The 57,671-nt window shown below is 45.2% G+C and carries 46 protein-coding genes (2 of these 46 running past the window's edge); 30 read left to right on the forward strand and 16 right to left on the reverse strand.

Annotation, left to right across the window (positions count from 1 at the left end):
• Positions 1-211: the 5' portion of an alkaline phosphatase family protein gene (locus tag AACV20_RS11980; protein ID WP_170907344.1), read on the reverse strand. Its footprint begins 593 nt before the window's first position; only the first 211 of its 804 coding nucleotides appear in the window; its start codon is at positions 209-211; the stop codon falls past the left edge of the window.
• Between the two features lie 9 nt (positions 212-220).
• On the reverse strand, positions 221-1,282 hold the full coding sequence (locus AACV20_RS11985; RefSeq protein ID WP_170907345.1) for an ABC transporter substrate-binding protein: 1,062 nt from the start codon (positions 1,280-1,282) through the stop codon (positions 221-223).
• Between the two features lie 212 nt (positions 1,283-1,494).
• On the opposite strand from AACV20_RS11985, the gene AACV20_RS11990 reads away from it, so the two are divergent.
• From AACV20_RS11990 to AACV20_RS12000, 3 genes are all read left to right on the forward strand, one after another.
• A complete protein-coding gene (locus tag AACV20_RS11990) occupies positions 1,495-2,247 on the forward strand; it encodes a UTRA domain-containing protein (protein WP_094123797.1) in 753 nt (250 codons plus the stop codon).
• 45 nt (positions 2,248-2,292) lie between these two features.
• Positions 2,293-3,519: a DEAD/DEAH box helicase gene (locus AACV20_RS11995; RefSeq protein WP_170907346.1), complete on the forward strand. Its 1,227-nt coding sequence runs from the start codon at positions 2,293-2,295 to the stop codon at positions 3,517-3,519.
• Positions 3,520-3,965: 446 nt separating this feature from the next.
• A complete protein-coding gene (locus AACV20_RS12000; RefSeq protein ID WP_170907347.1) occupies positions 3,966-5,201 on the forward strand; it encodes a RidA family protein in 1,236 nt (411 codons plus the stop codon).
• A 139-nt stretch (positions 5,202-5,340) separates the two neighbouring features.
• Here the strand turns inward: AACV20_RS12000 and AACV20_RS12005 are convergent, their stop codons facing one another.
• On the reverse strand, positions 5,341-5,997 hold the full coding sequence (locus AACV20_RS12005; protein WP_064626556.1) for an HAD family hydrolase: 657 nt from the start codon (positions 5,995-5,997) through the stop codon (positions 5,341-5,343).
• Between the two features lie 217 nt (positions 5,998-6,214).
• On the opposite strand from AACV20_RS12005, the gene AACV20_RS12010 reads away from it, so the two are divergent.
• Positions 6,215-7,951 carry a SulP family inorganic anion transporter gene (locus AACV20_RS12010; protein WP_050934249.1) on the forward strand — a complete coding sequence of 579 codons (1,737 nt, stop codon included), beginning with the start codon at positions 6,215-6,217 and terminating at the stop codon, positions 7,949-7,951.
• A 253-nt stretch (positions 7,952-8,204) separates the two neighbouring features.
• On the opposite strand, the gene AACV20_RS12015 is transcribed toward AACV20_RS12010, so the two are convergent.
• The 10 genes from AACV20_RS12015 to AACV20_RS12060 form a co-directional block, all read right to left on the reverse strand.
• Positions 8,205-9,086, reverse strand: a complete 882-nt coding sequence (locus AACV20_RS12015; RefSeq protein WP_170907348.1) for a YjjW family glycine radical enzyme activase — start codon at positions 9,084-9,086, stop codon at positions 8,205-8,207.
• Positions 9,086-10,639, reverse strand: coding sequence for a YjjI family glycine radical enzyme (locus AACV20_RS12020; RefSeq protein ID WP_170907349.1), 1,554 nt, complete (start codon positions 10,637-10,639; stop codon positions 9,086-9,088). The genes AACV20_RS12015 and AACV20_RS12020 overlap by 1 nt, the downstream gene beginning before the upstream one ends.
• Positions 10,640-10,784: 145 nt before the next feature.
• Positions 10,785-11,399, reverse strand: a complete 615-nt coding sequence (locus AACV20_RS12025) for a glutathione S-transferase family protein (protein ID WP_170907350.1) — start codon at positions 11,397-11,399, stop codon at positions 10,785-10,787.
• Between the two features lie 13 nt (positions 11,400-11,412).
• Complete coding sequence (locus tag AACV20_RS12030) at positions 11,413-12,444, reverse strand: NADP-dependent oxidoreductase (RefSeq protein ID WP_170907351.1); 1,032 nt, start codon at positions 12,442-12,444, stop codon at positions 11,413-11,415.
• An 83-nt stretch (positions 12,445-12,527) separates the two neighbouring features.
• Positions 12,528-13,124 (reverse strand): TetR/AcrR family transcriptional regulator, encoded by a 597-nt coding sequence (locus tag AACV20_RS12035; RefSeq protein WP_038169460.1) that lies wholly within the window; start codon positions 13,122-13,124, stop codon positions 12,528-12,530.
• Between the two features lie 154 nt (positions 13,125-13,278).
• The gene (locus AACV20_RS12040) at positions 13,279-15,576 is read right to left on the reverse strand and encodes a glycoside hydrolase (protein ID WP_170907352.1); all 2,298 of its coding nucleotides are present in this window, start codon (positions 15,574-15,576) and stop codon (positions 13,279-13,281) included.
• A 75-nt stretch (positions 15,577-15,651) separates the two neighbouring features.
• A complete protein-coding gene (locus AACV20_RS12045) occupies positions 15,652-16,479 on the reverse strand; it encodes a DUF2861 family protein (RefSeq protein WP_170907353.1) in 828 nt (275 codons plus the stop codon).
• Positions 16,472-17,125, reverse strand: coding sequence for a response regulator transcription factor (locus AACV20_RS12050; RefSeq protein WP_170907354.1), 654 nt, complete (start codon positions 17,123-17,125; stop codon positions 16,472-16,474). Before AACV20_RS12050 ends, AACV20_RS12045 begins: the two co-directional genes overlap by 8 nt.
• Positions 17,122-18,567: an ATP-binding protein gene (locus AACV20_RS12055; RefSeq protein ID WP_170907355.1), complete on the reverse strand. Its 1,446-nt coding sequence runs from the start codon at positions 18,565-18,567 to the stop codon at positions 17,122-17,124. The genes AACV20_RS12050 and AACV20_RS12055 overlap by 4 nt, the downstream gene beginning before the upstream one ends.
• Before the next feature lie 93 nt (positions 18,568-18,660).
• Positions 18,661-20,358, reverse strand: coding sequence for an RluA family pseudouridine synthase (locus AACV20_RS12060; protein ID WP_170907356.1), 1,698 nt, complete (start codon positions 20,356-20,358; stop codon positions 18,661-18,663).
• A gap of 574 nt (positions 20,359-20,932) precedes the next feature.
• Here AACV20_RS12060 and AACV20_RS12065 point away from each other — a divergent pair.
• The 21 genes from AACV20_RS12065 to AACV20_RS12165 all read left to right on the forward strand — a co-directional run bounded on the left by AACV20_RS12065 (position 20,933) and on the right by AACV20_RS12165 (position 49,274).
• Positions 20,933-22,021, forward strand: a complete 1,089-nt coding sequence (locus tag AACV20_RS12065; protein WP_170907357.1) for a sel1 repeat family protein — start codon at positions 20,933-20,935, stop codon at positions 22,019-22,021.
• 387 nt (positions 22,022-22,408) lie between these two features.
• Positions 22,409-22,918, forward strand: coding sequence for a type VI secretion system contractile sheath small subunit (tssB, locus tag AACV20_RS12070; protein ID WP_017043584.1), 510 nt, complete (start codon positions 22,409-22,411; stop codon positions 22,916-22,918).
• A gap of 49 nt (positions 22,919-22,967) precedes the next feature.
• A complete protein-coding gene (gene tssC, locus AACV20_RS12075; RefSeq protein WP_026027753.1) occupies positions 22,968-24,443 on the forward strand; it encodes a type VI secretion system contractile sheath large subunit in 1,476 nt (491 codons plus the stop codon).
• 2 nt (positions 24,444-24,445) lie between these two features.
• On the forward strand, positions 24,446-24,883 hold the full coding sequence (gene tssE, locus AACV20_RS12080) for a type VI secretion system baseplate subunit TssE (RefSeq protein ID WP_013868295.1): 438 nt from the start codon (positions 24,446-24,448) through the stop codon (positions 24,881-24,883).
• Positions 24,884-24,889: 6 nt separating this feature from the next.
• Positions 24,890-26,659, forward strand: a complete 1,770-nt coding sequence (gene tssF, locus AACV20_RS12085; RefSeq protein WP_013868296.1) for a type VI secretion system baseplate subunit TssF — start codon at positions 24,890-24,892, stop codon at positions 26,657-26,659.
• Positions 26,623-27,645, forward strand: a complete 1,023-nt coding sequence (gene tssG / locus AACV20_RS12090; RefSeq protein ID WP_026028436.1) for a type VI secretion system baseplate subunit TssG — start codon at positions 26,623-26,625, stop codon at positions 27,643-27,645. Before tssF ends, tssG begins: the two co-directional genes overlap by 37 nt.
• 4 nt (positions 27,646-27,649) lie before the next feature.
• Positions 27,650-29,122 carry a type VI secretion system-associated FHA domain protein TagH gene (gene tagH, locus AACV20_RS12095; protein WP_094125344.1) on the forward strand — a complete coding sequence of 491 codons (1,473 nt, stop codon included), beginning with the start codon at positions 27,650-27,652 and terminating at the stop codon, positions 29,120-29,122.
• A gap of 2 nt (positions 29,123-29,124) precedes the next feature.
• Positions 29,125-29,604 carry a type VI secretion system lipoprotein TssJ gene (gene tssJ, locus AACV20_RS12100; protein ID WP_013868298.1) on the forward strand — a complete coding sequence of 160 codons (480 nt, stop codon included), beginning with the start codon at positions 29,125-29,127 and terminating at the stop codon, positions 29,602-29,604.
• Between the two features lie 4 nt (positions 29,605-29,608).
• Positions 29,609-30,943 carry a type VI secretion system baseplate subunit TssK gene (gene tssK / locus AACV20_RS12105; RefSeq protein WP_017044997.1) on the forward strand — a complete coding sequence of 445 codons (1,335 nt, stop codon included), beginning with the start codon at positions 29,609-29,611 and terminating at the stop codon, positions 30,941-30,943.
• A gap of 2 nt (positions 30,944-30,945) precedes the next feature.
• Positions 30,946-31,719 carry a type IVB secretion system protein IcmH/DotU gene (gene icmH / locus AACV20_RS12110; protein ID WP_026027751.1) on the forward strand — a complete coding sequence of 258 codons (774 nt, stop codon included), beginning with the start codon at positions 30,946-30,948 and terminating at the stop codon, positions 31,717-31,719.
• Positions 31,720-31,742: 23 nt separating this feature from the next.
• Positions 31,743-34,361 carry a type VI secretion system ATPase TssH gene (gene tssH, locus AACV20_RS12115; protein ID WP_026028434.1) on the forward strand — a complete coding sequence of 873 codons (2,619 nt, stop codon included), beginning with the start codon at positions 31,743-31,745 and terminating at the stop codon, positions 34,359-34,361.
• A 2-nt stretch (positions 34,362-34,363) separates the two neighbouring features.
• A complete protein-coding gene (locus tag AACV20_RS12120; RefSeq protein ID WP_166538028.1) occupies positions 34,364-35,926 on the forward strand; it encodes a sigma-54 interaction domain-containing protein in 1,563 nt (520 codons plus the stop codon).
• Positions 35,923-36,582 carry a type VI secretion system-associated protein VasI gene (vasI, locus tag AACV20_RS12125; protein ID WP_170907358.1) on the forward strand — a complete coding sequence of 220 codons (660 nt, stop codon included), beginning with the start codon at positions 35,923-35,925 and terminating at the stop codon, positions 36,580-36,582. The genes AACV20_RS12120 and vasI overlap by 4 nt, the downstream gene beginning before the upstream one ends.
• Before the next feature lie 9 nt (positions 36,583-36,591).
• Positions 36,592-37,989, forward strand: a complete 1,398-nt coding sequence (gene tssA, locus AACV20_RS12130) for a type VI secretion system protein TssA (protein WP_094145615.1) — start codon at positions 36,592-36,594, stop codon at positions 37,987-37,989.
• A 17-nt stretch (positions 37,990-38,006) separates the two neighbouring features.
• A complete protein-coding gene (gene tssM, locus AACV20_RS12135; RefSeq protein WP_017045001.1) occupies positions 38,007-41,552 on the forward strand; it encodes a type VI secretion system membrane subunit TssM in 3,546 nt (1,181 codons plus the stop codon).
• Positions 41,553-41,609: 57 nt separating this feature from the next.
• Positions 41,610-42,905, forward strand: a complete 1,296-nt coding sequence (locus tag AACV20_RS12140) for a type VI secretion system ImpA family N-terminal domain-containing protein (RefSeq protein ID WP_170907359.1) — start codon at positions 41,610-41,612, stop codon at positions 42,903-42,905.
• A 167-nt stretch (positions 42,906-43,072) separates the two neighbouring features.
• Positions 43,073-45,121: a type VI secretion system Vgr family protein gene (locus AACV20_RS12145; protein ID WP_170907360.1), complete on the forward strand. Its 2,049-nt coding sequence runs from the start codon at positions 43,073-43,075 to the stop codon at positions 45,119-45,121.
• On the forward strand, positions 45,097-45,918 hold the full coding sequence (locus tag AACV20_RS12150) for a DUF4123 domain-containing protein (RefSeq protein ID WP_013868308.1): 822 nt from the start codon (positions 45,097-45,099) through the stop codon (positions 45,916-45,918). Before AACV20_RS12145 ends, AACV20_RS12150 begins: the two co-directional genes overlap by 25 nt.
• Positions 45,915-48,050, forward strand: a complete 2,136-nt coding sequence (locus AACV20_RS12155) for a T6SS phospholipase effector Tle1-like catalytic domain-containing protein (protein WP_170907361.1) — start codon at positions 45,915-45,917, stop codon at positions 48,048-48,050. Before AACV20_RS12150 ends, AACV20_RS12155 begins: the two co-directional genes overlap by 4 nt.
• A 1-nt stretch (position 48,051) precedes the next feature.
• Positions 48,052-48,792, forward strand: coding sequence for a DUF2931 family protein (locus AACV20_RS12160; RefSeq protein ID WP_170907362.1), 741 nt, complete (start codon positions 48,052-48,054; stop codon positions 48,790-48,792).
• Positions 48,793-48,878: 86 nt separating this feature from the next.
• A complete protein-coding gene (locus tag AACV20_RS12165; RefSeq protein ID WP_170907363.1) occupies positions 48,879-49,274 on the forward strand; it encodes an MAPEG family protein in 396 nt (131 codons plus the stop codon).
• A 5-nt stretch (positions 49,275-49,279) separates the two neighbouring features.
• On the opposite strand, the gene AACV20_RS12170 is transcribed toward AACV20_RS12165, so the two are convergent.
• The gene (locus tag AACV20_RS12170; protein WP_026028159.1) at positions 49,280-49,909 is read right to left on the reverse strand and encodes an START domain-containing protein; all 630 of its coding nucleotides are present in this window, start codon (positions 49,907-49,909) and stop codon (positions 49,280-49,282) included.
• A gap of 175 nt (positions 49,910-50,084) precedes the next feature.
• On the opposite strand from AACV20_RS12170, the gene AACV20_RS12175 reads away from it, so the two are divergent.
• Entirely contained in the window at positions 50,085-50,834 is a 750-nt protein-coding gene (locus AACV20_RS12175) for a substrate-binding periplasmic protein (RefSeq protein WP_094125433.1), read from the forward strand.
• A 57-nt stretch (positions 50,835-50,891) separates the two neighbouring features.
• Here the strand turns inward: AACV20_RS12175 and AACV20_RS12180 are convergent, their stop codons facing one another.
• Positions 50,892-51,848, reverse strand: a complete 957-nt coding sequence (locus AACV20_RS12180; protein WP_013868314.1) for an AEC family transporter — start codon at positions 51,846-51,848, stop codon at positions 50,892-50,894.
• A 126-nt stretch (positions 51,849-51,974) separates the two neighbouring features.
• On the opposite strand from AACV20_RS12180, the gene AACV20_RS12185 reads away from it, so the two are divergent.
• From AACV20_RS12185 to AACV20_RS12195, 3 genes are all read left to right on the forward strand, one after another.
• Positions 51,975-52,583: a TetR/AcrR family transcriptional regulator gene (locus AACV20_RS12185; RefSeq protein ID WP_013868315.1), complete on the forward strand. Its 609-nt coding sequence runs from the start codon at positions 51,975-51,977 to the stop codon at positions 52,581-52,583.
• Between the two features lie 147 nt (positions 52,584-52,730).
• Complete coding sequence (locus AACV20_RS12190; protein ID WP_019283476.1) at positions 52,731-53,588, forward strand: alpha/beta fold hydrolase; 858 nt, start codon at positions 52,731-52,733, stop codon at positions 53,586-53,588.
• Positions 53,589-53,783: 195 nt separating this feature from the next.
• Entirely contained in the window at positions 53,784-55,169 is a 1,386-nt protein-coding gene (locus tag AACV20_RS12195; RefSeq protein ID WP_017045011.1) for an SLC13 family permease, read from the forward strand.
• Between the two features lie 64 nt (positions 55,170-55,233).
• On the opposite strand, the gene AACV20_RS12200 is transcribed toward AACV20_RS12195, so the two are convergent.
• Complete coding sequence (locus AACV20_RS12200; protein WP_170907417.1) at positions 55,234-55,857, reverse strand: DUF2057 family protein; 624 nt, start codon at positions 55,855-55,857, stop codon at positions 55,234-55,236.
• Positions 55,858-56,332: 475 nt separating this feature from the next.
• Between AACV20_RS12200 and AACV20_RS12205 the strand changes: the two genes are divergently transcribed.
• Positions 56,333-57,671: the 5' portion of a glycosyl hydrolase family 18 protein gene (locus AACV20_RS12205; RefSeq protein WP_170907364.1), read on the forward strand. The gene runs 1,211 nt beyond the window's last position; 1,339 of the gene's 2,550 nt are visible here — the first part of the coding sequence; it begins with the start codon at positions 56,333-56,335; its stop codon lies off the right edge, out of view.

The raw sequence follows: 57,671 nt of genomic DNA on the forward strand, positions 1-57,671 counted from the left end.
CAATGTGGTTATGAACAATGCCGCTTTCGACAGGCTTTACGCCAGTGAGTAGACATTCATACAAAGGACGCGATAACGAAGGCAATTCACATTGTAGGGAGTATAAGGTTGCTCTTTGCTGCTCAATTAAGCCGTTTAAGTAGCCCATGCAATCACGGGCTACGGAATAATTGAGTCCATCAAGAACAACAAGGATCACCTTATTGTTCATGGTTACCTCTTACTGCTGGTGGATAATGACATTTTCTTGCCATTGACGTGGCAATTGGCGAGCTGATTTTTCCCAAGCATTAAAGTCGCTAATTGGGCTCACGTTCTGGTATTGATCGTTAGCAATCAATTTGCTTTGTACCGCAGCAGGCAGTGCAACGTTGCTGCGGATCGGGCGAGCATAGCCTTGTGCAAGGTTGATCTGGCCTTGATCGCTAAAGATGTATTCACGTGCTAGCTTGGCCGCGTTTGGGTTTTTGGCGTATTTATTGATGATGGTGGTGTAGCCGGAAATCACAGAACCATCTTGCGGAATGTTAACGCTAAAGCGGTTACGGTCAATTTGGTCACGGTAACTTAGGGCGTTGAAATCCCACAATACGGCCACTTCAACTTCACCTTTTTCGAGGTTAGCGATACTTGGGTCTGTAAATGATAAGCGACCTTGCTTGGCGAGTTTGGCAAAAAATTCGATTGCCGGATCGAGGTTCTTTTCACTGCCACCATGAGCAAAAGCAGCGGCTAGTACGGCATTATTTGCTTGCGCGGCAACACCGACATTACCAATACTGATTTTGTAATCGCCTTTGAGCAAATCGTTCCACGTTTTTGGCGCATTCTTGACTAGATTATTGTTCGAGATAAATGAAATGGTGCCCGTATAAGCCAGAGCCCAGTGGCCATCTTTATCTTTGGCCCAGTCAGGGATGTCATTCCAAGTGCTCGGTTTGTACGCTTGAGTTACGCCTTTTTTCACCGCCACGCGAGCAAATGCAAAACCAACATCACCGATATCGGCGGTCGCATTTTTCTTTTCGGCTTCAAACTTGGCAATTTCTTGCGCTGAGCTCATATCCGTATCTTGGTGTTTTAGGCCATAAATCTTACCTAAATCGCTCCACGTGTCTTGCCAGTTGGCCCAACTGCCGGGCATACCAATGCTGTACACTTGGCCTTCTTGTTTCGCTGCGTTGATCAAAGATTGTAAATCAGCCTCTTTAGCAAAAGCCGAAGTTGAAATAGTCAGCGCAAGTGCTGTGGCAGTCGTTGCGCGGGTAAATAAGGTTTTCATTGTCGCTATCCTTCTGGACTAGGTCAGTAAGTTCGATTTTTATCCTAGGGAAGAACTGTGACGTTTTCGGTGTAGTTATTTGACATTTTTGATGATTTTCTATTGCACTTTTATTTCAAATTCAATCAATTAGCCTGTCATAAATCTGTTATCTGCCTTAAGTAGTCTAAAAGACGTTTATTCACTCTGTATAATATTGGACTAGGTCACGCATGAGATTTCGCAGCCCTTTGCCAGTGGCAAATGCTCCTTTAGAAAAGACCCAACTTGGTAACATTAAAGGCACCCTTCGTGAGCAAATTTGCAGTGGGATGCTGAGCGACAGACAAAAACTGCCATCTGAACGTGAATTGAGTGAATTGTTTAATACAACGCGCATTACAATTAAAGACGCTTTGGTTTCACTGGAAACCGAAGGGTTGATTTACCGAGAAGAGCGGCGTGGCTGGTTTGTCTCTCCGGCGCGAATTCATTATAACCCGCTATCGCGTTGCCACTTCCACCAGATGATCCGCGAGCAGCACCGAATCGCAGAAACTAAGCTAGTTGCGGTACGCAGCGTGATGGCTTCTCGTGAGTATGCAAGAGCGATGGATATTGACCGAATTACGCCCATTCATATTATTGAACGGTTGCGCTCGATTGACGGGCGAGCGGTACTGTTTGTCGAAAACTGCCTGATTGCGCAGTGGTTTCCAAAGATATTAGAGGAAAATTTAACCGCTTCGTTAACGCATCTCTATCAGCAAAAATACGGTTACATCACTACGCGTTCTCGTTTTGAGGTGATCCCTACGGCTGCGCCTCTTCATGTGGCAAAAGCGCTTAACTTAGCCGCTGGTCAATCTGTACTGAAAATTTGTCGAGTCAATTACAAACAAGATGGCGAGATCATGGACTGCGAATTTGAGTACTGGCGGCCAGATTCAGTACTGATCCGTATCGACAGTTGTGATGGAGAATGAATAGCTTTAGACTCGGCGCAACCTTTTTCACCCTGCTAGTCGTTTATGAATTTTTCTAAGCTTAACTTAAGCGTCCCTTTGATGGCTGCGCTGCCTGCGTCGCGACACACGGCGACCAAAATCCAACAATTGGCTATTCCAGCCGTACTTTCTGGGCAAGATGTGCTTGCCTTCGCGCAGACGGGCAGTGGTAAAACGTTAGCTTATGGCTTGCCTTTACTGCAACAAATTGAAATTAATACTCTTGAAATTCAATCGGTTGTTATTGTTCCTACCCGTGAATTAGCACAACAAGTTAGCCAAGAGCTGAGTGCTGTGGCAAGCAAGATGGGCATTAGCTTATGCACTTTATGCGGGGGAGTGGCCCAAGAAGAGCAGCTTGCGCAGTTGGCCAAATTACCGCATTTAATCGTCGCGACACCGGGCCGCTTGCTTGATTTACTCATACAGCAACTGATCTCATTGGAGTCGATGCACTGTGTGGTGTTAGATGAAGCTGACCGACTGTTAGAGATGGGGTTTTGGCCGAATGTACAACGCCTGCTCAGTTTTATGCCCCAAACCAAACAAACGTTGTTGTTTTCCGCCACACTCGCCGCCGATCTCGAACAGGTGGCATTGGCCGTGTTAAATAACCCGGTAAAGATAGAGGCGAATCAAGCCAATCAAGTGGTGGAAGAAATTGAAGAGCAGCTCTACCTTGTGAATAAGGGCAGTAAAGCACAAGCATTAATTGCTCTGATTAAGCAGCGTGCTGGGCAGCAAGTATTAGTATTCATTAGCGCTCGTGATAGTGCTGACGCGGTCGCGAAAAAATTACTCAAAGCGGGTATTCGTGCGGCGGCTTTGCATGGTGAAAAAGATCAAGTTATTCGCGAGCAAACGTTAGCCGATTTCAAAGCGAATCAAGTGGATGTACTGGTGGCCACCGATTTACTGGCGCGTGGTATTCACATTGACGCGCTTCCAGTGGTGATCAATTTTGATTTACCGCCTAGTGCGCCAGTTTATATTCACCGCGTTGGCCGCACAGCGCGTGCTGGTCAAGGTGGTGTGGCGATTTCGCTGGTCTGCCATGGTGAAAGTCAAGCGCTGGAGGCAATCCGCAGCTTAACGCAGCGCGCTTTACCGCTGCAGGCATTGAGCGATTTTCCAGTGACAGACCAACCGACCAGCGGTGAACCGAAGCGCAAACCGCGTGATAAGCAAGCCAACCGCCGCAGTGCTCAAAAGCGCAGCGTGAAGCAGTTTCAACAGAAAACAAGCCATTAAGTAGCTCAATATACGCATGCTATTGTGCGTTTTGATGGAGTAAGGAAACTAAGTGACTCAGGAAATTTATGCATTTATCACGATTGAAATGGCATATTAATCGAGTTTATGTGTAAATTTTCAGCAGCTTATTGTGAACAACCTATCATTATTGGACTAAATCAAGAAAATGCAGTATTTAGTTTCATGAGATTATATTCACAATTTTAGAATCATTTCTAGGATAAATATTCTTTAATCCACGTTATTAACACGATTGTGGATAATTAGTCGTTAATCAATCATTATCACTATAAGCGATGACTTTCTAGTCAAATAATATTTTAATGTATGTCACATTTACTGAGATTTTTTTAACTTACCATTTCGCCACTTTGATTGTTTTATCAAAAAATACTTATTAAATATAAATATGCATTTCTACTAATAATAGGATAAATTTCGATATGGCTGCCGATATTGTAAAGGTTTCAAGAAACACAGAAAATGCACCTATATGTGCTGTCTCTACACAAACTGTCGCTTTTTCTCATTATAATAATATTTCAGCACAACTACCGATAGATCCTAAAACAGGTGAAATTGTTATTGGTTGTATAAATGACCAAACAAAGCAATGTCTGAATAATATACAGTCTATCGTAGAAAGTATTGGTCACGTTATGGATGATGTGGTCAAAATGAATATTTTTGTAAAGAATATTTCAGATATTGATGCCATCAAAAAAGTATACCCCACTTTTTTTCAGGGGCCGCTTCCTACAGTGACCATAGCGGCGGTTGCGGCTTTACCTGTCAGTGATGCTTTAGTGCAAATTGATGCTCTTATTTCAAACGGTGAAGGCACTGCTCCACAAGCGCCTTGTGAGCTCATCAAAGTGTCAAGGAATACTGAGCATGCACCTCAAGGTCTATACTCTCAAACCGCGGCCTTCTCTCATTATAATAACCTCTCGGCTCAATTGCCGATTGAACCTAAAACGGGAGAAATAGTACAAGGTGGTATTAAAGAACAGAGTCAACAGTGTTTGAATAATATTAATGCTATCTTAGAATGTATTGGTCATACGATGGCTGATATCGTTAAAACAACGATATTTATTAAAAATATATCTGATGCAGAAGCCATCAATGAAGTCTGTGGACAATTTTTCCCAAGTTATGTGCCTGCGCGAAGCCTAGTTAGTGTTGCTGACTTGCCTATGAATGCATTGGTGCAATTTGATGTTGTTGTGTCACATGGTGATGGTACACCGCCACAGCTTCCTGAAGATGCTCGCTTACTTGTGATTGAAGCAAATAATACCGTGAATGCACCTGAAGTCGACTATTCCCACTCTGTTGCTTTTTCTCATTATAATCATATTTCAGGTCAGTTACCTTTATCTCCAAAAAATAATGAAGTTGTTGCTGGTGGAATAAAAGAACAAGTTAAGCAGTGTTTAGAAAATATAAGGAATATTGTAGAAAGTGTTGAGCATGTTATGGATGATATTGTTAAAGTCAATATTCAAATAAAAAATATGGATGATATTAATATTGTCAATGAAGTTTACACAACCTTCTTTAACCATGAGCTACCTGCGAGAACCGTGATTGGTGTTTCAGAGCTGCCTATGGATGCGTTAATACAAATTGACGCTGTGGTTTCTAATTGTGAAGGTACACCACCTAAATATTAACGAATATTTCTTATTGACTAAAGAAGGGGGTATCAATGATACCCCCTTCTTACTTGTTAGCTATCTGTAATTGCAATACCAATATCACGCTGTTTAGTTATGGCAATCGAAATCAAACAGGCGGCGTATGAAAAACCGATCAATTACTGTTTTTTAGGGCCGTTAAAACGTGATGTAGTGAGGGGACCACTTGGTGTCCAAGGGCCAAAACCTCTTCACTGGGTTCGACGAGATCAGGAATTTGGTAGGTGATCATATTCGCACTCACGGCGGATCGCACGCCGTTATTAGAATCTTCAAAGGCTAAGCATTGGGTCGGTTCAGCGCCAAGACGTTGCGCAGCGAGTAGATAAATCTCAGGATCGGGTTTGCCATGTGTCACTTCACAACCGGTTGTGAACGAGTCAAAGTATTGCTCAAGGCCTGAAAGGCGCAGCTTAATTTGTGCCACGTCTTTTTGGGTTGATGTTGCGACGGCAGTAGGAACACGATTCGCTTTTAACCATTGTAATAACTCGATAACCCCTTCTTTCACTGGGATCGCCTGGTGTTTCACCACGGCATCGTAACGTTTACGCCACTCCGTATGTAATACCGGATAGTTTAATTCTGGCCCGTAGCCTGCGCGCAGTGCTTGTTCAATGCCTGCCGCATTGCGACCAATAGCCGAGAGATAAACCTCTTTTAAAAATGGGACGCCAACTGCGTGGCAAGCTTGTTCGAATATTGTAAGGCAGACACGTTCCGTGTCGAGTAACAGTCCATCCATATCAAAAATGGCAGCTTGAAATTTCATAAGTACAACTTTAGGCGAGTGAAATGGAGTGGGCTATTTTCACATAAGTCGACCTATGGAGGCGATCTTTTTCCTGCACTTTTTCTTTTTCTCATACTTCAATAAAATCAGCCAATTATAAGCGCTAGTTTGTTAGCAATGAGTTATGCTTAATGTGAAAACCTTGTTGCGAGAAGAGGGGGGAAGCAATTTGAATAGTGCATTTGTACAACAGTGGATGCCGGGTTTACACCAACTGAAAGACTATGAAACTCGCTGGTTGATGGATGACGTACGTGCGGCGCTTTCTGTGGTTGCGGTTGCACTGCCTGTCGCGATAGCGTACGCGCAGCTCACTGGAGTAAGCGCGATTGTCGGCTTATATTCCTGCGTATTGCCGATGTTGGTTTACGCGATTTTTGGCACGTCTAGGCAGTTGATCTTAGGCCCAGACGCGGCAACTTGCGCAGTGATTGCGGCGGTAGTGACACCGCTGGCGATGGGCGATCCTCTCAAACACTGGCAGTTGGTCATGACAATGACGGCAATGACTGGTGTATGGTGTTTGCTGGCCAGTCGTTTCAAACTCGGTATTTTAGCCGATTTTCTCTCTCGCCCTATTTTACTTGGGTTGTTAAACGGTGTTGCTCTGACCATTATCGTGGGTCAATTTGCTAAAGTGTTTGGGTTGAAATATGAGCAGCAATATCTACTAGAGCGTATCGTGGAAGCGCCATCCTTACTGATTGATTTGCATTGGCAAACCTTATTGATAAGTGCGCTGACAGTGGTGGTTTATTTTCTGTGTAAGCGTGTCAGGCCCAATTGGCCAGCTGCGATGTTGGCTATCATCGCTGCTGCATTTTGGGTGTGGTTTTTTGGCGCTGAACATCTTGGCGTTAAAGTCGTTGGTTTAATCCAAGGTGGATTACCGATATTCCAAACCCCTCTATTTGATCTAGGGGTGAGCCGTGAATTAGTCATGCCCGCTTTGAACTTAGCGATGGTGAGCTTTGTCAGTATGATGCTCACTGCGCGCAGTTTTGCGGCAAAAAATGGTTACGATATTGACGCCGACAAAGAGTTTCGCGCGCTTGGCTTAGCTAATATTGCTTCTGCATTTTCACAAGGTTTTGCCATCAGTGGGGCGGATTCACGTACGGCGGTGAATGACGCTAATGGTGGAAAATCGCAATTAGTTTCGATTATTGCAGCAATTGTGATTGGATTTGTCGCGATTGTGGCGTATCAGCCACTACAATACATTCCGATTGCTGCATTGGGAGTTGTGTTGATTATCGCGTCTATCTCGTTGCTGGATCTGAAAGGGATTTGGAGTTTACACAAGCGTGATAAAGACGCCTTCTATTTGGCAAGCTTAACCTTCATCGCTGTATTGGTCATTGGCGTTATCCCCGGCATCACTCTTGCGGTATTACTGGGTCTGTTCCAGTTTTTACGCACTGTGATGCGGCCAAGTGATCAAACATTGGGTTTGGATGATAAAGGCACGATTCGCACGATTGATACGTCAGCGAAGGCGAAACCAATACCGGGTTTGGTGATTTATCGTTTCAACTCTCCGCTGACTTATTTCAATGCGCCTTACTTTAAACGTCGTATTTTATTTCACACTGAATCGGCGGGCATGAGTGTGGGGTGCGTGATTATTGATGCGGTGTCGAGTTTTACCCATTTAGATTTAAGCGTCATGGCGATGTTATCGGACGTGCAAAGCATTCTGAAAAAACGAGGCATTCGTTTAGTGCTAGCGGGGCGTAAACGCAGTTTGAGAAAATGGTGTGAAATCGCTGGAATTTCAACGGGTGATGGCGGCGTGGTGATTCGTGCGGACATGTATTTAGCCATTAAGCTAAGTGGATGTTACCAACACGCTGTAGAAGAAGGGCAAGTTCCACCAGTACAAAAAGAGCCGCAAAAGGATATTGAAGGTGAAATTGCGGCTGCTATTTAAAATGAGGTTGGCTCTCGTTAATAATATTGGTTCTCGTTAATAAAAGATAAAGAGCTCTTGAGTATCGAAAAGATGTAAGAAATCCCATTCAATCATGATGCTTTCCTTTTTCTGTGATGAGAGCGAGTGCTCGGTCTTTTGTTAAATGGTTGGTGCCTGTTTGGATAAGCATAGGTGAGCGTTATGCATTAGGCAAAATGGTACGGGTTATTAATCTAATATAGGTAGCCTATGGATATGGTGGTTTTCGACGCTAGGCGTAGCGTGTCGGCAGGTAAACAGTTCGCTGTACTTGAGCGGCCAGTTTTCGATGAAACTGCAGCATTTCACCTTCACTGCATGACTGCCAAGTTAAGGCCTTGCCGACCACACCGTGATGTTGGAAGGCGCTTAGCCGAATGTTGACGTTCGCAGGCAACTGGTTAATCAGATGCGCCACTTCGGTAATTTCAGTCTCTAAATCACTTTTGTCCGGTATATGCAGCAGTCGCACTTCGTGCAGTTTATTCAGTGTAGCGAGGTGGAAAATAGTGCGTATCACTCTATGGTTACTGCGTCCGGTTAGCCACCGATGCGTTTCCTCTTGCCAAGCTTTTAAATCGATCATCGCTCCATCCAAATAGGGCGATATTTTGTCCCATCCCGATTCTGATAGTGAGCCATTACTATCAATAAAACAGCTGAGATGTTTCAATTCTTCATCGTGTTTGATGGCTTTGAAAAGAGCGATGATAAACGGAAGTTGTAGGGTTGCTTCCCCTCCTGAAATGGTAATACCGGCTAAGAAATAATGATTTCGGCGGATAAGTTCCACGAGTTGTTTAACACTGTAGTGATGAATTTTGGGGTTTGATTGGTGCACGCAGTGCTCAATACAGCGATCGCAGTGAGTGCATTTCTCCGCTAGCCATTCGACTTGCTGGTCAGCATTGAGGCGCAGTGCTTGCGATGGGCAGGTTGGCACACAATCACCGCAATGGTGACAGTGACGAATCGTATGTGGGTTATGGCAAGACAAGCAATTGAAGTTGCAACCTTGCATAAAAATGACCAGTCGGTTACCCGGGCCATCAACGCAGGAGAAAGTCAGCACTCGGCTGACTTTTGCTCGGAGCGGCTGTTTTCCACTCACCATTAGTTGACAGAGTTTGGTTGATAAGCCGATTGCATTTCATGGCTAACCACGCGTGCTTTTCGCTTGAGCACAGCCGTGTTTTTGGCCGCTTCAGCCCCAAGAAATGTGGTGTTGGTGCGTGATCCGCGCTGCTCAAATTGCGCTATTTCAGACAATTTCACCATGTAACCCGTAATGCGAACTAAATCGTTCGAAGCCACGTTGGCCGTAAATTCGCGATAGCCCGAGTGAAGGGCTCCTTTACATAGGTTGAACATCGCCTCTGGGTTGGCCTTTATGGTTTCATCCAGAGTTAAAATATCGCTGATACCAGAGGTATAATATTGATGATGTCCAGCCGTTGCTTGCACATATTCAATCGGGTTGGGTTCGGTACCATAAGGGATGCGCACGCCCGGAGTGACATCAAGATCAAGGCTGATACCACCTTGTGCGTGCAGCAAAGCACGGCCGTTGAAGCCATATTTGACTGGTGAGTTTTGTACAATGTCGGCCAGCTTGGCGGAAATGGCGATGCCTAATTGGTTGGCGATATCATCATGGCCATAACGAGCGTTACTCTGCTCCTTTTCCAGTAATAGATTAACGGCTTCAGCCATGCCATAAATGCCAAACATCGGTGCGAAACGAGATTCTTCAATCAACCCTTCTTGAGTCAGAAAACCTTCAAAAAAATGAGATTGTTGGTGCAGATGAGCAGCTCGAACATCCATCAGCTCAATCATATATTGGCTGTAAGTGGGTAGAATCTGATCTAAAAATGTTTGGCGGTCACTGGCTTTTTTCGCGGCCTCTTTTAAATTCATTCTGACCAAAGTATTGCAGCCTCCCGCTAAAGGAAGTGAGTTGTAGCAACTGACAATACCAAAACCTTGCTCGCCATAGGCGGTGGTATGAATCGGATAGTTGGCGATGTGCGGTTTACTGCATTGACAGATATTATCGGTCGCTTGGCGCAGTAAATCGTCAGGAGTGATGGAAGGGTCATACATGAAGGTAAGGTTGGGAGCGATCTGTTTCAGTTCAGCATCGATATGTAAAATAGTACGACAAATAATATTGTCGCTCGGGCCGATGTTGGCGTGCATGAAAGCATCGGGCAGAGTACGATCAAGCATGATCCAAAACAGCTTCAATTTTTGATAAATCGACGCTTCGCTCAGTTCGCCCACATAGGGCAATAACACGCTATCCAATTGCCCCAAATAGACAGGAATAGAGGTCACTGAAGGCACGTGATGGTACAAAATGGTCAGCATATTGAGTGCTTCATCAAAATTACTGGCAGGCGAAAGCTCTAAATACTCACTGCCTTGTGCTAAAAATTTTGCGTAGTCAGGCAACACGTAACGTGGTTTAAAAGGGGCATGGCCTTCAAACATATCGCAGATAATGCCTTGTTCCATTGCTCGAGCCAACTCAGGAGAGAGTTTCAGATAGGGCAAGCTTGCTTCGGCCTCTAGCGCAAGGAAGTGTGACTTTTGTTTAGGCGAGAGGTGTGCGTCAGTGACGATGGCTTGGAAGCGTTGCTGTGTATCGAGTGAATGGCTCATGAATTAAACCCTTATATTATTGTGGTTTAATCCTAATGTGCTTGGTTACTTTTCACTATTGATAATACATCAAGTAGTCATTTCCATAATGGAAATAAAAACGCCACTTCGTTATCGTCGAAGTGGCGTCATCAGGAACCTAAGGTTAGGCGTATTGCGCTTCGATTTGGTTCGATTTTAGATAAGCAGGGTGAGTGGCGAGCTGCTCTAAGTAACGTTCAATATTCGGGAAGTGAGTAATCGCTCCGTTGGTCAGCAATATTTCAGCAATGAATGACATCATGAAATCAGCGCCAGTGAGTTGATCGGCCACTAAGTAGCGTTTATCCGCTAAACACTGGTCAAAATAACTCATCACTTTGGCCGTTTCGCTTTCTGCATAGCCACCAAGGAAATTGGTTTGGCAGCCATCTTTGGCAACAAACATTTTTAATAGCAGCGGCAATATGGCAGAGCTTTCCGCAAAGTGGAGCCATTGCTGGTATTGCACATATTCCACGCTGCCACGCTGAGGCGCAAAGTGTTGGCCGTATTTTTCTATCAAGTAATCGGTAATGGCGCCAGATTCAGCAATCACCAAGCCATTATCTTCAATCACAGGTGACTTACCTAACGGATGCACGCTTTTTAGCTCCGGCGGTGCCAGAAAGGTCACGCTATCACGTTGATATGGAAGCACTTGATATTCAACCCCTAACTCTTCAAGTAACCAGATAATGCGCTTAGAGCGTGATTTATTTAGATGGTGAAGTTTGATCATTATGTGGTCCTTATTAAAGTGGTTGGTTGATTTGGATAACCAGTTTGCCAAAGTTTTTGCCTTCCAATAGACCAATAAAGGCTTGTGGTGCGTTTTCTAAATCGTCAATCAGTTGCTCGCGGTATTTCACTTTCCCTTCGCTTAGCCATTGAGTCATGTCAGTAGCAAATTCGTTATAGCGATGGCCGTAGTCATCAAAAATAATGAAACCTTGCATGCGGATTCGTTTGGTAAGCAAGGTGCCCATCAGCATAGAGAGACGATCAGGTCCTTCAGGCAGCGACGTTGCATTGTATTGAGAAATCAAGCCACACAGCGGAACTCGCGCTGCTGTGTTAAGCAGAGGTAAAACCGCATCAAATACTTTGCCACCGACATTTTCGTAGTAAACGTCAATCCCTTGAGCACATGTTTTAGCCAATTGCTCTGCAAAATCGTCAGCTTTGTGATCAATACATTCATCAAAACCTAATACTTCTTTAGCGTAACGACATTTTTCTTCACCGCCAGCAATGCCCACCACATGGCAGCCTTTGATTTTAGCAATTTGACCAACCGTTGCCCCTACGGGGCCAGTAGCTGCGGCGACTACCACAGTTTCACCTTGCTTCGGCTGGCCAATGTCTAGCAAACCCATATAAGCGGTAAAGCCGGGCATTCCCATGATGCCTAGTGCGTATGAGGGTGAGGTTGGATTTTTACCGAGTTTGAGTAAACCTTCGCCGTTAGAAATAGCGTAATCCTGCCATCCGGTATAAGCGAGTACCCACTCACCTTGCTCAAATTTTGGGTGGTTTGATACTTCCACTTGACACACGGTCCCGCCTACCATGACATCATCAATCGCGACAGGATCGGCGTACGATTTAGCGTCACTCATGCGGCCGCGCATGTAGGGGTCAAGTGAAAGATAAACACTACGCAGCAGCACTTCACCAGCGGCAGGTGTTGGTTTAGGCGCATGTTCTAAGCGAAAGTTAGCAGGCGTTGGTGCACCGACAGGGCGTGAAGCGAGTACAATGCGGCGGTTAGTTTGTTCAGTCATTGGAGAGTCCTTTATTATTTTAAATTAGACCAGTCGTCTAGTTTGGGTTTCAAAAAAACCGCTATCGAAATAGCGGGTGAATCTTAACTAGGGCACTGGCCTTGCAAAATGTGTTCGGTGCTCGTAAGCGCTTGTGCAAGCCCTTGGTTATCTTGACGCAGTTTACTGAGCAAACTTGCGCCGAGCCAAAGGTTATAAAGCAATTCTGCGGTTTGCTGGCTGTGTTGTACGTGAATGGAGCCGTCGTCGATCCCTTGCTGGATACATTTTCCGACCGCCTCAATAATGCTATCTGCACCTTTAAGTAAAGCAATACGCATCGCATCAGACAAGTCTGAAACTTCAGCGCTTAATTTCACCACCAAGCAGCGCTGTGCGTTACATAAGCCATTGCTCTGCTCATACCAACATTGCCAATAATGCATCAAGTGTTGATAGGCGTTGCCTTCTTCTTGGTTAAAAAGGGCATTAATCCGTACTAAATAGTGCTGAAAATAGTCCGTAATCAGTGCCTCGCCAAATTGCTCTTTTGACTTAAAGTAGTGATAGAAAGAGCCTTTGGGCACATCAGCGGTTTTTAATAATTCAGACAAGCCTACGCTGGTGAAGCCTTTGGTTACGACAAGTTGGTAACCGACCTCAAGGATGTGTTGGCGAGTATCATGGGTTTTTGTATTCATGGACGACACTATAATTTAAATTAGACCAGTCGTCTATTTTTGTTTGTTCATATTGTATTTGTGCTACTGGCTATGGTTGGTGAATAACAGAAATGGACACTTCCTCCTTGAAGTGTCGCACTATTATTTATCTTTTAATGAGTGAGAGATGAGACTATTTTTCTGTCTTTAGCGTATCCGATGGCCAAATGAGGTTTTGCCCATTGCTGAGCTCAGCTTGAATACTCAAGGCTGGAACTATTTTCTTATCCTCTTTTTTATATGGCTGCGTAGAGAAATTGGCGGTAATTTTACTGCCATCACCAAAGGTTGTTTGTTGTACCATCCCTTGTTCATCAAGCCATTTAAAATCGACTAAAGGTTGGTTCCACACGACTTCATGGATTGGTGCAAACCCTTGCTGATAACGGCGTAATGCGTTGACTCGTGCGCTGTTAGGCGTCGCTTCATCACGGCTAAGGTGAATCATCGCTGGGGTGTTGTACAGCATGGCGATTAAATCTCGCTCCGCTTGCACGTTGGAAAACTTCACGCTGTCGTTGTGCCAGTGGTGACTGTTTATCACCTCATCATGGAACACGGTTTGATAGAGAGGAATACGGTATTGCGGTGCAAATAACAGTGTTTTGTACGGCTCTTTGACTTGCGCGGGTTTAAAGAAAAAATCAGGGCTCGTTGTTGGGAACCATGCTCCAAGAAAGTAAGGCGATTGGCGGTTAGTTTTCATATCAGGATCTGTCCAGCCAAATCCTACCGTTTCTAAACCATGAGCAAAAGAGAGCCCTTGTGTCGTCAGGCTGTTACCATCTTCAGAGCCGAGAACCACATTCTGTTCATTGGCTATCCAGCGCATGCGTTGATTAAATGCCTCCAGCATCGCGCTTTCTTTCATTCCTTGGTCCTCTTGGTATGAGTAATCTTCACGGGCCATTCCGGTCCCATCCACATCAAGAAACAGGCTGTTAAAGCGGCCATATTTTAAAATTGCCTCAATGCGTTGCTGCACAAAGCCCAATTGGCAGGCTGGGTTAAGGTAAAAGCCGTTGCCACGAAACCCTTTTTGTTTTTTGCCATCGGCGTTTTCTATCGCACATTGCTTGCGCATTGCATCCGGTAGCTGCGCGGTAAGCCAACCATCGTTGATGCCTTTTGCTATGGCGGTATTGTAGGAGTCGTACACCCCAACTAAGTAGCCAGCCTGTTTCGCTTGATCAACCACTTGTGGCTGGTAAAAGGCGGGCATCCAATTATCTAAACCTAGCCAGAGGTGTTGTAAACCTGCTGAGCTGAGTGCGTCAATCATGGATGTCGATAGCCCCTGTCCCCAAGTGCTGGCATCACGTAGAAACGGTAGTTTCTGCTCTGCGAGCCATGCTTTTCGTGCCTGAGCGGCTTGGTATTGGCTAGCTATCCCTGCTTCTTGGGTTGAAGGCTGCTCTTTTATCCAAGCATTGAGCGAGCGGTTCACTTCGTCAATCAACAACCGCTTATTGTAGTTGTTGAAAAAATCTTTTCCTTTAACGAGTGGCTTAAGCTCTTTGAGCGCTTCGTTTGATGCTACCCACTGGGGCTGCTTAAAATACCATTCTTTAAGTGCCCAGAAATCCGTCACATCTTGTTTGGACACTAAGTCTTGGCCAAACAAGTAGACATGACTTGCGCCGATAAGCTGTTTTATGGCTGGGTTTTGCTGCGCTTTTTGTTCGAGCGTTTGTGATAGCCCATTCTCTTTTCGCCACTGACGGTAGCGTTTGGCACCATCTAGTGGTGAGTTGCCAAGGGAGATTTCCACCTCAAAAGGCTCATCTTTGTTGAGCAGAGTGAAAGCGTGCGTGGCTTGCATGTCCAGCTTGTTTTGCTTGGCGCTAAAATTGAGTTTGTTGTTGGTGGCGGTATTGAGTTGGTAGCTCACATACTGCTCATTGCCAGCTTCTACACTCCAAAATGGCATTTTGAGATCTTGCGTGGTATTGCTGGCAGAGCGTTCCGCTATGAGGTAGTTCACCCACTGTGGGTTATCGGTTGGAATCCGCATTCCTTCACTAAAAGGAAGAATGAGCGTTTTGCTTTGCTGCTCAGGCAGTTCAAACCACTGCACGGTTAACGGTTTAGCACGAGAGATTTTACTCTCGGCGCTCGCGGTAATCGACAGCTTCAATGTTTGTTGTAAATTGGCCTCGACTTTTAACTGGCTAGGAACAAGCAGCCAAGAGGCGTGATGTTGATTATCTTGTTGCAGTTGGCTGACTTGCTGTGGCTGGCCATTAACGGTTAGCTGGCCTTGGTTAATGGTTAGCTGGGCATTTTGCTGCCAATCAATAGCAAAATTTTGTGGCTCTATTTGCACGGTTTGGTTTTGATTATGCAGTGTAATTGACGCCGGTTGTGATTGGCTAGCCAACGCCAAAAGTGGCGTACAAGTGATCAATAAAGAACAAAGTGGTTTATACATGGTTTGTCATTTCCAGTGTGTCTCGGTATGTTGATTACATAAGAAATCGACAAATCAATTGTCACTCTGATGTCTTCATTGAGCCTGATTTGGCAGAGTCAAACGTTGTACATATTCCACTTTGATTGCTCCTTGATATTCGACAGTTTTGATCAAAGTACTGAGCCATTTAACCGAGCTGGGGGATGAGCTTGGTTTGTCCAATAATTGCTGAGTATTACTTATTGCCACCATATCTTGCTGCTTGATTAACTGAAATTGGTCGTCAAACCATTGCCAAGCAAGGCTTGTTGGGGGGCAATTTGTCAATGCAGTGGGGGACTCAAGCGCTAGTGGGTAGCCACCGTTGGGAGAGGCGGATTGCAACCATGTGGAGCCAAAAGGCATGGTAAGAACTAACCAATAGTGTTGTTTGTCGAGTGTCAGTCGATAAACGCCATCTTGCGGAGCAAAGAGCAGTTCTGGGCTTTCTAATTCTATGTAAGGGGCGGATGACGTTACTTGGCTCTGTGAGATGAGCAAGCCATTGTCAGGGCCAAGAAGTTCAACCTGGCTAGGCAGCTCTGCTCCTTCCATTGATAATTTGAACTGGTAACCTTGCTGCATCACGTTGGTTTTTTTTTGTATCGAGACTTTGATCAGCGCCGCATTTGGTACCACATCGCTTAAGAGCTGTTGGCCACATTGGGTTTGTTCAATAATGGCATGCTTGACGCTTGCCCAGTGTGGCGTGGCAATGGTTTGGTTATTGAGTGCGAGGACCAACTCTTGCCAGGCAAGCTGTGGCTGATGGTTCGCTAAAGCGCGATAGGTTGATTGCAGTGGTGTTGCCATAAACCAATCATCACTCACGGCGTGGCTTGGACTAACGACGAACAGTGCAAACAGCCAAAGGTTACGCATTGGACACCTCGACTAAACGATACCCAACGCCACGAACGGTTTCGATATTGAGTGAGGGTAACTGCTGCCTTAGCTGTAAAACATGGTTATCGACGGTCCGAGTTGAGGGAAAGGCCTGGTAGCCCCACACTTTATTGAGTAGTTCATCACGGTGAAAAACACGTCCTTGATTTTGAACCAGCAGCAGTAATAGCTGAAACTGTTTCGGTTTTAGCATCATCAACTGCTCACCTAAGGTAACGCTGCGCTTTGAGAGATCAATGGCAATGTCAGCGTAGGAAAGCAAGCTTTCTCCTAATGGTCGCAGTTGCGCTTGAATTCGCGCCAGTAATTCTTGTTGCGAAAATGGCTTGGTGACGTAGTCTTTCGCCCCCGCCATTAGACCTGCTATTTTTTGCTCAACCTCGATTTTGGCCGTCAGGATGATCACTGGCACGGCTTTGGCCATTAGCCATTGAGGCAGATGATCCAAGCTGTCTCCTTGAGCCAGTTGTCTATCTAAAATCACCAAATCGGCGCGAAACCATGCTTTTTTGACTTGTGAGATCTGCTGTACCCACAAACAATCAAAACCTTGCTGTAGCAAGTAATCATGCAAACCTTGCCCGAGTAGAGGATCATCTTCGACCAATAACAGTGTGTTCATAATGGTAATTCCAATTGGCAGCGAGTGGGGTGGGCTTTACAAGTCAGTTTGCCGCCCATTTTAAGCATCAAATGGTTCACAAGACGGAGTCCAATCCCCATATTGGAAGCTGTGCGAGAACGGGAAAATAGCCGTTTAAAACGAGAGGGAAACTCGCCTTCATCACTAACGCAAAGCCGCAGTTGAGTGTCAATCACGCTGGCCGTTATTGAGATTGTTCCTTGACCATGCTGCTTGGCATTACGGATCAAGTTATCCAAACAGATCCCAAGCCAGTAATACGGTAGTGTGAGCTCGATATCTTGTGTCAGTTCATAGTTGAGTTCGTGTTTCGCTACGCAGTGATCTAACCAATCTGAGAGATAAGCGGTTTGACATTGAAACGGCTCATTTGGGTCGCTACTCAAAAATCCTTTACTGGTCTGAGCAAGCTGAGCTAAACGTTGGTGATCGGCCAGTAAGCGGCCGAATGTATCTTGGGCCAGCTCTGGCAGAGTATCAAATTGCTGGCGAAACTGCTCAACGGTCAAGCCAAGACTGGAGATAGGGGTGCGTAGTTCATGCGTCAGCAACTGTAAAATAAAGCGTTTTTCTTTGGCTTGTTGGCGGCGTAACCAGAGCGTCCGACTTAACGTTGCCGCGAGCAACAGCAGTAATATGACCGATAACCACAGTGAGATATTGGTTTTTTCTTGGCTAGAGACACACAGATTACTGTAGCGTAATTGGCAACTCTGAGTAGCCGCTGTGATGGCTGACAATGCCAATTGCTGATCGAGCGCGACTTTTTTCCATTGCAATGCGCTCAGTACGCGAATACCGAAATCGCCACTGATCCATAGCCGTTGTTGACGGTCAATATAAGCGCGATAACCACTGACCAAGGCATCTCGCCCTGCCGTTTCTAAATCGGTAAAAAAGGTGTACAGCGGGTGCTGAGGGTTAGAGAGAGTCGTGTAGGGCTGTAGCTCGGCGTTTTGCTCGGCCGTTATGTTATGAGTAGAAAAAGCTAAGTATCGCTCTGCGTAGCTCCCGCCTGCAGGATGCAGAAACGGAGCAGTCTTAAACCAACGGATGGGCAATTCATCGCCTTGGCATAAAGCGAGTTCAAACGACGCTGCTTTTTGCAATTCAGGGCGTGATGCCAAGGTTTTTGATAAACCGGGTGACAGTGCACACTGTGAGGCTATCGCTTTGAGCTCGGTTATGGTTTGCCATGTATAACGGGAAAAATCAGGATAGGCGCTGGCGCTGAGCAGAAGATCGACAGGGTATGAGTTAATACTTTGCAATGGCAAGGCTCGCGCAGCCGATAGCGATTCGGCTTGGCGTAGAAAATGCTGCCAACGATCTTGCAGCGTTTGCTCTTGCCCGTGTGCTAGGTTTGATTGCCCTAGCACTGCGGTGAGTGTGATCAAAAGGTACAGCAGCCGTGTTCTCAACGTTAAGCACTTAGAAAAAGGTTCGCATTCACGAAATTATAGCTGTGCTAAGTCAGGATTTGTCACCTCAATGTCACTAAAGCGGAATGTCGCTCAAAACTCGGCATCCACCGTGAATGTCATCCTTTGCTTAGTATAAGGGTGATCAAAGCTCAGTGACTCAGCATGTAGATGTAAACGCGCTCCTTTCGTGCCATAAAGATCGTCGCCAACGATGGGCATGTTGAGTCCTTCCACATGAGCGCAATGCACACGCAGTTGATGGGTTCGTCCTGTTTTGGGGTAGAGGTAGACTTTACTGAATCCATCCCGGCATTCAATTAATTGCCAGTGAGTGTCAGCGGGTTTGCCATGTTCAAAACAGACCAATTGACGCGGCCTGTCATCTAAATCGCCCCGCAGCGGTAAGCGAATGTCACCATGCGATTGCTGTAATTCACCAGCGAGTAAGGCAAGGTAGCGTTTTTCAACGCCGCGAGTAATAAATTGCTTCTGCAGACTTTTATTGGCTCGGCGGGTGAGAGCAAACACCAATAAACCTGAAGTAGACATATCGAGGCGGTGGATCACAAAAAGCCCTTCATCTGAGCTAAACGTTTGTTGCAGACGAGTATAAACAGAGTCCTGAATGTTGACTCCGGGAACGGATAGAAACTCGGCAGGTTTGTTGACGACAACAATCGCTTCATCCTGGTAGATGATGTCGATCTCTTTGCCTTGCGCTGGGTTATGCAATAGCGGGTTATCATCGAGCTTCAGCCCATCAAGCATGTGAGCCAAAATCGGTTGGCACTTGTTTTGACAAGCAGGATAGAATTTCTTGTGTTGACGAATTTCAGATTTTGGTGACGCTCCCCACCAGAATTCGGCGAGTGAAATCGGTGTCATCTGATGTTGAAACGCGTAGTGCAGCAATTTTGGTGCGGCGCATTCTCCAGATCCTGCTGGTGGAACAGGGTTAGCCGTAAGACGGAAAATCTCCCCCAGAGATTTTTCAGTGCCGTATTGATTGAGAAATCGATAGTGAGAAAAAAGTCGTTGCTGCAACGCATTAGAGAGATTTTTACGCTGCTCTTTTAACGCATCAATCTGTTCTTGAAATGCGTCTATTTGCGCTTGTAGTTCGTTGAGGTTGACGTCCCATTTTCGTTTTAATTGCTTGAGGAACGTTTTTTCAGCCACACTTTGTTTGGCGAGACAATCTAAGGTTTCACGCAATTGTTGGGCATCATTTGATTGTTCGGCAAGGATGCGTTGCTGTTTACGCTGTTCACGACCTTGAATCATCAGTTGGCGATGCGCTTCTAATTCATCTTGCGCCTGCTGTTGGGCCGTGGTCCATTGCTGCTGAAGTAGCGCACGCTGTGGATCGCACTCCAATTGTTCAACTTGCTGATTAATTTGATTGATTGGCACGCTGCCTTCCAAGAAAAAACCATCGTTAGTGAGCATGTCAAATATAGGCGGCACAAAATGCGGCAGCAGGTTTTGCTCAGCTAACTTCCCCGAGAATGCAGACAGGTACCCTAGCTCTCCACTTTGTTTACGCACCACTAAAACGCCAAACATTTTCCCGATAGCTTCCGGATGCTGGTTTAGCACGCCGTGATTATCGAGCCCAAAATTATGTTGCCAATTCTGCTGGTTCAGCAGGTGTTGTTGCAGCTGGCTTGCCGCTAATTCGCTTAGCGGATGCGGCTCGTAACAAAATGGGAAAGTAAAGCGCTCAGGCAGAGAGTAGCCTTCAATAGGTTTTTTAAAGGCAGTAAAACAGGGCGCTGGTGTCGGCATTTTCTCTGGCTCGCAGTGGATGGTGGTGGAGAACGCAGAATTGTACTGATTTGACCTAGAAATGCCAGTTTCTGGTTGAACGGCGATGATGATACGATTAATTAATGTAACTAGCTTATTAATATCATTAATATAGCTTAGTGAATCCCAAAGAAATAAGTTAACAGTGTCGATTTAACCTGATGCTATGCGTTTATTTAAAACATATAGAATGATTGGAGGATTAATTCATTTTATTTCTATGTAAAACAATGTCAGCTTTATGTTAGTTTTTTGTCATTAATTCTATTTGTAGTGATTGGTTCCTGATTCTATTTAATTTAATGAGTGTATTGTTTTTAATTTTGATGGGTAAAGGCTGAGTATTGATTATCATATAGGCAATATTATGCCCGCTCGGGCAATTTGTTGCTCGGTTGGGCAATTTGTTGCCCGCTCGGGCTGTGGGGCTTTATTCTTAAGTAAGCGTAATTGAAGGGAATGATTTTTGCTTACGTGTTTATGGATAAATGGTTAGTCAGTTAAGGAAATATAATGAGTCAGAGTATTGTAGTGGGTAATATGGAAACGGTTCATGATGGATTTCTGCCAACGTCTATCATTGTGTGTTCCGCAAGCGTCAAGTTTGGAAGCCGCGTCAATGTGGATTAATAAAACATATGCCATTTTAGCGCTCTCCTTATTTCCTTCGATGGTGTTACATGCTGAGCAAGAAACGTCTGTAGCAGAAGTGTATGAAGTAGGAAATATGTCTCCAGAAAAAGCGTTTGCTACCGGACGACTGCTTCGAGCGCAATACAAAAATATGGAATCGCGACCATACCTCCAGTACGCGGCAGACAACGACAATTCGGATGCCGCCTTTCTCTACGCGATGGAGCTTTCGAACTACAAAACGACCATTAGAACGCCTCCTGAAGCGCGTGAATATCTGCTTAAAGCCGCAGAATTAGGCAATCGTCGCGCCATGAAACATCTTTATACTGATGCCAAGTGGTTAAGAGATCGCGATGTGCAGTATTGGAAAAGCCAGTATTACGATAGTTTGATTCGTTTAGGACGAGATGATCCTGCACAAGCCACTTACGAGCTTGCCCAGTTTTACAAAGGTATGGATAACGAGATGTATAGCTACTATCTCGATAAAGCGGTCAGTTTTAATCATCCACGAGCATTGATGGATAAAGCAAAGCAAGTTCAAGCTGGTGGAGGCCTGTTTTTAATGCCTGGGGAAAGGGAGACCAAGGTGAGAGAGCTCTATCTCGCGGCTGCGAAGACAAACTATATCCCTGCGATGAGACGCTACATCGGTATTTTAGAGAGCAAAGGCCGTTTTGAAGATGCCTATCAATGGCGACTGATGGCCTTAGAGCAAGGTGATATTACCTCTTTGGCAACGGTAGTTAAGATTCTGCTCGGCGATAGCGCATCCTATCATTTTGTGACTCCCGATCGGATCAAAGCGCAAGCCTATTTAGATTTATATCTCTCTGCTGCTGGTACTGAACGTATGCAGTCGCTCTACTCAATATTGGAATTAGAGGAAGAAAGCCTTGCTGGTAAGATGAGTGAGCAAGAAAAAGCACAAGCTAATGACATATTTGTTAACTATAAGAATAATCTGAATTTTTATTATCATGATGTCTTTTGGGATATTAATTAGGTAAATTATACAGTATTAGAAACGGCATATTTTTTTGGGTGAAGATCATGTTTTTGTGATTTTTTATATTTAAAATGCTCCTATATGAATAGAATGTGCCGAGAATTTTAAATCCCCACGAAAATATCGATAAATCTAATGGGGTAATTTAGGGAAGAGTTTAATAGCTAATGCTAATTAATGGGATTTATTGTTTAAATGCTCATTAAAATCTACCAGATAATAAATATTAAGAGACTTGAGTTCTATTAGAACTTAAGTCCAATAGATTTAACTTTAATTTTTACAACGTTATGTAACCCTCGGCCTGAGTAAGTGGTAACTAAGTTTAGCTACGCTCTTGTCCGTAATTTTGACAATGATTGGCATAGGTATTGGAGACGTAATATGTCTAAAGAAGGAAGTGTAGCTCCTAAAGAGCGGATTAATATTAAGTATATTCCAGCAACGGGAGATGCACAGGCTGAAGTTGAGTTACCGCTAAAAACTCTGGTGGTGGGTGATTTTAAAGGCCATACCGAAGAGACCCCACTTGAAGAGAGACAAACCGTTTCAGTGGACAAGAACAACTTTGAAGCGGTTATGCGTGAAAGCGATTTGAAACTGACCACTACAGTGCGCAATAAACTGAGTGGCGATGAAAATGCTGAGCTTCCTGTTGAGCTTAGTTTCAAATCTCTTGCTGACTTCGAACCGGATTCAGTGGCAGCACAAGTTCCAGAATTAAATAAATTGGTTGAGCTACGCCAAGCTCTTGTGGCCTTAAAAGGTCCTTTGGGCAATATTCCCGCATTTAGAGAGCGTCTACAAGAGCTACTAAATTCGGAAGAATCGCGTGAAAAACTTCTATCTGAGCTAAGCCTAGTGAGCGGCAAAGAAGAAGAGCCTCAAGCATAAGGCTTGATCAACCCAACTTTTTATTTAATCAAATTTAGGAACGAAATTGATGTCTACTACTGAAGCCGTCTTAGAGAGACAAAGTGCCACCCAAGGCAGTTTACTTGATGAAATCATGGCACAAACGCGCATTGCACCGACTGAAGAAGGGTATGATGTTGCGAAGAAAGGGGTTGCTGCGTTTATTGAGAATCTCATCGGTTCGAATCAAACGGAAGAGCCGGTTAACAAATCACTCGTTGACCAAATGCTGGTTGAGCTTGATAAGAAAATCAGTGCTCAAATGGATGAGATTTTGCACGAAGAGCGTTTCCAGCAGATGGAATCGTCATGGCGTGGTTTGAAACTGTTTATTGACCGTACCGATTTTCGTGAAAACAACAAGGTCGATTTGTTGCATGTAACGAAAGGCGAGTTGCTTGAAGACTTTGAATTTGCACCAGAAACGACGCAATCTGGTCTTTATAAGCACGTTTATTCTTCTGGTTATGGCCAATTTGGTGGTGAGCCGACTGGCGCTATCATCGGTAACTTTGCTTTCACGCCATCAACCCCTGACATGAAGCTACTGCAATACATGGGTGCACTTGGTGCGATGGCTCATGCTCCATTCATTTCTAGTGTAGGCCCTGAGTTTTTTGGTATCGATTCTTTTGAAGAGCTACCAAATATCAAGGATCTTAAGTCAACATTTGAAAGCCCTAAATACACTAAATGGCGTTCTCTACGTGAATCAGAAGATGCGCGTTACCTTGGCTTGACTGCGCCTCGTTTCTTATTGCGCGTACCTTATGATCCAACAGAAAACCCAATTAAATCATTTAATTATGTGGAAAGTGTCAGCGCTTCACACGAACACTATCTATGGGGTAACACCGCGTTTGCTTTCGCTACTCGTTTAACCGATAGCTTTGCCAAGTATCGTTGGTGTCCAAACATCATTGGCCCACAAAGTGGCGGTGCGGTTGAAGATCTGCCAGTGCATGTGTTTGAATCGATGGGTGCACTGCAAAGTAAGATCCCAACTGAAGTGTTGGTGACTGACCGTAAAGAGTTTGAATTAGCAGAAGAAGGTTTCATTGCTTTAACCATGCGTAAAGGCAGCGATAACGCCGCATTCTTCTCTGCAAACTCGATCCAAAAGCCAAAAATATTCCCGAATACCAAAGAAGGCAAAGAAGCGGAAACCAATTACAAGTTGGGTACGCAACTGCCATATATGATGATCATCAATCGCCTTGCACACTACGTCAAAGTGCTACAGCGTGAGCAAATTGGTGCTTGGAAAGAGCGTCAAGATCTTGAACGTGAGCTTAATGGCTGGATCAAACAGTACGTGGCTGACCAAGAAAATCCACCAGCAGACGTACGTAGCCGTCGTCCTCTTCGTGCTGCAAAAATCGAAGTCATGGATGTTGAAGGTGAACCAGGTTGGTATCAGGTCTCTCTCTCTGTTCGTCCTCACTTTAAGTACATGGGCGCGAACTTTGAATTGTCATTGGTTGGTCGATTAGATCAAGCATAACCATGACTTATATTGCACCTGAAGAGAGTGCATTTGGTGTCGGCTTCTTTGAACGTTTAGAAGCTGGCACCAAGCCTATGTCTTTGACTCAAGGGCCAAATGCATGGGATGTGCTCCAATCAATCAAACGCAATGTTTCCAATATTTTGAATACTCGCATGGGTGAGGCACAAAGTGCTCCAACGTTAGGTTTAGTGGATTTTAACGATGCAACGTTAGAAACCTTAGACTTATCGCTGCGGATTAAGCTTGCGATACAAAGCTGCTTAGATGTGTATGAGCCCCGTTTACGAAATATTGTGATTCGATCCGAGTCGGACGTGTTTAGCCCTTTGATGCTGCGCTTCCATATTGTGGCCGAAATAAACAGTGATGCGTTACATGAGAAAGTGCAGTTCAACCTGCTACTGGATCAAAACCGAAAGTACCGAGTGTATTAGAAAATTATGGCTCAAGATAAGTACTTCAGAGAAGAGCTTGCTTTCCTTAAAGAACAAGGAAAGCATTTCACTGAAATTCATCCTCAACTCTCTCGCTTTTTACACGGTAAAACGACGGATCCTGATGTCGAGCGTTTATTGGAAGGATTCGCCTTTCTCACCGCTCGCTTGCGCGAAAAAGTTGAAGATGAATTTCCTGAGCTAACGCACTCCATCATCAACATGCTATGGCCAAACTACTTACGTCCTGTGCCAAGCATGAGTATTGTCTCGTTCACACCGGATAAAAGTGTCAGTGATAAGCAGCAAATCGCTCGTGGCACTCAGCTCGATAGCAAGCCTGTTTTCGGCACCAAATGCCACTTTAGAACCTGTCGTGACGTGCAGATTTACCCACTGAAATGTACTGACGTCACTGCGCAACATACTAGAGAAGCGACCATCATCGAAGTGTCGCTTAATATGTTGGGTGAGATAAGCGTCGGTGATGCGCATCTTGATGATCTGCGCTTTTACTTAGGTGGTGATAAATACAGCTCACAAATGCTCTATCTATGGCTCAACCACTACCTCGATAAGATTTCTGTTGAAGTCGCGGGGGTAGAATTTACGCTGCCGCGCAATAGCTTCCAAACGGTCGGGTTTGATAGCGAGCAGTCGCTTTTGCCCTATCCTTCCAATGTGTATGAAGGTTATCGCGTTTTGCAGGAATACTTGTCGTTTCCTGAAGCATTTCATTTTGTTGACATTACCCGTCTGGCTAGCGTAGTGCCGAAATCAGTGCATGGTGCGTTCAAACTGAAAATCAGTTTTTCGAAAACCTTGCCAGCGGACGTTCGAGTGCGTCAGGATAATTTCCAGTTGTACTGCACCCCTGTCATTAATTTGTTTGAACATGATGCCGATCCGATCGATTTAACGGGCAAGCGTTCAGAGTATCGCATTATTCCCTCTAGTCGTTACCCTTCTCACTATGAAGTGTTCAGCGTTGACGGCGTGTTCGGTTGGCAAGACAAAACTCAAGCCAGCCAACGAATTCGGGGTGAAAAACGTGTCTATTCAGCATTTGAAAGTTTTCAGCATGAAGTGGAGCGGGTTCGAAATCGTGAAGCGCTCTATTACCGCACGCGAGTGAGAGACAGTATCCGTGGCGATGGATTTGATAATTTCATCTCTTTCATTCGCGGAGATGAAACGCAATCCATGCATGTCGATGAAGCCATCTCGCTCAAACTCACCTGCACCAATCGCTTATTACCGCTCGAACTCGGTGTCGGTGACATTTGTGAGCCGACAGACAGCTCCCCCCCCTTTGCCACTTTCAGCAATATTACCGTGCCTTCACAATCTCTGCGCCCAGTACTGGATGGCAGTCTATTGTGGGTATTGATTTCTAACTTATCGCTGAATTATTTATCGCTGCTGTCCAAAGATGCCTTAAGCAGTGTGTTGCGAGCTTACGATTTCAGAGCCTTGGTGGATCGCCAAGCGGAGCGTGTTGCGCGTTTGCGTCTTGAAGGGATCCAAAAAATTGAGTCGCAACCCGTGGATAAAATATTGCGCGGTTTGCCAGTGCGAGGGCTGCAATCGACGATTCATATTGATCAAAACTGTTTTGGTTCAGAAGGGGAGCTTTACCTCTTTGGCACCGTGCTTAGCCACTTTTTTGCCCTATATGCCAGCATCAATTCGTTTCATGAGCTGATCGTTATTAACGCGTCCAATCAAGAGAAGTACACATGGGGAACACAGACAGGAATGCAGCCATTGATCTAGAGATGGCTGCGGCGGCTGTGCCGGAGCCTCTACTGGGTTTACCAAGCGATGTACGAACGTACAACTTCTACCAGTTGGTGGAACTGCTGCAAAAACTTAATGCGTTTAATCCTGAATCAGAAGATTGGGAGCGGACATGCCAGTTGGTATTCAGTGCCAACCCCAGTTTAGGCTTTGCACCAGCGGACGTAACGGATTTACGTGAGTTCGCGGATGAGCGCCTGATCTTACAAACCAATTTTTTCGGATTAACTGGTGCACAGTCACCGTTGCCTGGTTTTATTTTGCAGCAATTGGTCGAAGAAGATCCCGGTGGTTTCAAGCGGCCCTTTTTAGATTTTTTCAATAACCGGTTGATTAACCTTGTATATCGCGTATGGCGAAAGTATCGCTATTACGTCCGTTTTCAAGCGGGTGCGCAGGATCAATTTTCATCACAGCTGTTTGCTTTAGTCGGTTTGGGTGATGCGGACTTGCGCGGCGAAACACCGATAAATTGGTGCAAGATGCTGGCTTATGCGGGCACTTTGGCTGGCAGAAGTCGTTCACCGCAAGTGGTGTCTGGCATCATCGCGCACTGTTTTGATCTGCAAGAAGTCAGTATTCGCCAGTGGGTTCGACGCAAAGTCCGGATAGAGCCTTATCAGCAGTTTTGCTTAGGTAAGCAGAATGGCGAGCTTGGGATCAACAGCATGTTGGGTGAGTCAGTGATGGACTGTAACGGTAAGTTTGTTATCTGTATCAAAAACTTAACTCGAGAACGATTTGCCGATTTTTTGCCATCAGGCAAAGAACATCAACCGCTGTGTAAGTTGGTGGAGTTTATTTTACGAGAGCAGATGGCTTACGACCTTGAGCTGACCATGCACGAGAGCGAGGCTCCGGTGATGAGTTTATGCCATGACAGTGGTGTGGCTTTGGGTTGGTCATCATTTTTAGGGCGCGATTTGGCGGACAAAAGCGTGCTTATACAAGTAAGGCAATAGCGATATGCAGAAGAAGCAAACGCTTTCAATGGTAGTGACGAATGTGCAACTACTGGAATCAGGATTATCCGCACAAGCGATGTTTAATGTGCAAGGCGGTGTGATTGGCTCTGCAAGTGATGCGCATTGGCAGCTTCGTGACGGTAAAGGGAAAATTCAAAATCATCACTGTGCCATCCGTGTGATTGATGGTGCGTTTTGCATTCAAGATCTGGTTGGTAATACCTATGTTAATGGTTCCCATAAGCCGTTAGGGCAAGGTGCCTCGGCTAAGTTGGAGCATAAAGATGAAGTGGCCATTGGACCTTACCAAATTCGTGTCATTTTTGGTCAAGTGGGTGAAGACGATTCTCTGATTAATGGCTCTTTGGATCAGCTGTTTGCTAAAGAGGGGCTCGATCTACTCAAAGATGGTCCATTGGATGATATCAGCCGCGACGAGGATGAACCAGAGCCGAGTTCAATGGACCCTATCGCCGCTTTAGATGATTTATTGCAAGGCATTAAACAAGAAGAGTCGTTGCTTGAAGAGACGGAAAAACCACTCGCACAAGCACAACATTCATTAGTGCCAGAATACGATAGCCAGCAGTCGCAACTGCAGTTTACGCCTCAAGCTGACAGCGAGTATGAGATGACGTCATCGATTCGATTAAAGAAAATTCTCGGTTTTGGCAAAACCTCCACCGATTTACCACCTATTCCGGCTGTTGAGCACCATGAGACTGCGCAACCACCGACTCATTTGAACATTAATAACAGTATTTACAACGTACCTGAGGGCTTAGCGATGGACGATAAAGTATTAGATCTACTTGAGGAAGAAGTGGCGAGAAGCTACCACCCTCACTCCGAGCAACACAACAGCTCGTCAAACAATGCATCACACTTATTGACCGGCCCCATGCTCACCGGGCTAGGTGTTGACGTTGGCAATAGCCACGATATGGCGAAAATGCACATGCTTTCAGAAGAGCTTGGGCAATCGTTGCAAGCGTGTGTGCAAGGTTTGCTTGAGCTTCACCAGCAAGTGAGTGAAGGGCGTTTTGGTATGATGAATCGTAACTTGCAACCGATTGAAGATAACCCACTTCGCTTGGGGCTATCATACGAAGAAACCATTCGTACTCTGTATGATGCTGATAAAAGTGTGGTGCACTTGTCTGCCCCAGCGGCGATTGCCGAAAGCCTAAAAAATGTGCGCGATCATAACGAAGCAATGCAGCACGCCACTAGCGAAGCCCTAAATCAGATTCTTAATGCCTTTTCTCCTCAAGTGCTACTGCGCCGTTTCCAACACTACAAGCGCAATAGTGATGCACAGAATCACTCTTCAGATGCTTGGGCGTGGGAGATGTATTGCCACTACTACCAAGAGCTCACTTCTAATCGCCAAAAAGGATTTGAGAAACTGTTTTGGGAAATTTTCGAGCAGTCTTACGACAAGAAAATTCGTGAAAAACAGCTGGAGCTATAACGGTGAACAAGCGGTCTTTTGTCCTGCTGATGCTACTGACGGTATTAACCGCCTGTAGCTCATCAGAAAAGTATGAGCCAGCCACACAGCCGACCAAGGTAACGTTCAGTCTCGTTAGTGATGAAGGTACTAACCCTAATATTTGGGGTGAAGCGTCGCCGATAGAGGTTCAAGTGTTTGAGCTCAAAGATGATTCGATGTTTATGTCTGCCGATTATGACCAAGTAAAAGCAGACTACAAAAAAGCGTTACGCAGCAATTTTATCGCCAATTACGATTATGTAATGACACCAGGCCAGTTTAAGTTTGTGAACGCGTTCGAGATTGATGAAGGCACGAACTACATTGGGGTCATGGCGCATTTTGCTGAACCTGAGCTGAGTGAATGGAAAAAGGCCGTCAAAGTGCTTAACAAAGGTAGGGAATATCATCTTTTGATGTATTTCAAAGACTACGATGTAAAACTGGAAAGGGTGGAATAACAAGATGTTTGCGCGTAATCGTGTCATTTGGAATGAAGGTCTATTCATTAAACCGCAGCATTTCCAGCAGCAGCAACGCTATTTTGAATATCATATTGATGAACGCATCTCATCAGTCAGTGGCTATCTTTACGGAGTATCAGAGTTATCACTTAACCCTGAATATCTCTCTTTTGGTCGTATCGCGATCGAACGTGCGGTCGGCATTATGCCTGATGGAACCGTTTTCCGCATTCCTCAGGAAGATGTGTTGCCCGATGCGCTCGAGATTGCCGATGCTTCGCTTGCAAACCAGTTGGTCTATTTAGCGGTGCCACTTCGCAGTGAATCGTTAATGGAGATTAACTGGCCTGAAGAGCGAGGAACCGGGCGTTACTTAAGCAATCGTTTAGAAGTGCGCGACGTACATACCGTGCGCGGTGACACCACGACGCTAGATGTCTCACCTGTTCGTGTGCAGTTGATGCTTGAAAAAGAAGACAGAAGCTCTTACGCCTCAATCGCGATCGCTCGTATTTTAGAAAAACGTCCTGATGGCAGTGTCGTACTCGATCCGGACTTTATTCCGTGCCATCTTAATGTTGCGAGCAATGCGGCTTTGCACCGTTTTATTAACGAAATATCTGGGTTAATGCGCGAACGTGCCAAAAACATTGCTCAACGTATCAGCTCTCCCTCTCAAGGCGGGGTCGCGGATGTGTCTGATTTTATGCTGTTGCAAGCCCTGAATCGTCTACAACCCCAGATGCAACACTTGGCAGAGCTACGCAGTTTGCACCCGGAACGTTTATTTGAGTGCCTGTCATGCGTATGTGGAGAATTGGCTACATTTACCGATGAAAGTCGTTTACCACCGAGCATCCCGAGCTACAACCATGAAATGCCGACCCACTCTTTTGGGCCGCTGATCCGCAACTTAAGACAGAGCCTAAGTATCGTACTTGAGCCTAGAGCGGTCTCGATTCAGTTGGATAAACGTAAGTACGGCCTGATGGTTGCCCCAATCCACGACCCTCAACTGGTTGAAAGCGCAGAATTCATCATCGCGGTGAAAGCACGCATGCCATTAGATGAACTGCGTCGTCTCTTTACTCAGCAGACCAAAGTATCGTCAGTGGAGAAAATCCGCGAGCTCATTTCACTGCAATTACCGGGCATTCCAATTACACCGTTACCAGTGGCACCAAGGCAGTTGCCTTACCACGCCGGTTATACCTATTACCAATTGGATAAAACCAGCTCAGCATGGTCGATGTTAGGTCGCTCAAGTGGTTTTGCTTTCCATGTCGCGGGTGCGTTTGAAGATCTTGACCTGCAATTCTGGGCGATTAGGAGCTGATGATGGCCATTGATAAAAAAAACACCCAATACAGCGGTCTGCTTTTTGACAGCGTCGAGCAGATCAACCACGACCAAGATTACTGGTTTCAACTGCGTGGTGATAACCCTAATGTTTTGATTGATGCTGCTACCCCTCTGTTTGGTTTGTCGCTGCGGGTACGCAGCTTGTCAGAGTGTGACAACATTGAGCAGATCTACAAACAGACGGTAGAAGAGATTAAAGCGATTGAAATCGAGCTTGCCGAGCAAGGGTTTGAGCATGCGATTTTGATGGCTTATCGATACATTCTGTGTGCGTTTTTGGATGAAGCCGTCATGGGAACCGAGTGGGGTGCATCTAGTGTGTGGGCTGAACATTCTATGCTGTCTCGTTTCCACAGTGAGACTTGGGGCGGCGAAAAAGTGTTTACCATCTTAAGTCGCTTGGAAGGTGAACCTAAACGTTATCGCGCGTTGCTAGAGTTTATCTATCAATGCCTAGTGTTAGGTTTTGAAGGTAAATACCGTGTGATGGAAAGTGGCCACAACGAGCGTGAAAAGGTGATCAGTCGTTTACATGACACCGTCAGTTCGTTGGATGAAAACGAGCCGAAGGAACTGACCTCCGCCACGGACCATGTGGTGAAATCAAAATATAAGTTAAGCAGGCAGTTACCGGTTTGGTCAGTACTGCTTGGTTTTGTCATTATTTGGGTCGGTGTGTTTTTAGGCTATTCCTATTTACTGCACAGCCAATCGGCAGACGTATTAAACCAATTGAACCAAATACTCTAATTATAAAAGGCTAGGTGATTGTAGTGATCCGTATTGAATTACCCACATTAATTTCAAAACTCAATGAACAGAGTAAGCTAGCCCTAGAGCAAGCCGCTTCATTATGTATTGAACGTCAGCACCCAGAAGTGACCTATGAGCATTTCTTACATGTGTTGCTAGAGAACCCACTGTCGGATGTGCGTGTGATAGTTAAGCACGCTAACTTAGATGTGGAAACCGTAAAACAAGCCATCAGTGCCAGTTACGCTCGTGAACAAGTGTTAGATACCTATCCAGCATTCTCGCCACTGTTGGTTGAGCTATTGCAGGAAGCTTGGTTGCTTTCTACCACTGAGCTGAATCAGAATCAGCTTCGTTCAGGTGTGGTGTTTTTAGCCGCGTTGATGCGCGCTGATCGTTATCTACCACTTAAACTAATCCGTCTTTTTGAACACATCAACAAAGAGAGCCTAAACAAAGGGTTTGATACGCTGTTGCAAGACTCTTCCGAGTCGGCGGTTGAAAAAAGCAAAGCGGGTTCTCAAGCTCCTGCCGCGCTGGATGCAGCGTCATCTTCGCCACTGCATAAATACTGCACCAATGTCACGGCGCAAGCGCGTAACGGCGAACTTGACCCAGTATTGTGTCGTGAAAACGAACTCAACTTGATGATCGACATTTTGTGTCGTCGTCGTAAAAACAACCCTATCGTTGTGGGAGATGCTGGTGTCGGTAAAAGCGCTATGATTGAAGGACTTGCATTGCGCGTCGTTGCGGGCAATGTGCCGACACAGCTGCAAAATGTAGAGTTGTGCTCACTCGATCTTGGCTTGTTGCAAGCGGGTGCTTCAGTCAAAGGTGAATTTGAAAAACGTCTTAAAGGCGTGATTGACGCGATCAAAACCTCGCCTAAACCGATCATTTTGTTTATCGATGAAGCGCACACTTTAATTGGTTCTGGCAACCAAGAGGGTGGTAGTGATGCGGCCAACTTGCTCAAGCCAGCTCTTGCGCGAGGCGAGCTCAGTACTGTCGCAGCCACCACATGGAAAGAGTACAAAAAGTATTTTGAAAAAGATCCTGCGCTGACTCGTCGTTTCCAGTTAGTGAAATTAGAAGAGCCGAGCATCAGCCAAGCAGTAGATATTCTGCGTGGCTTGAATCGTGTTTACGAAAAAGCCCATAACGTATTGATTACTGATGATGCATTGAAAGCCGCCGCCGAGCTTTCAGCGCGTTACATTTCAGGCAGACAACTGCCGGATAAAGCGATTGATGTGTTGGATACTGCTTGCGCGCGTATTGCAATTAATATCACTACACCGCCGAAGCGCTTAGCGCAACTAGAGACCGCTTGCCATCAACGTCAACTTGAAATTGATATGCTTGAGCGTGCTCAATATTTAGGTCAAGTGGTTGATTCGCATCGCTTGGATGAGCTATGTAGCCAAGAAGTGGCCGATGAAGCTGAAAAAGCGGCCTTGACTCAAAGCTGGCAAGAGCAAAAAGCGATCATTGAGCGCATTATTACCCTACGCGATCAGCTCTTAGATGGCGCTGAGGATCATGGTGAGCAGACCCAAGTTGAGCGCGATGAGTTACTTGTTCAATTGCAGGCGCAATATCGAGCTTTAGAAGAGATCCCTCATAATGATCGCCTCATGCATCCACAAGTCGATGCTCAGCAAATAGCGGAAGTGATTGCGGACTGGACGGGCGTGCCCGTTGACCAAATGAACAGCGATGAGCTGCATAAAATCACCCACCTAACGGCTATTTTAGGTGAGGCAATCAAAGGGCAAGATACTGCGATTGAGCGTGTTCACCGTAACTTATTAACGGCGCGCGCGGATTTGCGCCGTCCGGGGCGTCCAAAAGGTTCCTTCCTACTCGTGGGTCCAAGTGGCGTTGGTAAAACCGAAACGGTAGTCCAACTGGCGCAACAACTTTATGGTGGTAAACAATTTTTAACCACCATCAACATGTCGGAATATCAAGAAAAGCATACCGTTTCACGCCTGATTGGTTCGCCTCCGGGTTATGTTGGTTATGGTGAGGGTGGCATTCTTACCGAAGCGATTCGTAAAATGCCGTACTCTGTGGTGCTGTTAGACGAAGTTGAAAAAGCGCACCCAGAAGTGCTCAATATTTTCTACCAAGCCTTTGATAAAGGTGAGCTGGCCGATGGTGAAGGTCGAGTGATCGACTGCCAAAACATTGTCTTCTTCCTCACCTCGAATTTAGGTTACCAAACCATAGTCGATTACGCGCAGCAGCCTCAGTTGCTTGATGAGCAGCTTTACCCAGAACTTGCGGCTTTCTTCAAACCCGCCTTACTGGCTCGTATGGAGATTATTCCGTATCTACCGCTCAGCAAAGAAGTGCTAGAGCAGATTGTACGTGGCAAGTTAACCCGCCTTGAGCAGCTCTTTAAACAGCGTTATGCCGCTGACGTGGTGATTGAAGATAGCTTGATCGAAGAGATCTTAAGCCGTGCAACGCGCTCTGAAAATGGGGCTCGTATGCTGGAAGCGATCATCGAAGGTCAATTACTACCACCGATTTCATTAGCTTTGTTAAATAAACTGGCTGATAAACAACCAGTGCAACGCATCTATTTAGCGGCGGAAGAGGGTGAGTTTATTGGAGAGGTTGAGTGATCATGAGTCACTGGTTAGCTTACGCAACCGAGCTTGTTGTCGCGAGAAAGCCTAGCCAATTGGCCGCATTGTTTGTAGAAACGCTGCGCCGAGAGCTAAGGCTCGATACTTGCTTGTTACTGGTTCCCAGTTCAGACGGCCGTACCTTAGTGCCACAGGATAACCCGCTGAATTTAAGCTGGTCGGTCACCGATTTTGATTGTCCGTTTGCCCATGTATTGCAATCGGCCAAATCGATGCACTTAACCGCTGATGAATTGGTTTTTTGGCAATCTAATCGCCTGTTTAGTCAACTCACTAGCCGGGTCGGCATGTTAGATAGCGTGGTTGTACACCCGTTACCGAATGGGGATACACAAGTTCAGTCTATTTTGATGTTGATTGGTGAAACCCATACCTTGGAAGGTCTATTTGAGCAGCCAGATTTTATCAAGTATGTGGATGTTTTTTGCCATCAGTGGTCGTTGCTTAATGAGATGCAACGGGAAGAACAAAATCGACAAAACTTATCGGAATCCTTGTCTGACGTTCAGCGTGACAACGCTCGTCGTTCATTAATTGCGAGCCTCTCTGAAACCTTAATCGGTAACAGTTTGGCGATGAAAAAATTAAGAGAGCAGATCATCAACGCCGCGCCATCACAGCTTTCAGTGATGGTGCAAGGTGAAACAGGGACAGGTAAAGAGTTGGTCGCGCAAGCGGTGCACCAACTCTCGCCCCGTAAACAAGCGCCATTTGTTGCTATTAACTGCGCGGCTATCCCTGAAAACTTATTGGAAAGTGAACTGTTCGGCTACTGCAAAGGGGCGTTTTCCGGCGCGGATAGCGATAAACAAGGGTTGATTGCGCAAGCCGATGGCGGAACCCTGTTTTTGGATGAAATCGGTGATATGCCCTTGAGCCTGCAAGCCAAATTACTGCGAGTGTTGGAATCTCGATCTTTTCGGCCGATTGGCGGTAAAAACGAACAATCTTCTGATTTTCGTTTGGTTTCAGCAACGCATGTCAATCTTCTCGAACAAGTGCGTAATAAATCGTTTCGTCAGGATCTTTATTACCGCTTATTTCAGTACCCGATCACTTTGCCACGCCTTGCGGCAAGGATGGATGATATTGAACGGCTTAGCCAACATTTTGTACGCAGCTTTAATCAACAGCATGCAACCAACATTCGGGGTGTACACTATAAAGCGATCGATTGCCTAAAACGTTATGACTTTCCCGGTAATGTGCGTGAACTCAAGCACCTTATTGAATTTGGTTGTGCGCAAACACTGGATGGCACACAGGTGGAGGAGTCCTGCTTTACACAACGTTTAGCATACACTAAAGCCGATCAGCAGCCAGAGACTGAACGACATGGGCATAAGGTCGCTAAAGCTGAGCCCGGTGTCAGCCGAGTGGTGGATGATTTAAAACAAGCGGTGAATGAATTTGAGTCTCGTATTATCCGTGAGCGCCTCCAATATTTTGCTGGTGACAGGGCCAAAGCGGCCCAAAGCCTCGGTATTCCCAAGCGGACCTTGGCCTATAAATGCCAAAAATTGGAGATTAAAACACCATGAATAAACGGTTGTTTAGGCTCACAGTTTGCCTCTCTATGACGCTGTATTTTCCCATGGCAAATGCGGAAAATGACGCTGTAGCACAAGCAGAGCAATGCACTACGATCACATCTCGGTTAGAGCGATTGAGCTGTTTTGACCACCTGTTTAAAACGCCTTCTGACGTGGTGATGCCCCAAGCGGTAACGCCCAATGCACCGCTATCTTGGCAACGCGCCTTTGATAGCATCAGCCAGTATCAAGACGAGGAAGCAAGTCACTTAACCGTTGAGGGCGACGATGATAAAGGGAATGCGTGGATTACTTTGGTTGCGTTAAATCAAAATACAAAGTTTGACGATAACGCTAAACCTGTGCTGCTGATGAGCTGTATCGACAATTTGAGTCGAGTGGAATTGGCGTTTCCTAGCGCGATTGATGACCCTCGCATCCAAGTGTCGATTGCTAATATGCAGGCACAATCTTGGCGTAGTGACGATTTAGGTTTGCTCTTTTCCTCAGGCAGAGGCATGCCAGCGATTGAGATGATGAAAGCGATGGCGCGAGAAAATCGCCTTGTGCTGCGTTCAAACTCTCCTTTTGTTGATGGATTGCAGTTTGATGCGAGCGAGCTTTCGCAATCATTAACGGCACTAAAAACACGCTGTGGTTGGTAAGGAGTTCCAATGGAGTTAACCGATTATCGCCGCTGTATTACTCAGCCTATTCAAGCCGATAACCCTGTGGGTGAGCGCCTGATTGATGATCCACTGTTTGATTTTGTTGAAGATCAAATGATGAAAGTGGGGTCACTCTCCCACGCTAGTGTGCAATGGGATGAAGTCGAACACAGTACGCTCAAACTGCTCAGCGAAAAAAGTAAAGATCTCAAATTATTGATCTACTTGTTGCAGTGTTTGCATAACCAAGTCACACCGCTACGTTTCACCACGTCGCTGCAGCTGCTGAGCGATTTCATGTCCCTTTACTGGGAAGATTGCTTCCCTGCGCCAGGCAAAAGAGGCAGTTTGCCACGTCGCAAATTCTTCAGCCAGATTGTGCAGCGGTTAGCCTTAGTCATCGACAAGTTAGATTTCGCACAATTTGATGGACCAGATCGTGATGAGTTAAACACCGCGATCGACGCGCTACAGCAAGCGACTACTCAAGCCGGACTGATGTCTGAAAGCGTTGAAAGTCTAGTGGCTAAAGTTCAAGCCCAACTGCGCCGTGCAACAGAACGTGAGCAAGCGACTCAACATGTGCAAGAGACTCCGGCGGTTGAACGTAAAACCACCACCCAGAGCGCCATCTCAGTCGACAGTTCAAGTGACAAAGCCACTAAGCAGACCTTATTAAAGGTGGCTGAGTTTTTGTCTGAACAAGAGTTCGGCATTGCCTTGGCAATACGAGTCAGGCGTTTTGCCGTGTGGTCAAGTATTACCTCATTACCTGAGCACGACGTCAGCGGTGAAACACTGTTACGGGCGATGGCGCAAGAACGAATCAAAGAGTATCACGACCAAATGCGTAGCCCAGATTTAGCCTTATGGCGCAAGGTAGAGCAGAGTTTGACCATGGCACCTTACTGGTTTGAAGGGCAGATGATGAGCTATAAAATCGCGCAAAGTTTAGGCCAAAAGGCGTGGAGTGAAGCCATTTTGAGTGAAAGCCAGCAGTTTGTGGCACGTCTACCTGCGCTGCTCGAATTGAAATTCAAAGGAGGCGAGCCTTTTGTCAATGCGAGTGTAAAAGAGTGGCTACTCAGCCAGCAGCAAAGTAGCGCCCAAGGCCAAGTAGCAGGTGATTGGCAAGACAAACGCAAAGAGGCGTTTAGCTTAGCGAAAGAGGGAGGCATTGCGGTGGCGCTCTCTATGCTCAACGATGGTCTGGTCAGCGCCAGTGAGCCAAGGGATAAATTCTATTGGCGGTTATTATCGGCTGATTTGTTAAATAGCAATAATTTAGATGCGATGGCGAAAGAACAGTACCAAACGTTACATGCTCAGGTTAGCACCATGAGCGTTACCGATTGGGAACCCTCATTAGTTGAGCAATTAGAACAATACACAACGTCAGAGTAAACGAAGGACACAAACCCATGTGGAAATTTATTGTTGGGATCGCAAGAAAGTTAACACCGGGCATTGCCGCGGCGATGCCTATTTTGCTATTTAGCACATTCATTTTATTGAATGTTGCGATTTGGTGGGCAGGCCCTTGGCTAGAGATCGCGGGTAATAAGCCACTTGAATCGATAACCGCTCGCGCAGTGGCAAGTAGCTTGTTCACTTTAGGTGCATTGGCCGTTTGGGGTGTTTGGCAGTGGCGAAAATTGCAAGGTTTTAAAGCCGAGCAAAAGCGTGAAGATCAGCTTCGCCAAGATCCAATTAAAGCCTATGAAGAGCGCCAAGAGGTTGAGCTGAACCAAGTGATGGTCAGCATGAAAGAGAACCTCAATAAACGTAATTATCTTTATGCGTTGCCATGGTATTTAGTGCTCGGTTTGGAAAATGCCGGTAAAACCAGCCTCATCAACCGCTCTGGGCAAAACTTTGTTTTTTCTTCGGTAATGCGAGCCTCGGGTCAAAAAAGTGAAAACCCGTATTCGTTTGATTGGTGGATTGGCGATGAATCGGTACTGATTGATCCTGATGGAGAGCTACTGACACAAGGTAACCACAGCAATGATAACGATGGTGCGATGGAGCGCCGTTTGTGGCTTCATTTTGTTAATTGGTTGGAGAGAACGCGTAGCCGTCGTCCACTCAACGGTATTGTTTTAGCGTTAGACGTTTCTCACTTAGCAACCGCAACTGCAACCGAGCGTAAAGCTTACGCCAATTTATTACGTGCTCGCTTACGTGAACTGATGGAGACGTTATCCACGCGTCTACCTGTCTATATTGCATTGACGAAATTGGATTTATTACACGGTTTTGAACCTTTCTTTAAACATTACTCGCGCAGTCAGCGTGAAGATGTGCTGGGCTTTACCTTTTCGCTCGACTCTATTGATGACTTGGATAACTGGCTCAACGAGTTTTCAAAAGACTACAGTCAGTTTGTTGAGCGCATTAATGATGTACTGCCGCACGCGGTTTCTGTGCCGATGGATTTGGAAGAGCGCAATGCTATTTATAGCTTCACGCGTCAAATCTCCGGTTTAAAAGAGATCTTATTACAATTTTTCAACGATGCATTGGCCAGTGATCAGTTCTCTACGTCGGCTTTGGTGCGTGGTGCGTATTTCACTTCTGTGTATCAACAGGGCGTACCCACAAACGCATTTGATGATGCCGCTTCACGTCGTTACGGGCTAGATCATGCCATTAATAAAGCGCAGCAAGCCAAAAACTCAACGGTTTATTTCACACAAAAACTGTTTAATAACATCATCTATCCTGAAGCTGGACTTGCCTCGGATAATTTTCGTGTTGCGAAGCAAAAACGGCGCTTGATTGGTTTGTCAGTAGTGGCTTGTTCTATTGCAACTGTGTTATTAGTCGGCACTTGGCATCGTTATTACCTTAGTAACGTGAAGCACTCTGATGCGGTGTTAGCGAAAGTAAACGAGTACAAAAACGAGTTCCCCTCTAATCTTTATTTAGCCTCTCAGCAAGATGTTCTCGTGCCGCTCAATAAAATTCGTGAAGCGACGTTAGAGTTTGGCTTCTTCCGTGATAAACCACAGTATATTTCCGATTTTGGTTTGTACCAAGGCCACACGATTGGTCCAATGGTTGAAGCGACCTATTTGAATTTATTGGAAAACCGTTTTTTACCTCTGCTCATGGCTGATGTCGTTGTGCAGCTTAACCAAGCCAAAACAGATGAAGAGAAGCTGGCCGTGCTGCGTGTTTATCGCATGATGGTAGATAAAAGTGGCCGCTATAAGGATTATGTACTCGATTATTTCTCCAAATACTGGCAGCAAGAGTTCGCTGGGCAACGCGTGATCCAAGAAGAACTACTGGGGCATTTAGACTACGCCATGTTACACACGGATTTAGCGGGTGATCGCGCGCGCGGTGATCGCAATGCAGAGTCGGTGATGAAGCCTTATGATCAGGTGGTGGCGAAAGTGCAGTCTGATCTTGGTTCTATGCCTAACGATCAACGTGTTTACCGTAATTTGAAGTTGAATGCACAAACGGTTCTTGGCCCCTCGATCAATTTACGCAACTTGATTGGCCCCGTCTTTGATGTGGTTTTTGAAGAGCGAGTGGTCAACAGCAGCTCGCTGTATATTCCGCAAATGCTTACCAAAAAAGGGTTTGAAGATTACTTCATGCCGCAATCAGAATCCGTTTCTGAGCTGGCCTTGATCGACAGTTGGGTACTAGGGCAATCCAAATCGGCTCAATTTAGCGAAGCGGATAAGCATGACCTTCGTAACAAAATCCGCAGCTTGTATGTGGCGGACTACACCAATACCTGGCGTGCGGCTCTTAATGAAATCAGCGTTAAGTATTTTAGCGACATCAATGACGCGGTGTCAGTATTAGAAAACTTTACCGGCAACATTGAACCGATGCAGCGTTTGCTTCGCACTTTAGAAAGCAATACTCAAATGTATGCCAGTGTGCCTAAAGATGAAGCCGCGCAAAAAGAGCTGTTAAAAAATCCAAAATACAAAGTTGCTTCGCAGATTGATGCACCCTTTGCTGAACTAAACGCTATGCTCAAGCCAGTCGGTGATAAGCCAGCGTACATCAATGAAGTATTAGTGGCGGTGGAAGAGTTACAAAATTACCTCAAATCTATTCAAGAAGCGCCAGATGTTGGTATGGCTGCGCTTGATGCCACTAAAGCACGCGTAAAATTAGTGAACGCTGATCCAATTTACACGGTGAAACGTATTGCATCAGGTTTGCCTAAACCGCTCGATACTATGGTGTCTAAACTGGCGGATGAGAGTTGGTATGTTGTCAAACAAGAAGCGATTAAGCACCTTGAAGTTCGTTGGCATGACGATGTTTACAAAACCTTTGAAGAGAAATTAGCTGGGCGCTATCCATTTAATGAGTCATCCAACAAAGACAGTTCTCTTTCTGACTTTGAAGCATTTTTTGCGCCCAACGGCACATTAGACAACTTCTACAACAACCAGCTAAGAATGTTTGTGGAAGAAAATATTGCGGTCAATGATGACGATAACGCGCAGTCTATTATTCGCAAAGACGTTCTAGAACAGCTCAAGCAGGCGAAGAAAATTCAGCAAGCTTTCTTTAACCGCAAAGGGGTCTTAGACGTTAGTTTCTCGGTTGAACCACTACGCTTGAGCAACAACAAACGCCGCAGTGTGCTGAATGTTGACGGTCAATATCTCGCTTATAGTCACGGCCCAAGAGACAGTGTCGAGTTGATTTGGCCAAATACGCTGCGTGATTCTGCGATCTCTAAAGTAACGTTAGTGCCGACTAAAAATAATATGTCGCCACGAAGTATTAATATCCAAGGTCCGTGGGCATTTTTCCGCTTGCTTGAACAAGGTGATGTGGTGGGTGCTAGTTCCACGTCGGTTGACTTTAAGTTTGCAGTTGACGGTGGTGAGATGATTTATCGACTCAATTCAGAGGCAGATATTAACCCATTCACCGAGCGGTTATTTAAGTCATTCAAACTCTCGAAAACCCTTTACTAAAATAATAGTGAGGAGCGATTGGTCATCGCTCCTCAACTCACTTAGGACGCTGTAGTCATGTCCAATATTGTATTTATCGACCACGCTCGTTTTCATTTGATAGATGATGCTGCCGCTGTTCGTCACATTGATGCCTACCAAAAGGTGAGAGATGAGATCAATCGTCGTAACAACCCATTATCAGGTGGTCCAGACTGGGCTGTGGTGAAAGTTGCTTGTGAAACATTAGCAAAAGGCCCGGGGATTGACCTTTTGCTGTGCGGTTATTACACCGTAGCCTGTTTAAAAATGCAGGGCTTAGCGGGATACGCCAATGGTGTTGAACTGCTGTGCTGCTGCTTAAGTAATTTGCCAAAACCGGACGTAAAATCGGCGAAAATGCGCAAGGAAGTGCTCGATTGGGTTAATGCTCGTGTAGTGCGGGAGTTAAAAGATCTGCGTCCGAATCATGAAGCACTGCGTGATTTATACCGTTGTGAGCGCTTTTGTGAGCGCATGCATACCATTTTAGAGCTGCAACAGCCGGACTATTTGGTTGATTTCGAAGGAGTAGGTTTTGCTATTTTTGAACATATTGATCGTTTAGAAACGCAATATCATTCGCTACTAAAGCGCCATACTCAAATGGAACAGGTTGAGCAGGTGCGTAGTCAAAAGCGCTCACGTGTTACGCATGTGGCCGCTTTTATATCCGGTGTTCTTGGTGTTGTGATGGTGTATGGGGCCGTCACTTATTTGCCGTTTTTCAACTCAATATCTTATGCAACCAACCTAAGGTTACCTGTTTTACATACGCCAGAGCAGGTCAATGCGTTTCAACAGGCCAACTCGCCAGCCAAGCTTGAACAGTTGTCAAATGAGATTGTGCCATTGTACCGAGAGGCGATTGAGCAAAAAATGGCGCGCTCTTTTGAATCGGCTCGTGTTGAAGCCCAGCAAGTGTTGGATGCGTTATTGCAACTTTATCCCCAAACCGAATCAGTGCTGGAGGTTGATCAAGCGTTTGCCGATGCTAAGCGTGAAGCTCTGCAACAAACTGAGCGCTTTATGGAGCGTTTTAGTGAAACGAGAACCAAGATGGCCAACATCGCGCTGCTCGCGCAAAAAGGAAAATTAACCGAACTGCAAAGACAAACCAAATCGCTGGAGGAGTTCGCTATTAGTCTGTCACCTATTTATGGGAGAACTGCATATGTCGAAGAGTTGCTCAAAAAAGGTGATGTTGTACAGGCTGAACAGGAGTTTATGATTTTGAAGCAGCGGCTTAATAATTTGAGCTGGAAAATGGCCGAGCTCGACAAGCAGTTTGAGCATTTGACTGTGACACATAATCAGGAAGCTCAGGCTCAATAAGCTGAGCAACAATTGGTTATTGAAGGGCAACTTTTTGCTCATATCAGGCAGTTTGTTGCCTTTGTCAATCGAGCTGTTTATAAGATCATGAATATAAAAGAAAAATATCTGGCACTGCACTTGCTGTACTAGTGTCATTTTGCGATAAAAGAGTGGAAGGGAAAAAGATGGCAAGGTTAAGTTTTAGGCTCACCGTGGAGGGTTTGGCAGACGACACGTTAGTGGTACGTGAATACCAAGGCGTGGAATCGCTGTCTGATAGCGCGCAAGCGGGCCTGCATTGCTACGGTTTTCGCTATGAGATAAAACTGGCCAGTCGCCAATCTGGCTTAACGGCGCTGGAGCTGGTGGACAAAACCGCTCAGCTTGAGATGCTGCGTGATGGCCTTGTCGTGCAGCGCGTGCACGGCATTGTGCGCCAGTTCAGTAAAGGCGATATTGGCCATCATCACACCTTTTACTCACTTACCTTAGTCCCGGCATTAGAGCGGCTATCACTGCGCCAAAACAGCCGTATTTTCCAGCTCAAAACCGTTCCCGAAATCCTCTCCATCGTACTGCAAGAAATGGGCATTAACGACTACGCCTTCTCGCTGAAACGTGAGTGTGCTCAGCGTGAATTCTGCGTGCAGTACCGTGAGACGGATATCGACTTCTTGCAGCGCTTAGCCGCCGAAGAGGGCTTGGTGTATCACTTCATCCATGAAGAGGGGAAACACACCCTCTTTTTCAGTGACGACAGCCAAAGCCTGATAAAGCGAGAAACGCCTATTCCTTACAACGCCCTCGCAGGTGGCGTGATGGAGAGCCCTTATGTGTCGCAATTAACGCAACACAGCCAAACCGAAGTGAGCCACAGCGCGCTGCAAGATTACAGCTTTAAAAAACCGAGCTACTCGTTTGCTCAGCAAGCGCAAGGGCGCGAGATGGATTACCAGCAAGCGACCTACGAACACTTTGATGCACCGGGTCGCTTTAAAGACGACGTCAGCGGCAAAGCCTTTAATCAAATTCGCTTAGAGTACTTACGACGAGAAGCGCGTACCGCGACCGGAAAAAGTAACCATCCTGGCCTGCAAGCGGGCACAAAGTTCGACTTACAGGAGCATCTTGACGACAGCGCGAACCGCGATTGGGTTGTAGTGCAAGTGCATCATCAAGGGCGTCAGCCACAAGCTTTGGAAGAAGAGGGCGGCAGTGGCGCGACCACGTACAGCAACCAATTCACGCTCATTCCTGCCGATGTCACGTGGCGTGCGACACCGCAAGCCAAACCTCAAGTGGATGGCCCTTGCATGGCGTTAGTCATGGGCCCTGACGGCGAAGAAATCTTCTGCGACGAACATGGCCGCGTCAAACTGCATTTCCCGTGGGACAGATATTCCAACGGCGATGAACACAGCTCGTGCTGGGTGCGCGTGTCACAAGGTTGGGCCGGCAGCCAATACGGCATGATAGCCATTCCGCGCATTGGTCATGAAGTCATCGTCTCGTTTCTCAACGGCGACCCAGACCAACCGATAGTGACAGGCCGTACCTACCATGCCACCAATAAAGTGCCGTACACACTGCCGGATAACAAAACCAAAACCGTGCTGCGCAGTGAAACGCACCAAGGAGAAGGGTTTAACGAGCTGAGCTTTGAAGATCAAGCGGCGCAAGAGAAAATCTACCTACACGCGCAAAAAGACTTAGACGCCTTGGTGCTCAATGACGCCACGACGCACATCAAGCACGACCAGCACCTCACGGTGGATAACGACCAATTCACGCACATTAAACATAACCACCACCTCACGGTGGAGGGCGAAAGCCGCGAATCGGTTAAGGGTAGCTGTATATTAGTGGTCGATGGTTCTTTGCACGTAAAATCAGGGCAAGTTTGGACTAATGAAAGTGGAGATGAAATCCACATCAAAGCTGGACAAAAAGTGGTGATCGAAGCTGGATCAGAAATTACCGTGACAGCCGGTGGCAGTTTTGTCAAAGTCGATCCTGCTGGTGTCCATCTTTCTGGGGCGGGTGTTAATTTAAACTCAGGCGGAAGTGCGGGCAGTGGCAGTGGTTTTAGTGGTGATTTACCGTTATTACCTGGTGAGCTTGAACTGCAAAAATCCCCCGCGCCACCTCAAACCATTCTTTACCAAGCGCTATTGCAAGCTGAAGAAGCACGAGTGCCAGCCGTAAAAGTATGCCCATTAGCCGGGGATGCCTAATGTTGAAATCGTGGTTTGAAGCACAATCAGAGCATCAATATTGGTTGGTTGATCATAAACTTCACAAGCTTGCTTTAGCGCAAAATGGTGGTTTTGGATTTGAGGAAGCCGTGCCTTTATTTTATGGCTCCATGTTTGACTCAGTTATGCCGCTATCACCGTGGCTAATTCCTGTCACTGATATTGTCTTGGAGTTGCCAGAATCGCTCCTTGCTCAGGGACTAGTGTTGTCAAGCCAGGTAAGCACACAAGAAGTTTTGGGTCATCTGCGGAGCTTATTAATTGCCGCATTAGATGGCGAAGAAGTGATGTTTCGCTTTTATGATCGTGATGTGATTATTCCCATACTACGAGCGATGGATGAAACTGAGGTGAATCACTTTTTAGGCAACATCAACCAATTGGTGGCGATTGATCACCATGAAGAAGACGCTCTCATTACCTTCAGTAATACCTCATGCAGTGAATTTGTGCTTCGCCACGGGACTTGGTGGAAGATGTTACCTCACCACCTAGCGCCTTTGTACAACATAAATGTTCATGCCAATTCCTTAGAAAGACGTTGGTGGGAGCTATTGCCGCATCTTTTACAACGCCTAGAATCACCGCAGCAGACGATATTATCAGCCTTGCAATCAGCATTAGAAAAGCAAAATAGCTATGAGGTCGCAGAGCAGCATGCGTTAGTTGCGCTCGTCACTGCAACCGATACCGCGCTTGATGATTTATCCCATCCTTTACATTTAACATCGGATGAACTGAAAGAGTTAAAGGCCATTAAGGAGAGCTGGCAATGAGAAGTACAACAGGAGTTAGCCCTTTTTGTGCGCCGTGTGAAAATCGAACGCATTGGATTGAAATTATCATCCGTGATGAGTTCAATAAGCCATTTGAAGGCATCACTGGCACTATCACTGACTCAGCAAAGCATGAATTTCCCGTCGTATTAGGTGAAGCACCTATCTTGCTTAAAACGCTTGCCCCCGGCCCGGTGACGCTCACTCTCGATGCTGAACAATGGTTAAGAGAGTCTCAGGGTAAACTGAGAACACCCAATAATGAAGCCGACCCTACTTTGGATTTTGCCAAACAATACCAAGACCATTTAGGTAATAGTGCTAGTTTTCTAAACGTAACCAGTGGCGATCTAACCGAATTGACGGCAGAACAAGCTTTACCCGTAAGGCACCAAAAAGGTCAAGCGGATGCTTGCAACTTACTGACAGATAAAAGTTATGTTCTTAAAGTGAGAGGATTTAACTTTATTACCTTACGTGTAGGTATGTTTTTTGATGGTACGGCCAATAATAGCTACAGTGCGCAGTGGGGGAAGACTCAGTTAGAGAATTACTACCAAACATGGAAAATGAAATACAAGGTTGATTGCGACATTATTTCCAGAAAAACAGGGCGGCTTAAAAACGACATTCCTGCTACTCACTTATCGAGCGAGTGTTTTGATTATCCTAAAAAAGACAATTTTTTTATCTCTTTATTTAAAAATGATGAAGGCGAAGTAGAGACAGTGGCAGGCAGTGCTAGTAATGAACTAACCAATGTACAGAAGTTGTTTGAACTTTATGAGAAAAATCAATTTTCTGAAAACAGGCTTGCCTATTCTATAGCTGAATATGTTACTGGTATTGGTACAGGAAATAGCACAAATATTGCGCCAGCTGATGAATCGGAAATTTTTGGGCAGGGGGCTGGGATAGGTAAATATGGTGTGACCGCTAAAGTCAGTACTTCCATAGAGCAACTGTCAACGTCAATTATAAATATTAAATCAGTCTTTGCTGAAGCAGATCCGAATACCGTTGACGGTTTTAATAAGCTGCAGTTTGATGTATTTGGCTTTAGCCGTGGAGCCGCTGCCGCAAGACACTTCATCAATGTGGTTTTGGATGGCGAGCAGGGCGAGTTTGCTCAAGCGTTTAGCAAGGCGTGCCAAAAAAGTGGCGTTCCCTTGGCGTATGGGTTTGATTGGGATGAAGCAGATGAGGCTAAAGCCAACTGTGAGATTACTTTTGCAGGCCTGTTTGATACCGTAGCTTCTGTGGTTGACCTACTCTCTTTTGATTTTTCAACTCATCATGATAACGGTGATATGAGGTTATGGCTTGATCCTCAGCGCGTTCGGCGTGCTGTTCATTTAACCGCCGATCCTAGCATTGAGTGCCGCTATAACTTTAGCCTTAACCATCTTAACTCTGTGGATTCGGCTGCGCATTTTCATGAATTTGTTCTTCCCGGAGCCCATTCCGATATTGGTGGCGGTTACCATTCACGCCTGAGCTACAACAATAGTGATTATCTCTTGCCGATCTTAGAGAAGAAGTTGGTGAAGCGTGTGAGCCGCTCTTTCTCTGACCGCTGGGATAAGGATCGCGCCGAGCAATACGTGAGAAGAAAGCTGGCTGAGTATAAACAGCGTGATTTAGCCACCGGTTGGCAGAAGAGTGATTACACAGAGCCACAAATTGAGTTTATTAATCATGGTAAAAAAGAGGGCGGCAGAGTGGTCGGTCGCCTTTATATACAGCGTAAGGTGGAAGGTGAACTCTCCCGTTTATACCTCAGATTAATGTATGGTTTAGCTGAGTTTCAGGGGGTGCCAGTGGCCGATGACGATGGTTTTCTATGGCAAGACCCGGATCGTGGTGCTTATAGAGTTGTCGACTTTCCTGAACAATCGAATAATATTTTAGCTACCAGTTTTAAGACATTAAATCAAAAAGTACTGGATATGGCAAAGCAAGGGCAGTATGCCAAGTTAGAGAGTGAGTTTGATGCAAAACGTAAACAAGAGTTGATGCAGTTAAACTTATTTCACCATTCATCTGATGATAGTTTTGCACTCAAACCGCTTTGGGATGAAAGCCAAAGTTGCTACAAGCGTGCCAGCTACCCATGCGAAAAAGGGAAATAGAATGTATTTCAAAAGTGTATCTGTTTTGTTGATCACGGTATTGTTAAGTGCTTGCTCATCTTATGCGGGGCCAATACCAGAGAAGGCATGGAGCGTTAGCGTCTCTATGTCCTCTTTTTACCCTGTTAAAGTTACTCAAGCTTATGGAGTAAATGAGGCGCAAAACTGGACGTCTCCTTTGCATACCTTTTCTCATTTTATGAGAATTAGTGATCTAAAAAATATTCAAGGTTGGTTACCTGAATATGATGGTTTTGGATTGCCTGTACATAGTTTTGCTATGAATACGCAGGGTGAGCAAGTTGTAAAGATTAAATTGCCACCAGATAGTCTTTACTTGTATTGGGTTTCACTTATCAACACTCAGTTTTATGTCACCAAATATACTGTATCTGAAGACGTTAAAAGTTTGATGGCAAGAAAAAGTCTTTACCAAAATCGAGATGGTTCATTGGGTAATGTTTGCTATCGCACCGAATTCGTGTTCGGTTTACTGCCAAATGGGCAAGCCAAAGTTTGGCTAAGAGGTTGTGGCGAGACCGTCTATCTAGCAGAATTAGCACCAGATAAAGTCATGGATCGTGATAGTAATGGTTTTACAGCTGACACATATAAAGAGGCTTCTTATTTAGGGCGTATTCACCAACGCGCAAAAGACGCAGGTGTATCAATTGACCCGATTCCTTGGGATAAAGTAAATAAGGTGTATTCGGCTCAAGAGATTAAGCCACTCCAGCACTAGAGATTGCTTTGAATCAGAGTAGTGATCTGAACGTGCTTGATGCACTACTATAGAGGCACTTAGAGGCACTACTGACCTGAAAAGGAATGACCATGGTTACTGCTCTATATGCATCGATACTTTCAGTATTATTTTTGTGGCTAGCGATTAACGTTATTAAACAGCGTCGGGCTAACCAAGTGAGATATGCCGATGGTGGAGTACCAGCACTGCAATTAGCTCGCAGCGCGCAAGGAAATGCCGCAGAATACATTCCTATTACTTTAATCCTAATGGGGTTATTGGAGTTTAATGGTGCCAGCGTATGGTGGATCCACGGGGTGGGTATTACGTTTATCGTTGGCCGAATTTTACATGCCAGAGCGATTTTAAGTGACCAACTTAAAGGGCGGATTTGTGGTATGAAGCTAACCTTCAGTGCGATGGTTATCTTGATCGTGCTGAATATTGTTTACCTGCCTTTTGGCCAAGTATTGGGTTAAGAATGCTATTCATTCACGGCAGGGTGAAGTTTATCTTGATAAGTGGCCAATTCTCGGCGCAAGCCTTTAAATGTGGTAAAGGCACTGTCAGTGGACAGTTTGTTCACTAACCAGTTAGGTAGTGCACCTCCTGGATTAGCGAAGGCAATATAATCGATGTGAGTCATACCATTAGTCAGTTTTTGCAGCGTCCAATGTGCGTTGACTTGAGTGATACGGATGTATCCCGGTTGTTCAGGCAAGTAATTTAGGGCATCCACTATGTCTAAACTTAAACCATTAGGTAGCATCTCAAATTTTGAATAAGTCACCATATCTCTGTTTTTAGCTGGCCATGGTGCCGAGAATTGGGTGTAAACAATATTCTCGGTATCTGAAATTTTTTGCAGCACACGGCTGTTACTCACGTTATCTATCCAGTTTGGTACATGTTCACTGTCATCTAATAGCCGCATAAAAGCGAAATAGCTAGTGGGTACGAACATTTGCGCCCGTATTTGGACTAAGCCATCGCTATGGTGGCGCGAGTAGATCGTAATGCCGTCTTCTGATTTTACCTGTAACCAATCGACCGAAGTCGCTGCCAAACTAGCAACATTGCTAAATAGTAGGCTTAAACCAACTATCCATTTCATCATGGTTCTTTCCTCATTGATGTTGTAGCACGTGGCCTTATTTTTGTCGTGTTGGTTACAAAAAGTGGGTTTAAGAACTGCACTAGCATAAAAACATAAATATATTATGTATACGTTTTGTTTTATTAGTTTTTGTTATGTTTCTTAAAAGTTTGCTCAATGTTCAGGTACGGCAATGAAATCTTTAAGATGGTATGAGGTTTGGCTCTGTCTCATCCTATCATGGATTTCTATTCCCGCATGGGCAGCGCCATCCTCAATACACAATAGTCATATTATTCGTATTAGTGCTGGTGAATGGCCGCCGTTTATTGGTCAACACCTTGAAAATAATGGTTTTGTTGCTGAGATCATCCGTAAAGTATTTAAGGATGCTGGCTACGAAGTTGAGTTTCATTTTTTCCCATGGGCGAGAGCATACGCCGAAGCCAAAGCTGGACGTTATGATGCAACTGCTATTTGGATGTTTAACCAAGAGCGAACGGTAGATTTTTATTATAGTGAAGCGGTGAGCGATGAACGCTTCGTGTTTTTTCACCATAAAGAAACCGACTTTCACTGGGAAAGTCTCTATGATCTTAAGGGGTTACATTTAGGAGGTGGCATTGCCTACAGCTATGGTGCCGAGTTAGACAGATTGTTAGAAACGCAGCAAATAAAAATGTCTCGAGTCAATGATCCAAAACAGAACTTCGAACGGCTGGTGAAAAAGAGGATTGATCTCATGCCAGAAGAAATTCATATCGGTTATTACACTCTGGATAAATACTTACCGCAATGGCGAGAAATGATCACGCACCATCCCAAACCTTTTCTCATCAATAATAACTATCTATTGTTCCCTAAAATGGGTGAACGAAGTGAGCAACTGTTGACGCTATTTAATCATGGACTGAAAGAAAGTGATGTCTCCATGATGGAATGATTCGCTTTTTTTGAATGGCCCTTCCTTCTTACCTTTCCGCAGTGAATTAAAAGGCTGTTAAATTAAGTTCAGAGACGCGAGCAGGAAGATGCCTAGTGTACAAGTAAACAGTGAAAATACGGTCGTCAATGCAATGATGTTGGCCGCTAAGGTTGCATTTCCTCCCATAGCTCTAGCCATAACATAACTGGCCGCAGCGGTAGGGGATGCACTCATCAAAAAGACTAGCCCGAGATCTAACCCGCGAAAGCCAAAAAGTAACGCACCCGATGTGATCAATATCGGGGCGAGAATCAGCTTATGGGCAGTGGCAAACCAAGCCGGTGCTTTGTCGCTTCTGAGTGAACCTATATTGAGTGAGCCGCCAGTACACAGTAGTGCTAATGGTAGTGTCATATTGGCAAAATATTGGCCAGCATCAGTAACCATTTTCGGGATTGGAAGGGATAAGGAATAGCATAAAACACCGAGCAGAATACCAATAATCAGTGGGTTTTTGGTGAGTGTTTTGGCAATTACTCCTGCGGCTTTGAGCCCTGAACTTTCCCCTTTTGGCGTGAGTGTTATCACCGCTTGAATATTATAAAGGATAGTGGTTGCGGCAACGTACATCGCCGCTAATGCTAGCCCAGGTTCGCCATAAGTATTTGCGACATAAGCCAAAGCGATAATAGCGGTATTCGCACGAAACCCGCCTTGGATGATCACGCCGTGATCCAGATGTTGTGGGAACGCTTTTTTGGTGAAAAAAGTCGTGAAAAGAAAAAATAGGAAATTAGCGAGTAGTCCATAGCCAATCAGTGCTGCACTGGAAGAAAAATCGTGCTGTGATTTGACGATGCTAAGAAATAGCATGGCTGGTAAGGTGACTTGGAATACGATGCGTGACGCGACATCGATGAAATTATCGTTGATAACCCCCGTTCGCTTCAGTACAACGCCCAGTACTAACATCAAACAGATAGGCCCTGTAATTGAGGCCGAAAACAAAAGTTGTTCGATAATCGTTGTCATATCAATCCATTGAAGTTGCTCATAGCGTTGCTATTCTTCCACAGTTCCTCATTTTGCAAAATCAAATTTGCAAAAAAGAACGAACGTGCTAAAAATAGCATGGTATGAAGTGAGAGTCGGCATAATATGAGCAAAGGTAGAATTACAAGAGAAAATGTACTGAACAAAGCGTTCGAATTAGCCAGTGAAAACGGTTTGGAAAGTCTCACTATCGGTGAGTTGGCAAAACAGTGCGGTTTATCAAAAAGTGGTTTGTTTGCGCATTTTAATGCTAAAGAAAATTTGCAAATTGCAGTATTAGAGCATGCCCATTCTGTGTTTACTGAGCGTGTTATTACACCGGCTCGCCTGATTGGCGACGAGAATATCGAAGCTAAATTGCGAGTGCTGTTAGAGCACTGGTTAGGTTGGAATCATTCATTCCAAGGCAGTTGTATGTTTTTAGATGCGTGGAAAGATGCCGCAACTTGTGATTGCGCAATTCAAAAAGTACTTAAAAAAACCATCGCGACTTGGATTCATTACTTGCAAATTCAAATTCAAAAAGGGGTTGATAGCGCACAGTTTCATCCGAAGTTGGATGTAAAGCAGGCTGCTTATGAGTTGTATGGACTCTATTTAAGTGCTCATTTGTTCTACTCGATCTACGGCCAAATGGAAAGTTATCAACATTTTTGGAAAGGCGTGGGCGATTTAATGTCTCGATGGCGAAATATAGTGAAGCAGCAATGTTAGCTAATTCTCGCTTTTCACAGCGAGAAGAACGAGCCTGCAACAGCACAAATGCACTTTTATTTAACAAAATCAAATACTTAACAAAATAAAAATTTTTAATTAGAAATAGTACGAACGTTCTATTTTATCGAGAGGAAGGGCAACTCAGTGAGTGAAAAAATCTATTTTAGCACCTCAAACACATTCAGTGTGAAACGTACATTGGTTAATATGAGCACTCGTCTTCATCACACGCTCGCACCGTCACATGCCAAAAAAGTTGCACGAAATGTATTGTTGACTCCGGCAAGAAGTAAGCCTCAAAACCAGCCGCCAATTGGCCTGAAAACTGGCCGTGTAATGTGCGTTGAAGGGGCTCTGACGACTTATCAACTCGGAAGTGGTCCCATTTGGTTATTGACTCATGGTTGGTCTGGCACGGCAAGTCAGTTTTATCCACTGATGGAGCATATTGCGGCACGTGGTTATACGGCATTAGCTTATGATCACCCAGCACATGGTCAAAGCGAGGGCGTGTATGGTCACATTCCTGCGTTTGTTGGAGGGTTGGAAGCGATACTCGATAGTATTGACAATGTTGCTGGTATCGTTGGACACAGTATGGGGACGGCCGCCGCATTAGAGTGCCGACATCATAAAATTGAGCATTGTCCAATGCTATTGGTCGCGCCCGTGCTGGATTATTTGGATAACTTATTCAGCAGTGTGGCAAGGTCTGGCTATTCGATGCGCTTATTTGAGGCCGTTGTTGCGGAAGTTGCCGATCAATATCGTTATCCCATTCAATCTATCGATCCTTACCATAAGCTTGCTCAGCGTCAATCTCGCAGCGTCATTGTTCACGATGAGAATGACAAGTTCACCAAATATTCTGTTTCAAAGCGAGCGGCAGAAGAAATCGAGAAAGTGTCACTTATTACCACCCAAAACCAAGGACATGGACGTGTGATGAAAGGTGAACAAGTTAAGTCCGGATTTGATTTGTTGGCAGGAATACCATGCTAAGGTGTTCGTTTTAAGTTAATTTGAAGCCGTAATTGGATGGACGTAATTTAACCAATAGTTTTCCATTTATTTCAAAGTGTTAAATTGTTAACCATAGTCTTGATAAGGTTAACAATTTCGCAATAATTATTATCTCCTTGTTTGAATATGTGTGATCATATTGTTGCCAGTAGGCCCTCATAAGGAAAAATAATAATGAATAGAAACGATAGTGTCCCTTTACCCTCCAACACCCGAGAATGGTTTTTTAACCGCAACAGCCTTATCATCCTAGCCGATATTGTCCTGTTTTTTGTCCTGTACAATGCCTTACCTGTTGATACTAATGTCGCTTTGGGCATTAGTATGCTGGCATTTATTGCTGTGCTGTGGTTAACGGAAGCTTTACACGTCACAGTCACGGCCATTCTTGTGCCTATCATGGCCATCGTTTTTGGTGTTTTTAACACCCAAACGGCGCTCAATAACTTTGCTAACTCGATTATCTTCCTATTTTTAGGTGGATTCGCATTGGCTGCTGCTATGCATCGGCAGGGGCTGGATAAAGTTATTGCCGATAAAGTTCTTATCATGGCGCGCGGGAAAATGAGCGTTGCGGTATTCATGTTGTTTGGTGTGACTGCCGCGCTTTCAATGTGGATCAGTAACACCGCCACCGCTGCGATGATGCTACCGCTTGTGCTTGGAGTGCTCAGCAAAGTGGATAAAGACCGTGGTCATTCGACCTATGTTTTTGTGCTGTTAGGTATTGCTTACAGCGCCAGCATTGGTGGTATTGCAACCATCGTAGGAAGCCCTCCTAACGCGATTGCCGCGGCTGAGGTTGGTCTTTCATTTACAGATTGGATGAAATTTGGTGCTCCAACGGCGGCGATTATGCTGCCCATTGCGATTACTATTTTATATTTCGCATTAAAACCGGATCTTAATGGAGAGTTCGAGCTCAATTATGAACCTGTTACTTGGGATAAAGGTAAAGTCGTCACGCTTGGTATTTTCGCATTAACGGTTTTTTGTTGGATATTTAGCAAACCAGTCAATGCCATGCTGGGTGGTTTTGCGAGCTTTGATACTCTGGTTGCGCTGGGTGCGATTGTTTTGGTCAATTTTGCCCGAGTGGTGCACTGGAAAGATGTAGAAAAAACGGCAGATTGGGGGGTATTACTGCTGTTTGGTGGCGGCATTTGCTTGAGCAACGTACTTAAGCAAACGGGAACCAGCGTTTTCCTAGCCAATGAACTAAGTGCCCTGATCTCTCATTTAGGTCTGTTCTTTATTGTATTCGTGATTGCTGTTTTCGTGGTGTTCCTAACGGAATTCGCGAGTAATACAGCCAGTGCAGCGCTGCTTATTCCGGTGTTTGCCAGTGTTGCTGAAGCCTTTGGTATCTCACCCGTGATTCTATCTGTATTGATTGCTATTGCGGCTTCTTGTGCATTTATGTTGCCCGTTGCGACGCCACCCAATGCGATAGTGTTTGCCTCTGGACACATTAAGCAAAGTGAGATGATGCGAGTGGGTATGATGCTAAATATTGCTTGTATTGGCTTGCTGACCATGATTGCGATGCTGTTCTGGTAAGCTAAGCACAAACTACTTCAATACTAATGAGCTCTCAATTCAGAGAGCTCATATTGAGATGTTATTACTGTTGGTTAACGAATTCTTTAAAGCGTACTTTCGTTTTCTCATCAGCCTTGTTGTACCAAAAATGCAGCATTTCTTCGGCGGCGTTTTGTACATTTCCTGACTGAGCTAGTTCATTTTGCAGCATAGCAACATCCGTCATTCCAATAGCTGCAATACCCCCTGCGCGATTATAGTCATTTGCTTCACGGATATAGTCACGGCCTACTTGATACCCTTCTTTAAGAAGGCGATCTTGCTTTATCTCTAGTGTTTGGCCTGCTTGGTCAATCAGTGACCATTGCATTGTTTTAATCTCTTTCTCTGCTCGATGTGCATCACGGTATTCAGGCATGGCAAAATTCAGTTTTGCATCCTTTGCGGTGAATGTGGCAATGACTGCATCGCTTTCGATAATCACGCGATCATTCCCTTGCGTAAAATAAGGCGCGTATTTGAAGACGATTTGTTGTTCACCATCGGCCAGCTCAAGGCTTTTCGCTGAGGAAAATAGGCTGCCAGAAGTTTCGGGCTTCTGACCATTCACCGCTAATAAGTTAATGGTGTCTGGAATTTCAAGAGTGATATTAGCCAATACAGAGGCACTAAAGATCATGGTTAATGTACATAAAGCCGGTTTAATTAGGTTCATTATTTTATCCTTGCAAGCAATAGAGTAGAGGTTGCCGATAGTTGGTTGTAAAAGCAAGTTCTCAACGGCATAAGTGACTAATTTTCATTGAAATGTAACATCTTTAGTGCGAGGCATGCGTCATGCATTCGTCAATATTATCAGATCGTTAGTCACGTGATAATGTCATTCTCTTAATTTTAAATTATGCCATTTAGTCTTCTTCAAAGGCCTTAATTAGCGTAAAAAATTAAACTTACCTGCTTTGCTTTGTCAAACTTCTGAATTCCTGACTCAGAATTGCTTTTAAGATGTAACACGGTGAATCCCCATAACAAAATTTTAACGATGACTCGAAAAGCGTTTTTATTTTTTTGCTAAAAAAAATAAGTCTTGTAAATACTGAAATGGATGTTCTTCAATGCCTTATCAGAAGAGCAGCTTGCTTAAATGTAAGTGAAACATTCAGAAATGAGAGATATTAGGTATGAATCGTATTACTTTGTGCGCCGCAAGTATTGCAATGGCTCTTTCGGGCACGGCAATGGCAGCACCAGCAACCCCTAGCGTCGATGTCTATGGGTCGAATAATCTACAGTTTTCTAAAGTTGAATTAGCCATGGAAAGCACGGCTGGTTATAACCAAATGGTCAAATATTATGACCAAGCGCCGATTGCCGTTAAGTTTAACCAATGGAGTGGTACAACGGGCAACACGTATAAAATCTATTTTGATGGCGCACAGGTCGCGACAGGCCCAATCACTGGCAGCCAAACCACCGCAAACTTCAGTTATGCACAAGGTGGTGTTTACCAAATGACAATCGAAGCTTGCGACGCGACAGGTTGCAGCAAAAGTGCACCCGTTGAGATAACAATTGCCGATACCGATGGCTCACATCTCAAACCTTTGGTGATGAATATTGATCCCAATAACAAGACTTACACGACCGATAAAGATACGGTGGTTGGAACCTACTTTGTTGAGTGGGGCATCTATGACCGAAAATATACGGTAGATAACATCCCGGCTGATAATCTGACGCATATTCTATACGGCTTCATTCCAATTTGTGGCCCTAACGAATCATTGAAATCCGTTGGTGGAAACAGCTACAACGCGTTGATGACAGCATGTAATGGGGTGAATGATTACGAAGTGGTGATCCATGACCCTTGGGCGGCCTATCAAAAGAGTTTCCCGCAAGCGGGTCACCAATACAGCTCTCCGATCAAGGGCAACTATGCCATGTTGATGGCGCTCAAACAGCGTAATCCAGACCTCAAGATCCTTCCTTCTATTGGTGGTTGGACACTCTCTGACCCATTTTTTGATTTTACCAACAAGGCCAATCGCGATACTTTTGTTGCTTCAGTGAAGAAATTCCTAACCACTTGGAAATTCTACGACGGTGTTGATATCGACTGGGAATATCCTGGAGGAGGTGGTCAAGCAGCGGATCGCGGTGACCCAGTCAATGATGGCCCTGCGTACATTGCGTTAATGCGTGAACTGCGTGCCATGCTTGATGAATTGCAATCGGAAACTGGTCGTACTTATGAGCTCACGTCAGCAATTGGTGTTGGTCATGACAAGATTGAAGATGTTAATTATGGCGAAGCCATTCAATATATGGATTACATCTTTGCCATGACTTATGACTTTTATGGCGGTTGGAATAACGTATTAGGCCACCAAACCGCGCTTTACTGCGGATCATTCATGCGCCCTGGTCAGTGTGATGGGAAAGGAGTAGATGAAAATGGCGAACCTTATAAAGGTCCAGCTTATACGGCGGATAACGGTATCCAGTTACTGCTAGCAC

The sequence above is a fragment of the Vibrio sp. B4-6 genome (assembly GCF_963888245.1).
Taxonomy (GTDB): domain Bacteria; phylum Pseudomonadota; class Gammaproteobacteria; order Enterobacterales; family Vibrionaceae; genus Vibrio; species Vibrio anguillarum.

What these genes read in the sequence shown, in the direction of transcription:
- AACV20_RS11985 (WP_170907345.1), bottom strand. Translation starts at nt 1,282, where the DNA reads ATGAAAACCTTATTTACCCGCGCAACGACTGCCACAGCACTTGCGCTG.
- AACV20_RS11990 (WP_094123797.1), top strand. Translation starts at nt 1,495, where the DNA reads ATGAGATTTCGCAGCCCTTTGCCAGTGGCAAATGCTCCTTTAGAAAAG.
- AACV20_RS11995 (WP_170907346.1), top strand. Translation starts at nt 2,293, where the DNA reads ATGAATTTTTCTAAGCTTAACTTAAGCGTCCCTTTGATGGCTGCGCTG.
- AACV20_RS12000 (WP_170907347.1), top strand. Translation starts at nt 3,966, where the DNA reads ATGGCTGCCGATATTGTAAAGGTTTCAAGAAACACAGAAAATGCACCT.
- AACV20_RS12005 (WP_064626556.1), bottom strand. Translation starts at nt 5,997, where the DNA reads ATGAAATTTCAAGCTGCCATTTTTGATATGGATGGACTGTTACTCGAC.
- AACV20_RS12010 (WP_050934249.1), top strand. Translation starts at nt 6,215, where the DNA reads ATGCCGGGTTTACACCAACTGAAAGACTATGAAACTCGCTGGTTGATG.
- AACV20_RS12015 (WP_170907348.1), bottom strand. Translation starts at nt 9,086, where the DNA reads ATGGTGAGTGGAAAACAGCCGCTCCGAGCAAAAGTCAGCCGAGTGCTG.
- AACV20_RS12020 (WP_170907349.1), bottom strand. Translation starts at nt 10,639, where the DNA reads ATGAGCCATTCACTCGATACACAGCAACGCTTCCAAGCCATCGTCACT.
- AACV20_RS12025 (WP_170907350.1), bottom strand. Translation starts at nt 11,399, where the DNA reads ATGATCAAACTTCACCATCTAAATAAATCACGCTCTAAGCGCATTATC.
- AACV20_RS12030 (WP_170907351.1), bottom strand. Translation starts at nt 12,444, where the DNA reads ATGACTGAACAAACTAACCGCCGCATTGTACTCGCTTCACGCCCTGTC.
- AACV20_RS12035 (WP_038169460.1), bottom strand. Translation starts at nt 13,124, where the DNA reads ATGAATACAAAAACCCATGATACTCGCCAACACATCCTTGAGGTCGGT.
- AACV20_RS12040 (WP_170907352.1), bottom strand. Translation starts at nt 15,576, where the DNA reads ATGTATAAACCACTTTGTTCTTTATTGATCACTTGTACGCCACTTTTG.
- AACV20_RS12045 (WP_170907353.1), bottom strand. Translation starts at nt 16,479, where the DNA reads ATGCGTAACCTTTGGCTGTTTGCACTGTTCGTCGTTAGTCCAAGCCAC.
- AACV20_RS12050 (WP_170907354.1), bottom strand. Translation starts at nt 17,125, where the DNA reads ATGAACACACTGTTATTGGTCGAAGATGATCCTCTACTCGGGCAAGGT.
- AACV20_RS12060 (WP_170907356.1), bottom strand. Translation starts at nt 20,358, where the DNA reads ATGCCGACACCAGCGCCCTGTTTTACTGCCTTTAAAAAACCTATTGAA.
- AACV20_RS12065 (WP_170907357.1), top strand. Translation starts at nt 20,933, where the DNA reads ATGATGGATTTCTGCCAACGTCTATCATTGTGTGTTCCGCAAGCGTCA.
- tssB (WP_017043584.1), top strand. Translation starts at nt 22,409, where the DNA reads ATGTCTAAAGAAGGAAGTGTAGCTCCTAAAGAGCGGATTAATATTAAG.
- tssC (WP_026027753.1), top strand. Translation starts at nt 22,968, where the DNA reads ATGTCTACTACTGAAGCCGTCTTAGAGAGACAAAGTGCCACCCAAGGC.
- tssE (WP_013868295.1), top strand. Translation starts at nt 24,446, where the DNA reads ATGACTTATATTGCACCTGAAGAGAGTGCATTTGGTGTCGGCTTCTTT.
- tssF (WP_013868296.1), top strand. Translation starts at nt 24,890, where the DNA reads ATGGCTCAAGATAAGTACTTCAGAGAAGAGCTTGCTTTCCTTAAAGAA.
- tssG (WP_026028436.1), top strand. Translation starts at nt 26,623, where the DNA reads ATGGGGAACACAGACAGGAATGCAGCCATTGATCTAGAGATGGCTGCG.
- tagH (WP_094125344.1), top strand. Translation starts at nt 27,650, where the DNA reads ATGCAGAAGAAGCAAACGCTTTCAATGGTAGTGACGAATGTGCAACTA.
- tssK (WP_017044997.1), top strand. Translation starts at nt 29,609, where the DNA reads ATGTTTGCGCGTAATCGTGTCATTTGGAATGAAGGTCTATTCATTAAA.
- icmH (WP_026027751.1), top strand. Translation starts at nt 30,946, where the DNA reads ATGGCCATTGATAAAAAAAACACCCAATACAGCGGTCTGCTTTTTGAC.
- AACV20_RS12120 (WP_166538028.1), top strand. Translation starts at nt 34,364, where the DNA reads ATGAGTCACTGGTTAGCTTACGCAACCGAGCTTGTTGTCGCGAGAAAG.
- vasI (WP_170907358.1), top strand. Translation starts at nt 35,923, where the DNA reads ATGAATAAACGGTTGTTTAGGCTCACAGTTTGCCTCTCTATGACGCTG.
- tssA (WP_094145615.1), top strand. Translation starts at nt 36,592, where the DNA reads ATGGAGTTAACCGATTATCGCCGCTGTATTACTCAGCCTATTCAAGCC.
- tssM (WP_017045001.1), top strand. Translation starts at nt 38,007, where the DNA reads ATGTGGAAATTTATTGTTGGGATCGCAAGAAAGTTAACACCGGGCATT.
- AACV20_RS12140 (WP_170907359.1), top strand. Translation starts at nt 41,610, where the DNA reads ATGTCCAATATTGTATTTATCGACCACGCTCGTTTTCATTTGATAGAT.
- AACV20_RS12145 (WP_170907360.1), top strand. Translation starts at nt 43,073, where the DNA reads ATGGCAAGGTTAAGTTTTAGGCTCACCGTGGAGGGTTTGGCAGACGAC.
- AACV20_RS12150 (WP_013868308.1), top strand. Translation starts at nt 45,097, where the DNA reads ATGCCCATTAGCCGGGGATGCCTAATGTTGAAATCGTGGTTTGAAGCA.
- AACV20_RS12155 (WP_170907361.1), top strand. Translation starts at nt 45,915, where the DNA reads ATGAGAAGTACAACAGGAGTTAGCCCTTTTTGTGCGCCGTGTGAAAAT.
- AACV20_RS12160 (WP_170907362.1), top strand. Translation starts at nt 48,052, where the DNA reads ATGTATTTCAAAAGTGTATCTGTTTTGTTGATCACGGTATTGTTAAGT.
- AACV20_RS12165 (WP_170907363.1), top strand. Translation starts at nt 48,879, where the DNA reads ATGACCATGGTTACTGCTCTATATGCATCGATACTTTCAGTATTATTT.
- AACV20_RS12170 (WP_026028159.1), bottom strand. Translation starts at nt 49,909, where the DNA reads ATGAAATGGATAGTTGGTTTAAGCCTACTATTTAGCAATGTTGCTAGT.
- AACV20_RS12175 (WP_094125433.1), top strand. Translation starts at nt 50,085, where the DNA reads ATGAAATCTTTAAGATGGTATGAGGTTTGGCTCTGTCTCATCCTATCA.
- AACV20_RS12180 (WP_013868314.1), bottom strand. Translation starts at nt 51,848, where the DNA reads ATGACAACGATTATCGAACAACTTTTGTTTTCGGCCTCAATTACAGGG.
- AACV20_RS12185 (WP_013868315.1), top strand. Translation starts at nt 51,975, where the DNA reads ATGAGCAAAGGTAGAATTACAAGAGAAAATGTACTGAACAAAGCGTTC.
- AACV20_RS12195 (WP_017045011.1), top strand. Translation starts at nt 53,784, where the DNA reads ATGAATAGAAACGATAGTGTCCCTTTACCCTCCAACACCCGAGAATGG.